The 55431-nt window shown below is 69.7% G+C and carries 55 protein-coding genes, 2 tRNA genes and 1 other RNA gene (1 of these 58 only partly in view); 25 read left to right on the forward strand and 33 right to left on the reverse strand.

The window, feature by feature from the left end; all coding sequences use genetic code 11:
* Positions 1 to 338: 338 nt before the first annotated feature.
* Together C1J01_RS03870 and ffs are read right to left on the reverse strand one after the other, a co-directional pair.
* Positions 339 to 2609 carry a DNA polymerase III subunit gamma and tau gene (locus C1J01_RS03870; protein WP_111176039.1) on the reverse strand — a complete coding sequence of 757 codons (2271 nt, stop codon included), beginning with the start codon at positions 2607 to 2609 and terminating at the stop codon, positions 339 to 341.
* Positions 2610 to 2640: 31 nt separating this feature from the next.
* An RNA gene (ffs, locus tag C1J01_RS03875) (signal recognition particle sRNA small type) lies at positions 2641 to 2736 on the reverse strand.
* Between the two features lie 95 nt (positions 2737 to 2831).
* On the opposite strand from ffs, the gene C1J01_RS03880 reads away from it, so the two are divergent.
* Both C1J01_RS03880 and C1J01_RS03885 read left to right on the forward strand, forming a co-directional pair.
* A tRNA-Ser gene (locus tag C1J01_RS03880) sits at positions 2832 to 2916 on the forward strand.
* A 613-nt stretch (positions 2917 to 3529) separates the two neighbouring features.
* A complete protein-coding gene (locus C1J01_RS03885) occupies positions 3530 to 4213 on the forward strand; it encodes a DUF6461 domain-containing protein (protein WP_181448564.1) in 684 nt (227 codons plus the stop codon).
* A 15-nt stretch (positions 4214 to 4228) separates the two neighbouring features.
* Here the strand turns inward: C1J01_RS03885 and C1J01_RS03890 are convergent, their stop codons facing one another.
* Entirely contained in the window at positions 4229 to 4495 is a 267-nt protein-coding gene (locus tag C1J01_RS03890) for a hypothetical protein (RefSeq protein ID WP_111176041.1), read from the reverse strand.
* Between the two features lie 370 nt (positions 4496 to 4865).
* Between C1J01_RS03890 and C1J01_RS03895 the strand changes: the two genes are divergently transcribed.
* Positions 4866 to 5837: a hypothetical protein gene (locus C1J01_RS03895; protein WP_146615461.1), complete on the forward strand. Its 972-nt coding sequence runs from the start codon at positions 4866 to 4868 to the stop codon at positions 5835 to 5837.
* Between the two features lie 22 nt (positions 5838 to 5859).
* Here the strand turns inward: C1J01_RS03895 and C1J01_RS03900 are convergent, their stop codons facing one another.
* On the reverse strand, positions 5860 to 6588 hold the full coding sequence (locus C1J01_RS03900) for an SDR family oxidoreductase (protein WP_111176045.1): 729 nt from the start codon (positions 6586 to 6588) through the stop codon (positions 5860 to 5862).
* Between the two features lie 103 nt (positions 6589 to 6691).
* Here C1J01_RS03900 and C1J01_RS03905 point away from each other — a divergent pair, with 103 nt between their 5' ends.
* Positions 6692 to 7024: a hypothetical protein gene (locus tag C1J01_RS03905; protein WP_146615462.1), complete on the forward strand. Its 333-nt coding sequence runs from the start codon at positions 6692 to 6694 to the stop codon at positions 7022 to 7024.
* Between the two features lie 644 nt (positions 7025 to 7668).
* Here C1J01_RS03905 and C1J01_RS03910 read toward each other — a convergent pair.
* A complete protein-coding gene (locus C1J01_RS03910) occupies positions 7669 to 8535 on the reverse strand; it encodes a hypothetical protein (protein ID WP_146615463.1) in 867 nt (288 codons plus the stop codon).
* 139 nt (positions 8536 to 8674) lie between these two features.
* Positions 8675 to 9370, reverse strand: a complete 696-nt coding sequence (locus tag C1J01_RS03915; protein WP_146615464.1) for a DUF4097 family beta strand repeat-containing protein — start codon at positions 9368 to 9370, stop codon at positions 8675 to 8677.
* Between the two features lie 308 nt (positions 9371 to 9678).
* Between C1J01_RS03915 and C1J01_RS03920 the strand changes: the two genes are divergently transcribed.
* From C1J01_RS03920 to C1J01_RS03940, 5 genes are all read left to right on the forward strand, one after another.
* The gene (locus C1J01_RS03920; RefSeq protein WP_111176053.1) at positions 9679 to 10074 is read left to right on the forward strand and encodes a GNAT family N-acetyltransferase; all 396 of its coding nucleotides are present in this window, start codon (positions 9679 to 9681) and stop codon (positions 10072 to 10074) included.
* A gap of 144 nt (positions 10075 to 10218) precedes the next feature.
* On the forward strand, positions 10219 to 10614 hold the full coding sequence (locus C1J01_RS49545; protein WP_111176055.1) for a hypothetical protein: 396 nt from the start codon (positions 10219 to 10221) through the stop codon (positions 10612 to 10614).
* 58 nt (positions 10615 to 10672) lie between these two features.
* Positions 10673 to 11632 carry a KPN_02809 family neutral zinc metallopeptidase gene (gene ypfJ, locus C1J01_RS03930; RefSeq protein WP_111176057.1) on the forward strand — a complete coding sequence of 320 codons (960 nt, stop codon included), beginning with the start codon at positions 10673 to 10675 and terminating at the stop codon, positions 11630 to 11632.
* 62 nt (positions 11633 to 11694) lie between these two features.
* Entirely contained in the window at positions 11695 to 12525 is an 831-nt protein-coding gene (gene ypfJ, locus C1J01_RS03935) for a KPN_02809 family neutral zinc metallopeptidase (protein WP_111176059.1), read from the forward strand.
* Between the two features lie 48 nt (positions 12526 to 12573).
* Entirely contained in the window at positions 12574 to 12870 is a 297-nt protein-coding gene (locus C1J01_RS03940) for a type II toxin-antitoxin system VapB family antitoxin (RefSeq protein WP_111176061.1), read from the forward strand.
* 48 nt (positions 12871 to 12918) lie between these two features.
* On the opposite strand, the gene C1J01_RS03945 is transcribed toward C1J01_RS03940, so the two are convergent.
* The 4 genes from C1J01_RS03945 to C1J01_RS03960 form a co-directional block, all read right to left on the reverse strand.
* Positions 12919 to 13008 (reverse strand) — tRNA-Ser (locus tag C1J01_RS03945).
* A gap of 10 nt (positions 13009 to 13018) precedes the next feature.
* Positions 13019 to 13474 (reverse strand): tRNA adenosine(34) deaminase TadA, encoded by a 456-nt coding sequence (gene tadA / locus C1J01_RS03950; RefSeq protein WP_220039717.1) that lies wholly within the window; start codon positions 13472 to 13474, stop codon positions 13019 to 13021.
* Complete coding sequence (locus C1J01_RS03955; RefSeq protein ID WP_111176063.1) at positions 13471 to 13947, reverse strand: tRNA adenosine deaminase-associated protein; 477 nt, start codon at positions 13945 to 13947, stop codon at positions 13471 to 13473. The genes tadA and C1J01_RS03955 overlap by 4 nt, the downstream gene beginning before the upstream one ends.
* Positions 13948 to 13965: 18 nt before the next feature.
* Positions 13966 to 14481, reverse strand: coding sequence for a tRNA adenosine deaminase-associated protein (locus C1J01_RS03960; protein WP_438943088.1), 516 nt, complete (start codon positions 14479 to 14481; stop codon positions 13966 to 13968).
* A gap of 226 nt (positions 14482 to 14707) precedes the next feature.
* Here C1J01_RS03960 and upp point away from each other — a divergent pair, with 226 nt between their 5' ends.
* The 6 genes from upp (at position 14708) to C1J01_RS03995 (ending at position 19173) form a co-directional block, all read left to right on the forward strand.
* Positions 14708 to 15346 carry a uracil phosphoribosyltransferase gene (upp, locus tag C1J01_RS03965; RefSeq protein ID WP_111176065.1) on the forward strand — a complete coding sequence of 213 codons (639 nt, stop codon included), beginning with the start codon at positions 14708 to 14710 and terminating at the stop codon, positions 15344 to 15346.
* Positions 15347 to 15470: 124 nt separating this feature from the next.
* Positions 15471 to 15695: a hypothetical protein gene (locus C1J01_RS03970; RefSeq protein ID WP_111176067.1), complete on the forward strand. Its 225-nt coding sequence runs from the start codon at positions 15471 to 15473 to the stop codon at positions 15693 to 15695.
* A 252-nt stretch (positions 15696 to 15947) separates the two neighbouring features.
* Complete coding sequence (locus tag C1J01_RS03980) at positions 15948 to 16481, forward strand: PH domain-containing protein (RefSeq protein WP_111176071.1); 534 nt, start codon at positions 15948 to 15950, stop codon at positions 16479 to 16481.
* 96 nt (positions 16482 to 16577) lie between these two features.
* Entirely contained in the window at positions 16578 to 17921 is a 1344-nt protein-coding gene (locus tag C1J01_RS03985) for a helix-turn-helix domain-containing protein (protein ID WP_111176073.1), read from the forward strand.
* Between the two features lie 100 nt (positions 17922 to 18021).
* A complete protein-coding gene (locus tag C1J01_RS03990) occupies positions 18022 to 18696 on the forward strand; it encodes a FadR/GntR family transcriptional regulator (protein WP_111176075.1) in 675 nt (224 codons plus the stop codon).
* Between the two features lie 9 nt (positions 18697 to 18705).
* A complete protein-coding gene (locus C1J01_RS03995; RefSeq protein ID WP_111176077.1) occupies positions 18706 to 19173 on the forward strand; it encodes a MarR family winged helix-turn-helix transcriptional regulator in 468 nt (155 codons plus the stop codon).
* Here C1J01_RS03995 and dnaN read toward each other — a convergent pair.
* The 8 genes from dnaN to C1J01_RS04035 form a co-directional block, all read right to left on the reverse strand.
* The gene (gene dnaN / locus C1J01_RS04000) at positions 19151 to 20248 is read right to left on the reverse strand and encodes a DNA polymerase III subunit beta (protein ID WP_111176079.1); all 1098 of its coding nucleotides are present in this window, start codon (positions 20246 to 20248) and stop codon (positions 19151 to 19153) included. The genes C1J01_RS03995 and dnaN overlap by 23 nt on opposite strands.
* Positions 20249 to 20384: 136 nt before the next feature.
* Positions 20385 to 21035, reverse strand: a complete 651-nt coding sequence (locus C1J01_RS04005; RefSeq protein ID WP_111176081.1) for a response regulator transcription factor — start codon at positions 21033 to 21035, stop codon at positions 20385 to 20387.
* On the reverse strand, positions 21035 to 22465 hold the full coding sequence (locus tag C1J01_RS04010; RefSeq protein ID WP_220039718.1) for a sensor histidine kinase: 1431 nt from the start codon (positions 22463 to 22465) through the stop codon (positions 21035 to 21037). Before C1J01_RS04010 ends, C1J01_RS04005 begins: the two co-directional genes overlap by 1 nt.
* A gap of 66 nt (positions 22466 to 22531) precedes the next feature.
* The gene (locus C1J01_RS04015; protein WP_235854242.1) at positions 22532 to 23932 is read right to left on the reverse strand and encodes a putative type IV secretion/conjugal transfer ATPase; all 1401 of its coding nucleotides are present in this window, start codon (positions 23930 to 23932) and stop codon (positions 22532 to 22534) included.
* 92 nt (positions 23933 to 24024) lie between these two features.
* Positions 24025 to 25518: an SCO6880 family protein gene (locus tag C1J01_RS04020; protein ID WP_111176085.1), complete on the reverse strand. Its 1494-nt coding sequence runs from the start codon at positions 25516 to 25518 to the stop codon at positions 24025 to 24027.
* On the reverse strand, positions 25505 to 26644 hold the full coding sequence (locus tag C1J01_RS04025; RefSeq protein WP_111176087.1) for a hypothetical protein: 1140 nt from the start codon (positions 26642 to 26644) through the stop codon (positions 25505 to 25507). The genes C1J01_RS04020 and C1J01_RS04025 overlap by 14 nt, the downstream gene beginning before the upstream one ends.
* A complete protein-coding gene (locus C1J01_RS04030; RefSeq protein ID WP_146615465.1) occupies positions 26641 to 27483 on the reverse strand; it encodes a DUF8175 domain-containg protein in 843 nt (280 codons plus the stop codon). Before C1J01_RS04030 ends, C1J01_RS04025 begins: the two co-directional genes overlap by 4 nt.
* Positions 27480 to 27761, reverse strand: coding sequence for a hypothetical protein (locus C1J01_RS04035; RefSeq protein WP_111176091.1), 282 nt, complete (start codon positions 27759 to 27761; stop codon positions 27480 to 27482). The genes C1J01_RS04030 and C1J01_RS04035 overlap by 4 nt, the downstream gene beginning before the upstream one ends.
* A 308-nt stretch (positions 27762 to 28069) precedes the next feature.
* Here C1J01_RS04035 and C1J01_RS04040 point away from each other — a divergent pair, with 308 nt between their 5' ends.
* Both C1J01_RS04040 and C1J01_RS04045 read left to right on the forward strand, forming a co-directional pair.
* The gene (locus C1J01_RS04040; protein WP_111176093.1) at positions 28070 to 29065 is read left to right on the forward strand and encodes a C40 family peptidase; all 996 of its coding nucleotides are present in this window, start codon (positions 28070 to 28072) and stop codon (positions 29063 to 29065) included.
* Positions 29062 to 29661: a hypothetical protein gene (locus C1J01_RS04045; RefSeq protein WP_111176095.1), complete on the forward strand. Its 600-nt coding sequence runs from the start codon at positions 29062 to 29064 to the stop codon at positions 29659 to 29661. The genes C1J01_RS04040 and C1J01_RS04045 overlap by 4 nt, the downstream gene beginning before the upstream one ends.
* Before the next feature lie 111 nt (positions 29662 to 29772).
* Here C1J01_RS04045 and C1J01_RS04050 read toward each other — a convergent pair whose 3' ends face one another.
* The 3 genes from C1J01_RS04050 to C1J01_RS04060 form a co-directional block, all read right to left on the reverse strand.
* Positions 29773 to 30357, reverse strand: coding sequence for a hypothetical protein (locus C1J01_RS04050; protein WP_111176097.1), 585 nt, complete (start codon positions 30355 to 30357; stop codon positions 29773 to 29775).
* Positions 30358 to 30362: 5 nt separating this feature from the next.
* Positions 30363 to 34994 (reverse strand): hypothetical protein, encoded by a 4632-nt coding sequence (locus C1J01_RS04055; protein ID WP_111176099.1) that lies wholly within the window; start codon positions 34992 to 34994, stop codon positions 30363 to 30365.
* Positions 34995 to 35225: 231 nt separating this feature from the next.
* Complete coding sequence (locus C1J01_RS04060; protein ID WP_111176101.1) at positions 35226 to 36131, reverse strand: SMP-30/gluconolactonase/LRE family protein; 906 nt, start codon at positions 36129 to 36131, stop codon at positions 35226 to 35228.
* A gap of 56 nt (positions 36132 to 36187) precedes the next feature.
* Between C1J01_RS04060 and C1J01_RS04065 the strand changes: the two genes are divergently transcribed.
* Together C1J01_RS04065 and soxR are read left to right on the forward strand one after the other, a co-directional pair.
* On the forward strand, positions 36188 to 36619 hold the full coding sequence (locus tag C1J01_RS04065; protein ID WP_220039720.1) for an Lrp/AsnC family transcriptional regulator: 432 nt from the start codon (positions 36188 to 36190) through the stop codon (positions 36617 to 36619).
* Positions 36620 to 36628: 9 nt separating this feature from the next.
* A complete protein-coding gene (gene soxR / locus C1J01_RS04070; protein ID WP_111176103.1) occupies positions 36629 to 37132 on the forward strand; it encodes a redox-sensitive transcriptional activator SoxR in 504 nt (167 codons plus the stop codon).
* Here soxR and C1J01_RS04075 read toward each other — a convergent pair.
* The 3 genes from C1J01_RS04075 to dnaE all read right to left on the reverse strand — a co-directional run bounded on the left by C1J01_RS04075 (position 37107) and on the right by dnaE (position 41569).
* Entirely contained in the window at positions 37107 to 37553 is a 447-nt protein-coding gene (locus tag C1J01_RS04075) for a universal stress protein (RefSeq protein WP_111176105.1), read from the reverse strand. The genes soxR and C1J01_RS04075 overlap by 26 nt on opposite strands.
* Positions 37554 to 37661: 108 nt before the next feature.
* On the reverse strand, positions 37662 to 38018 hold the full coding sequence (locus C1J01_RS04080; RefSeq protein WP_111176107.1) for a DUF6300 family protein: 357 nt from the start codon (positions 38016 to 38018) through the stop codon (positions 37662 to 37664).
* Positions 38015 to 41569, reverse strand: coding sequence for a DNA polymerase III subunit alpha (gene dnaE, locus C1J01_RS04085; RefSeq protein ID WP_111176109.1), 3555 nt, complete (start codon positions 41567 to 41569; stop codon positions 38015 to 38017). Before dnaE ends, C1J01_RS04080 begins: the two co-directional genes overlap by 4 nt.
* Positions 41570 to 41842: 273 nt before the next feature.
* Here dnaE and C1J01_RS04090 point away from each other — a divergent pair, with 273 nt between their 5' ends.
* Positions 41843 to 42247, forward strand: a complete 405-nt coding sequence (locus tag C1J01_RS04090; RefSeq protein ID WP_111176111.1) for a hypothetical protein — start codon at positions 41843 to 41845, stop codon at positions 42245 to 42247.
* Positions 42248 to 42340: 93 nt separating this feature from the next.
* A complete protein-coding gene (locus C1J01_RS04095) occupies positions 42341 to 43480 on the forward strand; it encodes a serine hydrolase domain-containing protein (protein WP_111176113.1) in 1140 nt (379 codons plus the stop codon).
* Positions 43481 to 43494: 14 nt separating this feature from the next.
* On the opposite strand, the gene dnaB is transcribed toward C1J01_RS04095, so the two are convergent.
* The gene (gene dnaB / locus C1J01_RS04100) at positions 43495 to 46353 is read right to left on the reverse strand and encodes a replicative DNA helicase (RefSeq protein ID WP_111176115.1); all 2859 of its coding nucleotides are present in this window, start codon (positions 46351 to 46353) and stop codon (positions 43495 to 43497) included.
* A 296-nt stretch (positions 46354 to 46649) separates the two neighbouring features.
* Here dnaB and C1J01_RS04105 point away from each other — a divergent pair, with 296 nt between their 5' ends.
* Both C1J01_RS04105 and C1J01_RS04110 read left to right on the forward strand, forming a co-directional pair.
* Positions 46650 to 47951: an MATE family efflux transporter gene (locus C1J01_RS04105; protein ID WP_111176117.1), complete on the forward strand. Its 1302-nt coding sequence runs from the start codon at positions 46650 to 46652 to the stop codon at positions 47949 to 47951.
* A gap of 405 nt (positions 47952 to 48356) precedes the next feature.
* Positions 48357 to 49835 (forward strand): APC family permease, encoded by a 1479-nt coding sequence (locus C1J01_RS04110; protein WP_235854243.1) that lies wholly within the window; start codon positions 48357 to 48359, stop codon positions 49833 to 49835.
* Here C1J01_RS04110 and C1J01_RS04115 read toward each other — a convergent pair.
* The 7 genes from C1J01_RS04115 to rpsF form a co-directional block, all read right to left on the reverse strand.
* Positions 49832 to 50575: an amino acid ABC transporter ATP-binding protein gene (locus tag C1J01_RS04115; RefSeq protein WP_111176119.1), complete on the reverse strand. Its 744-nt coding sequence runs from the start codon at positions 50573 to 50575 to the stop codon at positions 49832 to 49834. The genes C1J01_RS04110 and C1J01_RS04115 overlap by 4 nt on opposite strands.
* Positions 50572 to 51411: an amino acid ABC transporter permease gene (locus C1J01_RS04120; protein ID WP_111176121.1), complete on the reverse strand. Its 840-nt coding sequence runs from the start codon at positions 51409 to 51411 to the stop codon at positions 50572 to 50574. The genes C1J01_RS04115 and C1J01_RS04120 overlap by 4 nt, the downstream gene beginning before the upstream one ends.
* Positions 51412 to 51418: 7 nt before the next feature.
* A complete protein-coding gene (locus tag C1J01_RS04125) occupies positions 51419 to 52285 on the reverse strand; it encodes an ABC transporter substrate-binding protein (RefSeq protein ID WP_111176123.1) in 867 nt (288 codons plus the stop codon).
* 306 nt (positions 52286 to 52591) lie between these two features.
* A complete protein-coding gene (gene rplI / locus C1J01_RS04130; RefSeq protein WP_111176125.1) occupies positions 52592 to 53038 on the reverse strand; it encodes a 50S ribosomal protein L9 in 447 nt (148 codons plus the stop codon).
* A gap of 14 nt (positions 53039 to 53052) precedes the next feature.
* Positions 53053 to 53289 carry a 30S ribosomal protein S18 gene (rpsR, locus tag C1J01_RS04135; protein WP_020543048.1) on the reverse strand — a complete coding sequence of 79 codons (237 nt, stop codon included), beginning with the start codon at positions 53287 to 53289 and terminating at the stop codon, positions 53053 to 53055.
* A gap of 63 nt (positions 53290 to 53352) precedes the next feature.
* The gene (locus C1J01_RS04140; protein ID WP_111176127.1) at positions 53353 to 53904 is read right to left on the reverse strand and encodes a single-stranded DNA-binding protein; all 552 of its coding nucleotides are present in this window, start codon (positions 53902 to 53904) and stop codon (positions 53353 to 53355) included.
* 78 nt (positions 53905 to 53982) lie between these two features.
* Positions 53983 to 54273 carry a 30S ribosomal protein S6 gene (gene rpsF / locus C1J01_RS04145; protein ID WP_111176129.1) on the reverse strand — a complete coding sequence of 97 codons (291 nt, stop codon included), beginning with the start codon at positions 54271 to 54273 and terminating at the stop codon, positions 53983 to 53985.
* 193 nt (positions 54274 to 54466) lie between these two features.
* On the opposite strand from rpsF, the gene C1J01_RS04150 reads away from it, so the two are divergent.
* Positions 54467 to 54781, forward strand: coding sequence for a hypothetical protein (locus tag C1J01_RS04150; protein WP_111176131.1), 315 nt, complete (start codon positions 54467 to 54469; stop codon positions 54779 to 54781).
* A 49-nt stretch (positions 54782 to 54830) separates the two neighbouring features.
* Here the strand turns inward: C1J01_RS04150 and C1J01_RS49550 are convergent, their stop codons facing one another.
* Entirely contained in the window at positions 54831 to 55007 is a 177-nt protein-coding gene (locus tag C1J01_RS49550) for a hypothetical protein (protein ID WP_181448565.1), read from the reverse strand.
* 84 nt (positions 55008 to 55091) lie between these two features.
* Between C1J01_RS49550 and C1J01_RS04155 the strand changes: the two genes are divergently transcribed.
* Positions 55092 to 55431, forward strand: partial view of a deoxyribonuclease IV gene (locus C1J01_RS04155; RefSeq protein ID WP_181448566.1) — the 5' end (the start) only. Its footprint extends 404 nt past the window's final position; the window shows 340 of its 744 coding nt (coding positions 1–340); its start codon is at positions 55092 to 55094; its stop codon lies beyond the right edge, outside the window.

Below are 55431 nucleotides of genomic sequence, written 5' to 3' on the forward strand. Positions count from 1 at the left end.
CCACCCACACCCGCGCCCATAACGCCACGGGCCCACCAATCGCCGGCCTCCCAGCCCGAGTCCTCGGCTGACCCACCGCGCAGGCTGAGGAACGCGTGTCACAGGGCGGTGACGTCCCAGGTGCGCGCAAGAGCGGCCGGGCCGGTGGCGTGCACGGGGACGGCAGCTTGCACAGTGGATGTGGTGCCGCCGGCGCGCGTAGGGGGCGGGGCGCGGTGGCGCGACGGTGGTGGAGCCTCTGTGCGGCCACCATGGGAGGCCCCGTCGCGCGCCCTTATCCGGAAGCGCCGGCGGTGCTCGGCGCTCAGCGTGCGTCAGGTGTGGTCGGAGCGGGTGGGTCAGGTGTGATCGATCTCGCCGATGACCTGGGCGTCCAGCTCGCGTTCGAGCAGGGCCATGCCGGAGACGGCGTCAACGTCGGCGTCGGCGTCGTTGAGGGGGTCGACGTCGTCCACGTCGGCGCTCTTGTTGCGTCCCGGGATCGACTCCGGCCAGGCGGAGGCGCCCCCTCGGGCGGCCGGCACGCGCGGGCCCGCCTGGGCGGCCGCCTGCGCCGCCGAACGCGCGGCGGCCCGCCCCTGCCCCCCGCCTCCCGCCGGAGCGGCGGCGACGGTTCGGGTCGGGTCGGGGCCGGGCGGTGCGGCAGGCCCGGGATCGTCGGGGGCCTCGGGCCAGGACTCGTCCGTGGTCGGGCGTCCCGGCGGAGGGGCCGGCGGCTGCGCGGCCTCCTCACCGCCCCTGTCGTCGTGCGGCGCGCCGTGCGACGCCGTACGCCCCTGAGACCCCGGTGTGCCCTGCCCCGCGGCCGGCGGGGCCGTCTGGGCACCGGGCACCGGGCCTCCCGGCGCGCCTCCGTGCGACGGAGGGCGTACGGGGCCCCGCGACGCGGACGGCACCGGCGAGCCGCCCACGACGGCCTCCACCTTCCAGGTGCCGCCGAGCACGTCGCCCAGCACCCCGGCCACCACGGCGTCCTTGCCACCGCCGGTGAAGTTCTTCATGGCGCCGACCTGCGTGAAGCCGAGCGTCACGATGTTGCCTTCCACGCCCACCACCTGGGCGTTGGTGCTCACGTTGGCCCAGACGACGATGCTGCGCTGCTTGAGCGCGGCCAGCACGGCGGGCCACTGGGCCTGCACGGCGCCCGTACCGGACGACGTCGGAGCCCCCTGAAGGGGGCCGCTCTGAGGCGACGGGACAGGAGCAGCACTCGGTGCCGGGCTCCCCGGACGGACCGGCTCCGGCCAGTCGTCCGACGCTGCGGCAGCGGCGGGCTGCGGCGCGGCGACACCACCGCCGTCCACCTCACCGCCTCCAGTGGACGCCGTGCCGGAAGCGACCCCACCAGAGGCCGGTTGACCGGTCTGAGGCGTGCCGTTCACGACAGGGGCGCCGGGCGCGGGCGGCGGAGGGGCCTGGGACGGGGTCGCGCGGGCGGCCATCTGGGCGACGGCGCCGCCGCGTTCGAGACGCTCGATACGGGTGAGCAGCGCCGCCTCACCCTGAGCCGCCCCCGGCAGCAGGACACGCGCGCACATCAGCTCCAGCAGCAGACGCGGCGAGGTCGCGCCGCGCATCTCGGTCAGCCCGGCGTTGAACACCTCGGCCGCTCGGGTCAGCTCGGCCGGCCCCATCGAGGCGGCCTGCTGCACCAGGCGCTCCAGCTCGTCGGCGGGACGGTCTAGCAGCCCGCTGGAGGCCGCCTCGGGGACGTTCGCCAGGATCACCAGGTCACGGAAGCGTTCGAGCAGGTCGGCGGCGAAACGGCGGGGATCGTGGCCGCCCTCGATCACCCGGTTGACCGTGTGGAACACCCGCGCGCCGTCGCGCGCAGCGAACGCGTTGACGACCTCGTCGAGCAGATCGCCGTCGGTGTAGCCGAGCAGCGAGACGGCCTTGGCGTACGTGATGCCGTCGTCGTCGGCCCCGGCGAGGAGCTGGTCGAGGATGGACAACGAGTCACGGGCCGAGCCGGCCCCGGCGCGCACGACGAGGGGCAGCGCGCTCGGCTCGTACGGCACGTCCTCGGAGGTGAGGATCTCCTCCATCAGCGCCCGGAGCGTCGCCGGCGGCATCAGCCGGAACGGATAGTGGTGCGTACGCGACTTGATGGTGCCGATGACCTTTTCCGGCTCCGTCGTCGCGAAGATGAACTTCAGGTGCGGCGGGGGCTCCTCGACGAGCTTGAGCAGCGCGTTGAAACCCTCGCGGGTCACCATGTGCGCCTCGTCGATGATGTAGATCTTGTAGCGCGCGGACACGGGGGCGAAGAAGGCCCGCTCACGCAGGTCGCGCGCGTCGTCGACACCACCGTGGGAGGCGGCGTCGATCTCTATGACGTCGAGGTGGCCGGGCCCGGTCGGGGCGAGCGCGACACACGACTCGCACACACCGCACGGATCGGGCGTGGGACCCTGCTCGCAGTTGAGCGAACGCGCCAGGATGCGGGCGCTGGACGTCTTGCCGCATCCGCGGGGACCGCTGAACAGGTAGGCGTGGTTGATCCGGCCCGTACGCAGCGCCTGCCGGAGCGGGTCAGTGACGTGTTCCTGACCCTTGACCTCGGCGAAGGTCCCGGGTCGGTACTTGCGGTAAAGCGCAAGGCTCATACGACCATCCCGCCTGCGAGGGGGCTCCCAACGAAGAGACCCCCCGCACACCCGCCAGAGCCCGCTTATCCTTGCTGCCTTCCGGCCCTGGGGAGGTTCACAGGATGACGCCGCGCGAGGGGTCCAGTGACAGTCTAGCCGGACGGCGCAGTGCTCGCTCCACCCTGAAGCCGCGGGAAATCGTGGTCCGCACACCCCGGGAAGTCCGGTAAGCTCGTCGGCGGAGGATTCGCCTAGTGGCCGAGGGCGCACGCTTGGAAAGCGTGTATAGGGCAACCTATCGGGGGTTCAAATCCCCCATCCTCCGCGCCTGGTTGAGGCAGTAACACGAAGGGGCCGACCATACCCAGTCGGCCCCTTCGTCGTGTCCAGTCTCAGTTTCAGTCTCAGTTGGCCTCTTCGGCATGACCGGACGGGCAAGTTCCGGTGGAAGCGATCAACACGCCACGCACCCGCGTCATGATGCGGCAGCACCTGTGCATGGTGTGCAGCAGCTCATGCCAGCGCCTCGATGGCCGCTACTGGTGGCTGTTCGTCAACGACCCCGCGGTGTACTTCCGGACAACACCCGGCGGGAGTTCGTCACCGCGCTGTGGCAGGCCGCCTTGACACTCGATCCCGCCCCTTGTACGCCCCCGGTCAGGGCTCCGCCACACGCCCGTGCGCCCCCTGGCCGGGGGTTCAACAAGCTGGGCAGAGAAGTGTCCCTGCTGTCCCCGGCGTCCCTGAGCATGCTTCGACCGGCACCAACACGAGTGGCCCAGGAGGGACAGCCAACAGTCAGCGGTGTTCCTGCTGCCCCTGGACAGAGGGGAGGGTCTCCTTTCGTCAAGCGCCAAGCAGGCCGTCTACCTAGACTTCCGAAGCCGTTTTGTCGGCGATTGCTGCGATCATGCCGCTGACGCAATCAAGGAGCGACCATGGCAGAGGCCCACGAAGAACTCCCCTGTTTCCCCGGCTACGAGACATTAGGTGAGATCTACTGCGTGTCCTTCGTCCGCGATCTCTCTCCAGAGAAAGTCCTCCGCCGGTTCGGCGTGGACGAGGAGAGCCTGGAAGAGGTGGCATTCGACGAGCTGGACTATCGCTCGGTGGAGAGCATGAGGGACGACGCGGCCGGTTACATCGGAGCCGCACGAGTCGGCGACTGGACCGTGGTCATCGAACCAGGGGGATGGCAGATCGCCGTCGACGACAACACCTACGCCCCGGTCTCACGAGGAACCGAGGTCGTGTCGGTCTGCCGCCACAACTACGCCCAGGACACCTTCGCCTACATCGTCGACGGCACACCGGTCGTCTGGTTCGACCCGATGTATCCAGAAGAGCGATCGGGCAGTGATCCAGACCGCTTCGTCGCAAAGATGCGGGAGGTCGGGCTGGATCCCGACCACGACATCGATGGACCGGGGATCGACCACCCGATGGAGAGTTCGTTCGCCTTGGCGAGCAGCATCACCGGTCTCTCGTTTTCGACGGACCTGCGGAGCCTGCGGTTCCTCGGCGCGGAACCCCTTGGAGGGTTGAGCGGCAGCTCGATGCAGAACCAGAATGGCGCTTCGCGAACTCTTTCCGACGTGCTACGCGCGCAAGGTCTGCTGTAACACTGGACGGCTTCGTCAAGCTTCTGAGCCAGATTCCTGCTCGAACTCGGCCTTGCGTCGAGCGAGGTAGGCAGGCCAGTCGGTGCGCGCAGCGATGACGTCATCGATGGAAAGTTTGATCACTCCGCAGAAGCCGACGGAGCAGGCGCGCGGCATGGAGGCGTCGATCAGGGAAATCCCCTCGATCTGATCGTCATCGTTGAAGGTGCAGAGTACGGGGTGGAAAGAGCAGTCTTCGTAGATATCGCCGGGGCTGATACGTCCGGGCCGGTCTCTGGTCACAGAGAAAGTGTGGCGGGTCGTAGCGACAACCCTTGTCTTCAGCGGGTCATGCCAGGCCCGGTGACCACAGCCCCCAGTGTTACAGCAGATCTATCGCCAGGCAGTCTCAATCTCAGCCTCAGTTCGTCCCCGTACGGAGGCGTTCACCGAGGTCAGTGTGAAAGCCGTGACCGCAGCTGGAGACGCTGATGACCGGCGGTGGACGAAGGTCCACAGACTTGGAAAGCGTGTATGGGGCAACCTATCGGGGTTCAAATCCCCCATCCTCCGCCAGCTCGGAAGGGGTGTGCCGCAGTCGCGGCACACCCCTTCCGGCTTTCCAGGCTCAGTCGGCGCTGCTTCAGAACCCGCACTTCCGCTCGGTGAACCGGTGGCGGGCGAACGACGTCATAGCGGCGTGAAACCCATCCATTGGATCAGCGTGGTCACGGCGGCGATTCTCCTTCTCACGGCGGTCGTCCTGGTTCCGGCCACGGTCGGCGAGCCTGCGCGATCGGTACCGGCCTCGTGTCCACAACGATGGGACAGCGACGAGATCGGCCACTGGGTGCCGGCCGCCGCCGATCTCGACGGGGTCGAGGAATCACTTGTGCCCGGTACGCCGACAAGCGCGTTGATCTGCGCCTACCCCGGGCAGAACTCGGCTCCGGGCGGGGAGTCGCTCGCCGGATCACGCACCTTGACCGACCAGGCCAGGTCGATGGCCTACGACCTGGGATACCTTCCGGTCACCACCGATCGCGTCGAGAAGGCGTGCACGTTGATGGGCGGGCAGATGACGAACTACCTCATCCGGTTCGCCTACCCCGACGGCCAGGCGCTGTGGGTGGGCAGCGCCGAAGAGGTCAACTCCTGCGTGACGACCACCAACGGCACGATCGTCAGCGATTCCTACGTCGGGCCCGGCATCACCGCCGCCTACCGCACCGGAACCTGGAGACTTCCCCAGCCCGAGGACCCTTGCGACCCGGCGACCGGACGGCGAGGGCAGGACGCGGAAATAGTGCCCGATGAGCCGATCACGGTGCTGGTCTGCCGAGACGAACCAGGCGGGACCTCCACCCCCCGCCCGTCCCGCGGGCTGGAGCATGGAGAGCAGCAGGCGCGTGAGCTGGCGGCGGACCTGAACTCGCTGGACACCGAACCCGGCGGGAACACGTGCCGGGGAGTCGGTGGTGGCCGAGGGGAGATGCTCACTCTGCACTTCGGTTATGAGGAGGGACCTCCGGCCTGGGTGCGGATCATTCCCCATTGCCGCCCGTCGGTGAGCAACGGGGTGCTCGCGGGGAATCTGGACGATGCACTTCTCGGCCGGATAGGGCGGCTCGCGCCGCTCGCCTGACGCCCCCCGTTCCGGCAAAGCGTCAGACCTGTTCGAAGTGGAACGCCTTGATGAAGCAGTCGCGGGGCTGGGCCACGGCGAAGAGGATGCAGTCCACGAGTGACTGTGCGGTGAGGGCGCTCTTGGCGTCGCGTGGCGTGCTTTCCCACTTCTCGGAGAGCGGGTCAGGGTTGTCGAAGTCGGGCGGGTAGAGGGAGATCACCCGGACCCCCTGGGGCCGCAGGCGCTTGGAAAGGATCTCGGTGAACCCCGCCTGGGCGCTCTTGGCCGCGTAGAAGGCGTCGTGCGCGTCCGAGCGGTGGTGACCGGCCGTTCCGCAGGCGGAGACCATGGTCACCACGTCCGGCTTGTCCGAGTTGAGGAGGAGAGGGAGGAAGTTCTTCACGGTCAGGACGGTGCCGGTGGCGCCGGACGCGATGGTGTCGACGACGTCGGCGTCGGAGGCGGACTGCAGGGCCGGTCCTGAGAGGTAGCGGGAGCCGTTGTTGATCAGTACGTCGATGCGGTCGGTGTGCCGGGCGACGCCGGCGGCGAAGTCGCGGATCGAGGCCGGGACCGTCAGGTCGCAGGCGAAGGCGTGGACCTGCTGGTGCCCTCGGCCGCGAATCTCGTCGCGGACACGTTCAGCGGCGGCGAGAGTGCGCGCGGAGAGGAAGACCTCGGCGCCGAGGTCCGCGAGACGGATGGCCAGAGTGCGTCCGAAGTCGCGGCCGGCGGCGGTGATGACCACGCGGTGATCGTCGAATCTCATGTCGGTGCTCCCTGTTCGTAGAGTGAGCGCGACGCGAGCGTACGACCGGCGGGTGTCGTAGAGCATGCTGCCTCCAGGCACCCCCACGACACGAAGGACATCAGTGACCCGCATGCTCCGCCACCTCGACGAAGAGCTCTACGCGCAGTACGGAAGCCTCTGCCTCTACGGTGTCACCGACGACTGCCTGGAGTTCCGCGACAACGTGTCGGAGAGCTACCACGCGTACGTCACCGTCCACCTGGAGGCGTGGGACACCGAGCCGCCGGAGCTCGGGGCCGACTGGAGGCCGATCGAGCGGACGGAATTCACGGCCGTCACCGGAGTGATCCAGATGGGCGTGGTGGAAGACGGCGGCCACGACTTCCTGATCGGCCCTCCCCTCTTCGAGCAACGGCGCGGACCCGGTCGCCCGCACGTTCAACGTGCATCGTGAGGATTCGGTCTCCCGAGCGTTGAACCCCGATCACGCGCCCACCTTCCGGATCTCCTCGCAGGAGCTCGACCTCCGTGACAAGCGACCGGGCGGCACCTGCCGGATGTGGCGCTGGGAGAGGGAGACCGCCGACGGCGAGCCGGAGGACGGCAACCTTCTGACGGGCAGGATCGTGCACGTCCGCGACCTCCACGGCGGCCGAGTCCTCGCCTCGGGCATCGTGACGATACTCAGCGCGGAGGACGGGCGTCACGACGTCCGCGACGCCGAATTCCACGAGGCCGCCCGGGTGCTCTGCGCCGAGGAAACCTGGCCGCGCGTGAGTTCAGTCGTACGGTGCCGGGCGCCTTCAAACGCCGCCCATGTCCGTCGCCGTCCCTGGAGGAACCGCCGCGGGACACCTGGGTGGAGGAGTTCTTCGACTGGCTGGATCCGGTCGTCCGCGCCGGTCACGGCCTGTACCTCTGGATTTGAGCGTCCCGGCTGTCCAGTACGAAAGGGGTGCGCCGTGGTGACGGCGCACCCCTGAGCAGGTCGGCGGAGCTCCCTCCGGCCTGCGCTACCGTTGAGCCGAGTCCGGCACACTGATCCTGTGCCGGACTCAGCCCAAGAGAACGCGGGCGTTCACGGAGTTCGGCCGGTTTCTAGCTCTTGCTCCAGATCGCGGCGATGACGCCGTCCTCGGAGCTCAGGATCTGCGGCTGGTAGCCGAGCGCCTTCATCTGGGCCGACTTGGCCGCGTAGGTCACCTTGGACAGGCTCAGGTGCTCCTTCAGGCCCGTCGAGCCGCCCTTGCTCCACACGGTGGTGTACAGCTTGCCGGGCTCGACGGCCATGAGGACCGGGCGCAGGCCCTGCTTCGCCTTCGCCAGCAGTTCCTGGCCGCGCTGCTCCACGGTCTGGCCGAGCGTCACCTGGACGGTGCCCGCGACGGCGCCGGTCACCCAGACGGCGGCGTAGAGGGGCCTTTCGACCGTGCCGTACACGTCCAGCGACGCGAGACTGTAACCGGCGGCGCCGAGCTCGGCGTTGACCTTCGTGAAGGTCTCTCTGCTCATGCTCAGCTGCGACTTGACCAGCTGAGTGGTCTTCTCGAAGACCACCGCGAAGACCGCGCCCACGCCGGCACCGGTAGCGGTGATCAGCTTGGGCTGGAAGCCCGCCGCCGCCTGCTCCTGGATGCGCTTGGGCAGGTCCGTGGCCGACAGGCCCTGCAGGACGTTCACCTTGCGGGTGGTGTCCCTGGTCCACAGGGACATGTACTGCGGATTGGCCGCGTTCGTCACGTTCAGTGCCGTGGGAACGTAACCCTTGCTCCGGAGCTCCTTGATGCGCTGGATCAGCTTCGAGCCGCTGAGCGCGTCGAGGGAGAGCCAGTCCAGCGGCTTCTGCGCGGTCTGAGCGGCCGTGGCGGGCTGCGCGGCCATCGCCGGCGAGGCGAGGCCCAGCAGGGGCGCGGTGGCGGTCGCCACGGCAGCGGCCAGAACAGCCATCTTCTTTGCGTTCCTCATGTTCCTCCTAAGGAGTAAAGGCCACCCCAATTGGGGACAAGTGGGGACCATAACAGAGGATGAGGACGCGGCAACCAATAGTTACGACGATCGTGACATGGCTGTGTCAAATCTTCCGACCACCCGAAGGGGGCTCCGGTCAGGAGGCTCCAGTGATCTTGATGGCGCCGGAGTCGCTGGACAGGGTGAGCGAGCGCGGGGCCGAGGCGTCGTGCGGGGTGCCGATCTCCTTGCGGCCCGAGTCGGTCGTCGTGACGATGTTGTACGGCCCGCCCGGCACGCGCACCTCCGTGCTCCCGGAGTCGGCCGACGTCTCGACCTTGTCCGGCTGAGCGGCGAAGGCGAGCGTGATGGCGCCCGAGTCGCTCTCCATGACGACCTGGCGGGAGGCCAGTCCGCTGCCCTCGATCGAGCCCGAGTCGCTGGTGACGTCCAGGTCGCCGGACAGGTCGCGCAGCGTCACGTTCCCGGAGTCGCTGACGGCGGTGACACGCAGGCCCTTGGGGATCTCGACCTCGTAGCCGACGTCGCAGCTCCCGCCGCCCAGCCAGCCGCCGCCGGGGCAGCCGAACCCGAGCACCAGCGTGTCACCCTGCGTCTCGTGCGTGGCCTCGGGCTTGCTCCTGCGCCAGCTGAGGCGCTCGGTCACGTGGACGCCCTGCCGGTCCGACTCGACGACCTCGATGCCGCCCGCGTCGGCCTCGATCCGGATCGCGCTCACCTTGTCGGTGACGTCGTACGACACCGTGTCCTTCTCGAGCGCGCCGGCGAGGCCGCACCCCGACACCAGCGCCGCGAGCGCCACCGAACCTGCGACCACACCGAAGCTCCTCATGCGCACGAGTCTCCCGGAACCGGGCAGGCACGGCGTCCGGGACGTCCCTGAACGCCCCCTGACAGCGCCCCCGGGATCGGCCTCCTACCAGGCGACCGGAAGCGCGTGCACGCCGAAGAAGTTCGACCTGGTCCGCAGCGGCACCTCCTCGGACGAGCGCGCCCGACAATCCGGTCGGCGACGGCCTGCTCTCCTGGGTGAACGAGGAGGAGATCGCCCGCATCCGCACGCTGATGTCGTGGCCGTCCCGCACCGCTCCATCCTGAAATCCCTTGCGGACGCGGCCGGGCGGTGCCTACGGTCGCCGGATGACGGTGGAGTACACCTGGCGGGGCCGGTTCGAGAACGCGGCGCTCAACGCGCTGCACGCCGAAGGATTCGGCCATGAGCCGCTGGACGACGACTGGTGGGGTCAGGTCAACCGGCACAGCCTCGGGTGGGTGTGCGCGACCGAGTCCGGCAGGCTGGCCGGCTTCGTCAACGTGGCCTGGGACGGCGGCGTGCACGCGTTCGTCCTCGACACGCTCGTGTCGCGCGGGCTGCGGCGGGCCGGCGTCGGTACGCGGCTCGTCGCCGTCGCCGCCGCGAACGCCCGGGAGGCCGGCTGCGAGTGGCTGCACGTCGACTTCGACGACGAGCTGAAGGACTTCTACTTCGGCGCCTGCGGGTTCCGGCCGACGAACGCGGGCCTCATCGCCCTGTGACGCTTTTCCCCGGAGCCTTTTCCGGTGAAAGCTCCGGGCCCTGATGCCGGCCCGTTATGCGACCGTGCCCTGACGTCGGCACATACCCAGTGCGCATTTGCCGCCCTCGTCACTCCCGTTCACGATCCCGAGGGAGGAGGCGAGATGTCCGAGTCGTATGACGTCGAGGTGATGCCGCCGTCCGTCGCCGTGGCCCGGTTCTGCATGTGGGCGCAGGCGATCCTGGGGCTGGTCGGGGTGTCGCTGCTGGTCGCCCTGCTGGGCGGCGCGCTCCCCGTCGCGCAGGCCGGCCTGCTGGTGGCGGGGCTGGCCGTCCCGCTGGCGACGCTGCTGCTGATCGCGTTCCTGGCGTTGCGGATGCGTTCGCGGCGCGGCTGGGTCCGTACGGCGGGGCTGGTGGTGGAGCTGCTGATGACCCTGCTGGGTCTCTGGCAGCTCGTGGGCGACGTGACCGTCGGCAACCTGCTGGGCGTGCTCACGGCCGGGGCGGTGTTCGGGCTGCTGTGCCGGCAGTCGTCGGCGACGTGGTTCGACCGCTGACCAGCGCGGCGACGTTCTCGCTCTGCGTATTCGTCCCGTTACGGGGAAGAACCGCGGAATGCAGTTCGACGACGACGCGCGGCTCGACCCCTCGCAGGTCGAGGACGCCAGGGCCTCCGGTCCGTCGCCCCGTGGCGGCCCCGGCGGGATGCCCGGCGGCTGCATGCTGCCCATCGGCCGCCGGGGCGGCTGCGGCGGCTGCCTCCTGCTGATCCTCGCGGCCGTCGGGATGTTGTTGTTCGGGGTGGTGCCCTCGCCGTTCCCCGGCGAGGAGGACGGGCAGCAGGGCGGCGGCCGGATGCCGAGCCCGCCGCCGACCTCTGAGCCCTCCCCCACCGGCAACCTCGCCGAACGCTGCCGGACGGGCGCCGACGCCGACCAGTCGGAGGACTGCCGCATCGTCGGCACGGTCAACAGCATCCAGTCGTACTGGCGGCAGGCGTTCGCCGAACAGGGCCGGACGTACACGCCGGCCAGGACCGTGCTGTTCTCGCAGGCGGTCGAGACGGCCTGCGGCGTGGCCGACTCGTCCGTGGGCCCGTTCTACTGTCCGGCCGACCGCAAGGTCTACCTGGACCTGTCGTTCTTCAACATGCTCCAGCGGGACTTCGGGGCCGAGGGCGGCCCGTTCGCCCAGGCGTACGTCGTCGCCCACGAGTACGGCCACCACGTCCAGAACCTGCTCGGCACCATGAACCGGGTCGGCAACGACAACCGCCCCGGCGCCGGCAGCCCGTCGGTGCGCCTCGAGCTCCAGGCCGACTGCTACGCCGGCGTCTGGGCGCACAACGCGGTCAAGACCGGCTTCTACGAGGCGCCGTTCACGCAGGCCGACATCGACCAGGCGCTGAGCGCCGCCGCGGCGGTCGGCGACGACAGCATCCAGCGCCGCTCGCAGGGCCGCGTGACCCCCGACGCCTTCACGCACGGCACCTCCGAGCAGCGCACGAGGTGGTTCGGCGTCGGGTACGACACCGGCGACCCGACGCGCTGCGACACCTTCAGCGGCCGCATCTGACGTCATTTCGCGGCTTTTCTGGGAAGTCGTCCTTGCGACGATGACCCAGAAGGGACGTCAGCATGGACTTCAGGGACCAGGCCGACCTCGACCCCTCCCAGGTCGAGGACGCGGGCGGCAGTGGCGGCGGTTTCTCGGGCCCACCGGGCGGCATGATCATCGGCGGCGGCGGCATCGTCAGCCTGATCGTGTTCGTGCTCGTGATGGTCCTCAACAACATGGGCGGCGGCGCCGAGCCCGCCCAGCAGCGGCCTCCGTCCGACCTGTCGCAGCAGTGCCGGACCGGCAAGGACGCCGACCAGTCGGAGCGGTGCCGGGTGGTGGGCGTGGTCAACAGCATCCAGGACTACTGGAAGCAGGAAATATCCGAATATCGGGTGGCGAAGACCGTTCTGTACACCGGCCAGGTCCGCACCGCCTGCGGCTCCGCCGACTCCTCCGCCGGTCCGTTCTACTGCCCCGGCGACCGCCGCGTCTACCTCGACCTGAGCTTCTTCGACCAGCTCCACCGCCAGTTCGGCGCCCAGGGCGGCCCCTTCGCCCAGGCGTACGTGATCGCCCACGAGTACGGCCACCACGTGCAGAACCTGCTCGGCGCGCTCGACGCGGGCAGCTCCGTCCCCGTCGAGCTGCAGGCCGACTGCTATGCCGGCGTCTGGGCGCACAACGCGACCTCGACCGGCTTCTACGCCAAGCCCTTCACCCGGACGGAGATCGCCCAGGCCCTCGACGCCGCGGCGGCCGTGGGCGACGACAGGATCCAGCAGCGCACCATGGGCAGGGTCGACCCGGAATCGTTCACCCACGGCAGCTCCGCGCAACGCGTCGAAGCGTTCGAGCGCGGCTACGAGAACGGCTCCCCAGGTGAATGCGCCCTCGATGACCTGGGCTGATGGCGCCGGACAACGCAAGTCATCGGATTCTCTCCTAAAATCGGGGGGGTGATCTTCAAGCTTGTCGGCGACGGACGCCCTTATCCCGACCACGGTCTGACCCCCAAGGAGTGGGCTCAGATCCCGCCACGGCAGGTCCGGCTCGACTCGTTGATCACCACGAAGGCCATGCTGGACCTGCACTCTCTCCTGGCCGCCGACTCCACCTTCTACGGCGACCTGTTCCCCCATGTCGTGCAGTGGCAGGGCGAGCTCTACCTCGAGGACGGCCTGCACCGCGCCCTGCGCGCCGCCCTGCACCAGCGTTCGATCCTGCACGCGAGGGTCCTCGACCTGCCCGCCTGAGCAAGGAAAGCGAAAGGGCCCCCGAGATCTCGGGGGCCCTTTCGGCTGTGGCGGTGGTGGTGGGATTTGAACCCACGGATGAGTTGCCCCATCACACGCTTTCGAGGCGTGCGCCCTCGGCCACTAGGCGACACCACCGCGCACGAGCTTACCGGATCCTGCGAGTGGCAAAGAACCGCTTGAGTACGTCACCGCATTCCTCGGCCAGAACGCCCATCACGACCTCGGGCCGATGGTTGAGCCGGCGGTCGCGCACGACGTCCCAGAGCGAGCCCACGGCGCCGCCCTTGTCGTCGACGGCGCCGTACACGACGCGGTCGACCCTGGCCAGCACGGCCGCTCCCGCGCACATCGTGCAGGGCTCCAGGGTCACCACGAGCGTGCAGCCGTTCAGGCGCCACCCGCCGCGCCGCGCGGCGGCCCGGCGCAGCGCGAGGACCTCGGCGTGGGCGGTCGGGTCGGCGGCGGACTCGCGGTCGTTGCCCGCGGCGGCCAGCACCTCGCCGTCAGGGCCGAGCACGACCGCCCCCACGGGGATCTCACCCCTGTCGCCGGCCGCGGCGGCCTGCGCCAGGGCCAGGCGCATGGCCTCCTCGTGGGTCACCTGAGCCGGTCGAGCTCGTCGGCGAACGACAGCCGCTCGGCGATCACCGACAGGATGTCGGCCGGCAGCACGCCCTCCTCCATGCTGAGCTCCAGCAGCTCCTCGTTGCTCACCCCGAGGTCGCTGAGCAGCTCGAAGTCGCCCGCGGGACGCACGCCGAGCTCGTTGGCCTCCTTGTCGGGCACCACGCCGGCGAACTCGGCGAACAACTCGCCCAGACGGTCGGACGGCACCGCGTGGGCGTCCGACAGGAAGACCCGCGGCTCGTCGTCGCCCCGGTAGCGGACGATGGCGAACCATTCGTCCTCGACCTCGACGCAGAGCAAGGCCAGCTCGTCGCCTGTGAGCCCCAGCGTCTCCATGACCGCGTCACCGAAATCGTCGACGATCTCGGCGTCCGCCAGATCGACTTCGGCGCCGCTCCAGCCGTCGGTGGTCCTGACGAACGCCGCAGAGAAGGTGTTGGACGCCATGTCCGTGCTCCAGGGGGGTCAGCCGAAGACCGATTCGATGGCCCGCTCGAACGGCTCGGAGAAGCCGAGCCGCGCGGCGATGCTGGACAACACGTCTTCGGGCAGCAGATCAATGTCGCCGGAGAGGATGCCCAGCTCCATCTCGTCCAACCCGAGATCGGCGAAGATCGACAGATCTCCCGCCGGGAGCACGGTCTCCTCGTCCTGGAGGATCTCGTCGAGCTCCTCCTCGTCCGGCACGGGGACGTCGAGGTATTCGAGCACCTCCCGCGCCAGCGGGAAGTCCCACGAGGCGGCGATGTCGGACAGGAACACGTCGACCCGCTCGCCCAGCACCCGCAGCGCCACGAAGAACTCGTCACCCACCGCGACCAGACCGATCGTGCCGCTTTCGCTCGGCTGCTGCTTCAGGGCGTGGATCAGCCCCTTCAGGTCGGACGTGAGCGCGACAGGAAGCATCTCCGCATCCCAGCGGTCGTCCTCGCGATAAACCACGATGGCGAAGTCGAGAGCGTCTTCGTCTGTCATCGCCATCCCCACCCGACCTCTGACACGACAGATATCACCAGCACCCAATCGTTCCAGAACCCGCCACCCGGCGTGTGCCTCTCCGACCAAATTGTGATCAAAACCCATGGCGTGAGCCGCACGGCCCCTTCCCAGGCCTCACCCCGCCCAACGTACGGCACGTCACATTTCGCATTTCGCGCAGGTAGGCGGGGGTGCGACCAAAGGGCGGCACAAGATACCGTTGACCTCCATGGAAACCCTCGTCGTCGACCATCCGCTCGTGGCCCACAAGCTCACCACGCTGCGCGATGTCCGCACCGACTCGCCGACGTTCCGCAGGCTCGCCGACGAGCTGGTGACGCTGCTCGCGTACGAGGCCACGCGCGACGTCCGGGTCGCCGAGGTCACCGTCGACACGCCCGTCGCCACCGCCCGCGGGGTGCGGATGGCGAAGCCGTACCCGCTGGTGGTGCCCATCCTGCGCGCCGGGCTCGGCATGCTCGACGGCATGACCCGGCTGCTGCCCACGGCCGAGGTCGGGTTCCTCGGCATGATCCGCAACGAGTCCACCCTCCAGGCCGAGACGTACGCCACCCGCCTGCCCGACGACCTGTCCGGCCGGCAGTGCTACGTCGTCGACCCGATGCTCGCCACCGGCGGCACGCTCGCGGCGGCCGTGCAGTTTCTCTTCGACCGGGGAGCGGTCGACGTCACGGCCATCTGCCTGCTCGCCGCGCCCGAGGGCCTGGCGTACATGGACAAGGTGTTCGCCAACTCCGGCAAGCCCATCCGCGTGGTCACCGCCGCCCTCGACGAACGCCTCAACGAGAACGGCTACATCGTGCCCGGCCTGGGCGACGCGGGTGACCGCCTCTACGGCGTCGTCTGACCCGGCCGATTGACAGGAAAAGCCCCTTTCCCGTCACATGGGGTCACCGCTTCGTTACATACTGTGGTTGAGTGGGTACGAACAGACCCGGAAGGCAACTTCCGCACGCGCGCAGGGGGCGACGATGAGCGATCACACACAGCCGGATCCGACTCCGTACGCGGAGATCGAGGCGGTGCTGTGCGATGAGTTCGCCGGCATTCACTCGGCGACCACCGTGACGCGCTGCGTGGAAGCAGCGCACTACGGAGCGCTGGAGGTCACCGGCTACGCGCATCCCAGCCTGGTGGAGCGCATCGCGCGCAAGCACCTTCACGTCCTGGCTCTGGTGGCCAGCGAACGTGGCTAAGCAAGATCAGAACTAACCTGCCAAGTTACCTTTACCCGGGCTTGCAGCTGGGTAATGTAGTTGGCGGGTGGAGTGGGCAAGTGGCACGGAGGCGACGGTGCAGGTCAAAAAAGTCCTCACATACGGTGGTATCGCATTTGTGGCGTACTACCTGTTCGCGCGACCAGCTGATGCCGCGGACGCGGTGAGAGGGGCGTTCGACACGGTGGTCAACGCAGCCGACTCGCTGGCTCAATTCGTGAACAACCTCTCATGAGACTGGTGACCCACGGGGACTCCGCTCCATCGTCGGTCAACCGCTACCTCCTCCCCCACGAACAATCGGTCATCATGGTGCGCCGGCACCCGGCCATCCTGCTCCGTCCCGTCGCCGAGGTGCTCGGCGGCCTGATCATCGCCGGGCTGCTCAGCAGGTTCTTCGGCAGCAACGAAGGCGGCGGCACGGCTCTCGTGGTCGTGTGGTGGCTCTGGCTGCTGCTGTTGATCCGCTTTGTATGGAAAGTCGCCGAGTGGTCGGTCGATTACTTTGTGGTGACTTCCAAGCGCATGTTGCTGACCACCGGGCTGATCACGCGCAAGGTCGCGATGATGCCCCTGGCGAAGGTCACCGACATGAGCTTCCAAAGATCGCTACTTGGGCGCATGCTCGGTTACGGTGAGTTCATCCTCGAGTCAGCCGGTCAAGACCAGGCTCTGTCAACGGTCGAATACATTCCGTATCCGGAGACCTTGTATCTCGAGGTCTGCCAGATGCTTTTCCCTGGCAAGGACGACGGCGACGATTAATCTCCCCGTGGCAAATTCTTCATGTGGGGATACCAGATTCGGCTACTTCATGCAATCATTGCCTGTTGTTGACCCTTCCCCGCCTTGAGAGATGAGATGCCGAGTCAGGGAACCATCGGTGACCGCGTCCGCGGACTGCGGCTGAACAGGCGGATGTCCCAGGCCCAGCTGGCCGGACCCGACCTGTCGGACAGTTATGTCTCGCTGATCGAGTCCGGCAAGCGCACGCCCACTCCGGTAGTCGCACGGCTCCTGGCCGAGCGGCTCGGATGCACCACCGAGTTCCTCCTTCACGGGATCGAGCCTCGGCAGCGCATCGACACCGAGCTCGGGTTGCGTCACGCCGAGCTTGAGCTGCACCACGGCGATCCCGCCGTCGCCGCCGACCGCTTCAGCGAGATCGTGAAGGTGGCCGACGAGGAGAACGCCATGCTGACCGCGCAGGCGCGGTTCGGCCGGGCGCGCGCGCTGGAGGCCCAGGGCCGGCTCGGGCAGGCGGTGGAGGCGTTCGAACGACTGCGCCGCGAGGCCGCGGCCCACCCCGAGCGGCTGGCCGACCTGCCGCTCACGATCGCGCTGAGCCGCTGCTACCAGCAGGCCGGCGACCGGCTGCGCGCCCGCGACCTGGCCGCCGCCGCGCTGGTGCAGGCCGAGCGGCTGTCGATCACGCACGGCGAGATCGCCGTCGACCTGGCCGCGGCGCTCGTCGAGGCGCGCAGCGAGCGCGAGGGCGACTCCCCCGCCAGTGCCTACGTCCGGCAGGTGCTCGGCGTCACCGGTGTGCCCGTGGTTATGGACCGTTCCGCGGAGATCACCGCGCTGTGGCAGGCGAGTTCCGCCGCCGCCGCGGGCGACGACTCCGCGCTGGCCGTGCGGCTGGCCGACGACGCGATCATGGCGGGGCGGGAGTCCCGGATCGCGTTGCGGCTCGCCCGTACGGCGATGCACTGGGCCAGAGGAGCCACGGTCGAGATCGACGAGGCCGAGCGGCTCGTCGGCGCGGCGGCGCGGGTGTTCGCGGCGTTCCCCGCGACCACGCGCGAGCACGGCGAGAGCCTGGTCGTCCACGCGCGGGTCAGGCTGCGGGCCGGTGACCCGGTGGGCGCCGGCGAGCTGGCCGTTGCGGCGCTGGGGCTCACCCCCGACCACTCGGGCACGACCGCGGCCGAGGCCCACCTCGTGCTGGCCACCGTGGCGCTCGACCAGGACGGCGAAGCCCTCGACCACCTGCGCAGCGCGCAGCAGCTGCTCGACTCGCTCGACCGCCCGGTCTTCGGCTCCGACCGTCCGGCCGCGCGCTGCTGGCGCGAGCTCGGCGACCTGTACGGCAGGACCGCGTACCGAGCAGAGCAGACGGCGGCATATCGTAAGGCGCTCGAAGCTGCCGGAGTGCGCTCGGCCATGGCCGGGGTGACGACCGACGCCGTAGTTTCTCGCTAACCTCCGGGAGCTCCAGGTTTGCGCCTATTGAGTCTGGAATAATGGGAGTCCCCCAGTCATTGACTCATAGGATGATTGGCTTTCCCGGAGGAGGCGGACTGTGAGTCTGCGTACGGCGCAGCGGGCTTCGCTCGTCGACCAGGTGATCGATCAGCTCAAGGAGCAGATCACATCAGGATCCTGGCACATGAACGGCAAGATCCCCACGGAGACGGTGCTCGCGGAGCAGCTGGGAGTGGGGCGTAACACCGTTCGCGAGGCCGTGCGCGCGCTCACACACGCCGGGCTGCTGGAGTGCCGTCAGGGCGACGGCACGTACGTCCGGGCGACGAGTGAGCTGTCCGGCGCGATGTTGCGCCGGCTGCGTCAGGCCGAGCAGCTCGAGATCCTCGAAGTGCGCCGTGCGCTCGAGGTCGAGGCCGCGCGGCTGGCGGCCACGCGACGCACCGACGAGGACATCCGCCGCATCGAGGAGGCGCTGGCCGAGCGGGAGCGGGCTTGGGACCTCGACGACCCCGACTGCTTCGTCGAGGCCGACCTGGCCTTCCACATGGCGGTCGCGCACGCCACGCACAACCTCGTGCTGATCGACCTGTACGAAGACTTCTCGGCGGCGCTGCGGGCCAGCATCACCGCGGCCGGCACGTCGCTGAACAAGAGCTACATCCCGCACGACGCGATCGCCCGGGCCATCGCGGCCGGCGACGCGGCGGCGGCCGAGCGGGCCGGCCACGCCTGCATGGAGCACATCCTCATCGCCCTCACCGAGTCCTGACCCCCGCCCGTGGGCAGGAGCCGGCGTAAGCGACAGGACCCCGATCTCGGCATCCTGTCCAGCCGGACGCTGTTCAGCCTGCAGCGGGAGTTGTTCACCAAGATCTCCGAGCTGGGCTTTCCCGGGCTGCGGCCACGGCACGGCGCGGTGCTCGCCTATCTGGACGACGCCGGCAGCCGGGCCACCTACCTGGCCGCGCAGTCGGGGCAGCACAAGCAGGTGATCGGCACCCTCGTCGACGAGCTGGCCGCCCTGGGGTACGTCGAACGCAGGCCCGACCCCGACGACCGGCGGGCCAAGCTGGTCGTGCCCACCGCGAGAGGGCGCGAACTGACGGCCGCGACGGACGCCGTCCTCGCCGCCATCGAGGCGGAGCACGCCCGGGCCGTGGGCGAGGAGGCGTACGCGGAGTTCAAGAGGGTCTTCCGGCTGGTCGCCGAGCGCCAGACGGGGCTCAGCTCTGACGCAGAGACATGACGAGATAGCGGAAGGCCGGCTGGGCGTCGCCCGGGACGTCCTGGATGAGGGCGGGCCTGGTGGGAGACTCGAGGTTGATGCGGGCCAGCTCGGTCTCGATGCCGGTCAGTCCGTCGAGCAGGAACTGCGACTGGAAGGCGATCTGGATGTCGTCGCCGCGCAGCTCGCACGGCACCGTCTCGGCGCCGCGGCCGACGTCGCCGCCGCCCGCCTGGATGAGCACCTGGCCCTGGCTGAACGACAGGCGGATCGCGGTGTTGCGCTCGGCCACCAGCGCGACGCGCTTGATCGCGCCCACGAACGGCGCCACCGCCACATCGGCCCGGATCGACCAGTCGGACGTCAGCCGCGAGCGGTAGTCGATGAACTGCTCGTCGAGCAGGCGCACGGTCGTGCTGCGCCCGACGCTCTCGAAGCCCGCCACGCCGTCGCCCATCGCGACCGCCACCTCGCCGCCGCGCAGTGACTTGGCCACCTCGACCAGCACCTTCGCCGGGACCATGGCCGAGACGGCGACGTCGGGAGCCGCCGGGCGCCAGGTGAAGTCGCGGGCGGCGATGCGGTAGCGGTCGGTCGCCGCCATCGCCACCGACTCGCCCTCGATGTCGATGCGGATGCCGGTGAGCATCGGCAGCGTGTCGTCGCGGCTGGCCGCGGGGGCGACCTGGCCCACCGCGGAGGCGAACACCCCGCCGCCGACGGCGCCGACGACCGGCGGCATCGCGGGCAGCGTCGGGAAGTCCTCGACCGGCATCGTGATCAGGCCGAACTCCGCGCTCCCGCAGGTCAGCACCGCCTCCTGGCCATCGGTGACGATCTCGACGTCGTCGTCGGGCAGGCTGCGGCTGATCTCGGCCAGCAGCCGGCCGGGGATCAGCACCCTGCCCTCCTCGGCCACGTCGGCGTCGACCGCAGCCCGCGCGGAGACGTCGTAGTCGAAAGCGGACAGGGTCAGCTCGTCGCCCGCCTCCAGCAGCAACCCGGAGAGAACGGGGACGACGGGGCGGCTCGGCAGGACGCGGGCGGCCCATGCCACCGCATCAGCCAGAACATCGCGGTTAACCCGGATTTTCACCTGATACCACCTCTTCGTCGCGCGCCGTGCTCTATGAAAATAGCCGGTGCCACCGACAACTCCCGGCCGTCCGCAGGAGATGGGTGGGCGTCTGCCGGGGGTTCGAGGGGGTGCTTGGCGAGGCGGCTGCCGGCGGTCAGCGGTTGTTGAGGTAGGCGAGGACGGCGAGGACGCGGCGGTTGTCGTCTTCCGAAGGGGCCAGGCCCAGCTTGGCGAAGATGGAGGCCGTGTGCTTGGCGACGGCGCTCTCGCTCAGGTAGAGCCGCTGGGAGATGGCGGCGTTGGAGCGGCCCTCGGCCATCGTCTCCAGGACCTCGCGCTCGCGGGGCGTGAGCGCGGCCAGCGGTTCGTTGCGGGCGTTGCTGGCCAGGAGTTTGGCGATCACCTCCGGGTCCATGGCGGTGCCGCCCGCGGCCACGCGGCGTACGGCGTCGACGAACTGCTCGGCGTTGAAGACGCGGTCCTTGAGCAGATAGCCGATCCCGCCCGAGCCGTCGGCCAGCAGCTCGCGGGCGTAGAGCTGCTCGACGTGCTGGGACAGCACGAGCACGGGCAGGCCGGGCACCTGCTTCCTGGCCGCGAGCGCGGCCTGCAGGCCCTCGTCGGTGAACGTGGGCGGCAGGCGCACGTCGACGATGGAGACGTCGGGGCGCAGCTCCAGCAGACCCTTCAGCAGCTCGGGGCCGCTCTCCACGGCGCCCACGACCGTGAAGCCGTGGGCCTGGAGCAGGTGCACCAGGCCGTCGCGGAGCAGGTAGAGGTCTTCGGCGACGAGTACGCGGCTCATCAGCAGATGGGCCGCGGGAGCAGCTGCCCGAGCCAGGGGTCGCGGTTGTGTCTGGCGGGGATGCGGACGGCCATGGCATGCATGATGACACCGACCGCGGTCATTCCGAGAATCGCCGGCCACTGCAGCGGCTCGGGCAGGTGCAGGGCGAGGAACCAGCTCGGGTTGTCGCCGTCGTACCCGAGGAGTTTGTGGCCGCCGGCCACGAGGCCCTGCGGGAAGGTCGGGCACCAGGCCGTCGCCCACAACCCGATGACCAGGGCCGACTTCCAGCGCGGCATCTCGGGCAGCTCGCCGAACCAATACTCGGGCAGCACCCGCGGCAGTTCCATGGTCACCGTGGTGGGGCCCCCGGGAGGGCTGTGCAGGGCGAGCACGCCGTCGAAGGCGGCCAGCCGGCGCTCGATGCCGGCCAGTCCGCTGCCCTTCGACGGGTCGGCGCCTCCCATGCCGTCGTCGGTGACGGTGACGCGCAGCGCGCCGCCGTGGGCGCTGATGTCGACGGTCGCGGTACGGGCGTCCCCGTGGCGGGCGGCGTTGGACAGCAGCTCGCTGACGGCGAAGTAGACCGCGGCCTCCACGGGCGCGTCGGGCCGGTGCGGCAGGTCGACGTTCACCGTGACCTGCAGCGGGCTGTCGATGGCGAGGGCGCGTACGGCGTCGGGCAGGCCGCGCTCGGCCAGCACCGGGGGGTGGATGCCGCGGATGACCCGGCGCAGCTCGGTGAGGGTCTCGGAGGAGGCGTCGCGGGCCTTGGCCAGCAGCGCCTTGGCGGCGTCCGGGTCGGTGTCGACCAGCTGCTCGACGGCGCCGAGGGTCATGCCGATCGCCACGAGCCTGGCCTGGGTGCCGTCGTGGAGGTCGCGTTCGATGCGGCGCATCTCGGCGGCCTGGGAGTCGGCGGCGAGGTTGCGCGTCCGCCTCAGGTGGCTGACCTGGCCGGCCAGGCGGCTGGCCGCGGTCGCGCCGAGCAGCAGGTCGGCCCAGAGCGCGTAGACGCGCATGCCGCGTCCGGGCATCACCAGGAACAGCGGCACCAGCGCGACCTTCACCAGCGGGTCGAACAGCAGCCAGACCTCGTCGCGCCAGGTCGCCGGGTCGGTGAGCAGCCATTTGAACCGGTCGTTCCAGGCCGGCACGCGCGGCGTCTTGTAGAGCGTACGGTCGGAGCGGTACATCCCGTCGGCCTGCGGCACGGGAGGCGGCGGCGCGGGCAGGTAGGGAGGCTCGATGGCCAGGCCCGTCCAGCGGGCCACGAGCCGCCGGTGCAGCTGGGCGACCCGCCTGACCATCCGCACCTGCGGCGGGAACAGGAAGACCATGCCCAGCGCGAACGACAGCAGCAACATGACGGCGGCCAGGGCCACCGCCGGCACCTGGACGCCGGCGAGCGCGAGCAGGACCGCGAGCCGGCCGAACCTTCGAAGCATGCTCTCCAGTCTGCGGTAACCGGACATTCCCGGTCACTGTACCTAGCACCACATCTTCTGCGACGTTCACACCTGGCGGGTGGTGGAGAGTGCCCAGCGTTTGTTGGTGTCGTTGACCGCCAGCTCGGCCGGGGTGAGGTCGATGTGGACCGGGATGCCGGGCCTGCCGCCGACCTTGACGAGGAACTTCCCCCGGCCCGGGGGCTCGCCGTCGCGATCGCGGGCGCTGTCCCAGCTGGGCGGGGTGGACCAGTCGACGATCATGCGTTGCTCGTGCGCGGACATCCGCACGACCTGGGTGAGCGAGGCCATCTCGGCCTCGGGCAGCCCGCCACAGATGATCAGGCCGGCGCGTTCGGCGAAGCCCCGGGCCTTGAGCCGGTCGGCCTCCTCCGTGAGGGCCAGCAGGTCGCTCATGGTGTGCGTGATCATCGCCTGGCCGACGCCTCGTTGCCGGTTCAGGCGGGTGAGCGCGTCGACCCGGTCGACCAGGCCGCGCCCGGCCCGCAGCACGCGCCACAACTCGTCCAGCACCACCCAGAAGCGACGCTGCGGCGCCAGCTGGGCATCGGCCAGGGCGTTCGCTGCCTCGATCGCGCCGAACCCCTCCGACCAGCAGGCCAGCAGCACCGCGGCCTGCAGCTCCTGATCGGCTTCGTCGATCCCGGAGATGTCGATGCAGATCCCGGCCGGGGTGTCCAGCCGGATGGGGGTGGTGGTGGCCCGGGCGAAGGCGTCGCCGAGCGGCCCGTCCAGCAGTCCGAGCAGGGAGGCGTGCAGGGGGTCGACGACGTGCCGATAGCGCTCGTCGCTGCCGCGGGCCAGGGTGACCGCGCGTACCGGGTCGGGGCCGACGTCGATGACGTGGATCAGGTCGGGCAGGATCGGCACGCCGTGGTGGCGCTCGTCCAGCACCCGCAGCGCCGCCGAGAGAATGGTGCGTTCGGTGTCGGCCACGGGCCGGCCGCGCACGATGGTGATCAGGGCGGCCACGGCGTTGAGACGCCGGCCGTGCGCGTCGGCCAGCAGCCGTTCGCGGTCCAGGCCGGACAGCCGCGCGGCGGCGGCGCCGATCTCGCCGGGATCGAGCACGTTGAGCGCGCCGAGTCCGCGGCCGAGCTTGATGATCTGCCCGCCCATGGCGGCGATGAGATCGGTGTAGTCGGGCTTGAGATCGCCCAGCACCAGGGGGATCACGCCGTAGCCGGCCAGGCCGACGACCTGGCGGCGGACCAGGGTCGACTTGCCCAGGCCCGGCTTGCCGAGGACGAGCTCGGAGGGGTTGTGGATCAGCCCGGCGCGGGCGAACCACGAGATCGGGTCACAGCACAGGGTCGCGCCGCCGGTCAGCTCACGCCCGAGCGGCACGCCGATCGCCGGTGTGCTGGACCCGACCCCGAACGGCCACAGCCCGCACACCTGGACGGTGGTGCCGCGCCATTCCGGTGGCGCCTCCACGTACGGCACGCGGCCACCGCCGCGCCCGCCGTACCCGCGCGCGCCGGGCCGTCGGCCGAAAGGCGGGGAGGTGCGATTCCTACCTGGCATCTCAGAGGAGGTCACATCGCCTCCCGGACGAAGGTGGGGACCCGCAGGTGGTCGGGCAGGACCAGGCCGAGGGGCAGCGCGGCGGCGAAACAGGCGGCTTGGGCGCCGTACATGCGGCGCAGCCTTACCCGCGCCGACGGGGCGAGTGTGTCGATCGCGGCGGCGGCCGCGGGCAGGTCCTCCGGCCGCGGGACGGTGGCGGTGACGAGCATGGCGAAGCGCACCACGCCCGCCCCCTTGGCCTCCTCGCGGGCGCTCTGGTCGGCGGCGGCCACCGCCACCGTGTCGCGGGCGGCGGCGTTGGCGCCGCCGAGGCGGAAGCGGGCGTCCTTGCGGTCGCGCTCGACCAGGCGGGCGGCGCTGCCCGGGTCGTAAGGCCGGTACAGCAGGGAGACCCGCTTGCGGGTGATGTCGCGGTGCGGGGCGAGCAGATCGGTGAGCACCGGCGAGAGCACCTCGCCCCGGGGGGCTTCGCTCATCCCCCAGGTGACGGAGACCCCGGAGTCGTGCCGATAGTGGTCCCAGGCCTCCTGGGCGGCGGCCGGGCCGATCTGGTCCCAGGGCTGCGCGAGCGGCTCGCCGCCGGAGCGGGCCGCGTCCAGCAGCGGGTGGCTCGCGGGGTCGTAGGCGATCCGGATCGCCTCGGCGATCTCGGCGCTGGTCATGGGCCGGGCGGCGCCCGCGCCTGCCATGCTGAGCCCGGCGGTCAGGCCGGGCAGGCGGGTGGCGATCTCGCGGGTCATGGCCTCGGTGGTGCGGAGTCGGCCGCCGCGCGGGTTCGCGGCGTAGGTGACGGCTATCCGGGTGGAGACCTGCGCGGATCCGGCGGGGTAGGTCCGTACGACGTCGTTCAGGACGGCCGCCGCCAGTGCCGGGGCGTCGGGTGAGAGGTTGTCGGCGACCTCGCGCCGGAGCCGGGTGCCGAGGTCGGGCGCGGTCTCGATGGTGACGGTGGCCGCCACGAGGGACGGCTCGTAGGCGAGGCCCGCCAGCCACTGGCCCCAGTGCGCCACCCAGGTGTCGACCTGGTCGCCGTCGACCAGCGCGGCCCCGTCCACGGATGCCTCGAACACCGCCGTGTAATGACCGGTCGTCGGCACGACGATCAGGCCGAAGTCGCGGCCGCGGGAGTCGGTGGCGTCCACGACGTGCGAGCAGGCGGCCAGGCCGGGCAGCTGGAAGGCGCCGGCGTGGGTGAAGCCGAGCGGTCCCGATCGGTACAGGTGCCGGCCGCGCCCGCGACCGCGCAGCCAGGACAGGCGGGCGACCGCGATCTGCAGGCCGGTACGGCCATGCCGATCGCGCACCAGCAACATCGGCGCCAGGACGAAGGCGATGGCCGCCGCGAGGACCAGCGCGGCCCGCAGCGAGACCATCATGGTGATCAGGCAGGCGACCAGGCCGCCGAGGAGCAGCAGGGTGCCCATCAGTCCCAGCTCGCCGATCCCCGGGCTGGCGGGGCGACGCCAGTTGCCGTAGGTGCGCTCGGAGTCAGTGGTCGCCATCCGGTCCTCCTTCTCGTGGGGCTGGCTGGGTGCTCTTCGTGGCCACGGCGGCGCTCGGGGCGTTGCCCAGGGGGTCCGTCGCGGGTCCGGTCGCGCGTGCGCCGCACGGCCCGGCGGGGCGGGCGGCCCTGTCCGCGTCCACGCCGGAGCCGGCGGAGTGGTTCCTGCCGAGCGCGGGCAGGACCCGGGCTCCGGTGGCGACGCCCCAGACGGTCATGGCGGCGCCGGAACCGCCGACTCCGGAGCCGACCGCGCTGATCGCCGGGGACAGCAGCCGCATCAGCGCCGGCAGCGTCACGACCGCCAGGATGATCACCAACATCCCGGACAGCTGCGCCAGCTCGGAGGCCGGAGTCCCCATGGCCAGGAAGGCATAGCCGTAGACCGTCGCGGCGGCGGGCTTGTACAGGGCGAAGGCGAGCGCCCAGACCGCGATGCGGGTCAGCCAGACGCGCCCCGCCTGGGTGCCGCTCAGGGCGGCCGCCGTCGGCAACATCCCGGCCAGCAGCCCGAGCACGACGACGCGCGCCAGCATCAGCATGATCTGCAGGACGCAGGAGATGATCGAGACGAAGGCCAGGATGATCATCAGACCTGGGGGCAGTGTCAGGCTCTGGAAACTCGCCAGCCGAGTGATCGCGGCGGAGAAATCGGCGCCGGACAGCGCCTGGCCGATGATCCAACCGGAGTAGGCGTCCCCGGCCTCGACCAGCAGCGACATCACCGCCGTCCCGCAGCCGGTGACCACCGTCAGGGTCAGCAGGCCCGCCATGGCCCGCACCGCGGGCTCGGCCCGCCGCCACAGGGCGAGCCGGCCCGCGGCGATGATCAGACCCAGCACCGCCAGCAGGGCGACGTACCAGTGCGTACGCTCCTGCAGCCAGGCCACCGGACCGACGCTGTCGGACAGGGGCGGCCCCGGGGCGGTGCTCGCGGAGAAGTCGGCCATCATGCTCAGGACCTTGACCTGGGCCTCCTGCAGCGCAGCGGCGAGCTCCTCGATCGCGCCGCCGCCGGCGCCGCCCTCGCCGGCGCCGCCGATCCCCGCGCAGACCGCATCGGCCCCGGGCAGGTCGCACAGGCCAGGGTCCGGGGCGAGCGACGGCACGGACCTCATCGCGATCACACCCCTCCCCAGGGCACGAACCCCGCCAGCGAGGTCACCGCCTGCAGGCTCGGGCTGATCGACCCGTCGGGCTGCAGCCGCAACCGCCAGTCGTCGCCGCTCCACACCACGGTGACGGTGTTGACCTGCAGATGCCCCGTGGCCGCGAAGCGGGAGACCAGTTGGACGGTGGCCACCTCAGGGGTGTAAGAGGCGATCGCGAAGGCGGCCAGCTGCCCGTAGCCGCCGGCGGCCCGGCCGGTGTCGGTACGCACCCGGCTTCGCTGAGCGACGTAGGCGTCCCGGCCGGAGCCCGGCATCACCTGCAGCCTGACGACGCGCCGCCAGTCGTCGGCCAGGACGAACCTCGTGGCGATCTGCCAGGCGGCGATCAGCGCGCCGGTCGGCGTACGGGTGTAGCAGCGGCTCACGTCGCCCTCCCTGCGGTGCGGGCCGTGCTCGCGTGAGGCGGGTTCGGCGACCCCGTGGAACACCGTCCACACGACGTCGTCGGGCGGCCGCGTCGGCAACGTCCGGGAGACGGGGGTGGCCGGGCACCGGCCCGGCCCCGTGGCGGACGGCGTGGACGGCATGGACGGCGTGGACGGCATGGACGACGTGGAGGGCATGGGCGGCGGGGCGGCCGCCGACGCCGGTCCGGTCGAGCCGGACGGAGCGGGCGGCGGCTGCCGGTCGGCGGTGGAGTCGCGGTCGGGCAGCGCGAGCACGATCACGGTCGGCACCGCCAGCAGGGCCACGAAAACGGTTGCCGCCCAGAACGCCGCACCGCGCGGGACGCGCGGAGACGCCGGGGTGGAGAGATCGGGCGGCTCGGAGGATCGTCGGCTGGTCGTGGTCATGACAGCAGGGCGCCCACCAGGCCGGAGGCCGAGCCGAGGAGCACGCAGGCGGCCATCACCCACGCCAGCCCCGCCGCGTGCCGGCCGCCCTCGCCGCGGTGGTGGACCAGGGCCATCCGGGCGGCCACGCCCATCACGCCGGCCACGCACACCCCGGTCACGATCCACGCCGCCCAGCCCAGCGCCGTCAGGAGTTTCTCCGATCCGGGTGGCGGCGTCCCCACGCCCGGGTCCGGAACGCCGGTGAGCAGGAGCAGATCGGACAGCACATGCGTCATGAAGGTCCTCCGGTGTGATCGGATGCGATGATCTGGTGCAATTCGCCGGCCCCATGACCGTGTCCCAGAGTGCATGCTCGTAGAGAAGTGACCAAGCCCCGCCCTATTTCTCCCAAAACTGGGGCGCCCGCAGCGGCCGACCATCCGAATAACCGGCCACACGGGCCGTTGACCAGGTAAAACCTTACTGCGCGGGATCACGGTCGGCCATGAGCGACACCTTTCTCGATGCGACATCCACAATGGCCGGTAGCCCGCGTTGACGAAATTGAAATGGCGGCGAGAAGAGGCATCGGGGCGCGTTCGTCATGAATAAGGGTGGAAAACTGGCCATCGTGGCGACGGCCGCGTTCCTGGCTCTCCTGATCGGCTTGGTGATCCTTCTGAGCGGTCGTCCGCAGGGGCCGGGCCCGGCGGCCTCGCTGCGTCCCGGCACCGTCCCCGCCGCCTACCAGGCGTGGATCAGCCGGGCCGGCCGGTTGTGCCCGCAGGTCAGCCCACCGCTCATCGCCGCCCAGGTGGAGGCCGAGAGCGGCTGGCGGCCCACGGCCCGGTCCAGCGTGGGCGCGCAGGGCATGGCGCAGTTCATGCCCGCCACCTGGACCGGCTACGGCCGGGACGCCGACGGCGACGGCGTCACCAGCCCCGACGACCCCGAGGACGCGATCATGGCCATGGCGCGGTACGACTGCGCCCTCGCCCGCACCCTCGCGCGGCTGCCCGGGGACGTGACCTCCAACATGCTCGCCGCCTACAACGCCGGCCCCGCCGCGGTGCTGCGCCACCAGGGCATCCCGCACTATCCGGAGACCCAGGAGTACGTCCGCCGCGTCCTCGCCCGCGTCGCGCACTACACCGACACGTCGACCACGGCGATCGGCGCCACCCGCTTCGGCGCCGCCGTGGTGGCCACCGCCGAGCGCTGGCTGGGCACCCCCTACGCCTGGGGCGGCGGCGGCCCAGGCGGTCCGACCCCCGGCATCGGCGGTGGCAGCGGCATCGTCGGCTTCGACTGCAGCGGCCTCGTCCTCCATGCCGTCTGGGCCGCCTCCGGCGGTCGCGTCCAGCTCCCCCACCTGGCCGCCGCCCAGGCGACCGAGTACGGCACCCCGGTCCCCCGCGACCAGTTGTTGCCCGGCGACGTCATCGGCATCGACCACCGCGACGGCGGCGGCATCAGCCACATCGTCATCTACATGGGCCGTGGCCAGGTGATCCATGCGCCCCGCCCCGGCGACGTCGTCCGCATCGCCCCCTTGAGCGCCTTCGCCTCAGCCGCCTGGACCATCCGGAGGTACGCATGAGCCCGCGGCCCCGAAACGCCGTACCGCCCACCGTCACGGCCGTCGTCGCCGCCACGACCCTCACGCTCGCCGGATGCGTCGCCACCGGGCCCGCCCTCGTACGGGTGACACCGACTCGGCAGCCCTCGGCGGCGCCCGGCCACGCGGCCACCACCGCCGCCCCGGACCCGGCCGCCCCGGATCCCGGCACGATCGACCAGCGCGACGCCGACGCCGTCAGCACCGCCGTCCTGACCACCATGTGGAGCATCGACACCACCGCCGACCGCGACCAGCGCGATGCCGTCCTGCGCGCCGCCGGCTGGCTGAGCCCGGACTACCTGGCGGACCTGCGGACCGCCCCGCGGGTCGGCACGGATGCCGCCTGGACCACGTGGGCCGCCCACCGCGCGCGCACGCGGCCGACCCTGACGGCAGGTCGTGACACGCGGCCACCCGACACCGCGACCCACGCCTACCGCCAGTGGCAGCTCGCCGTCACCCCGATCGGCGCCGACGGCTGGCGTGGCCGGCCGCTCACCATGACGGCGTTCGTCGCCCTGCACCGCGACCGGCGCTGCGCCCCCTGGCGCGTCGCCGCCGTCACGTTGCGCTGACCTCGCCGCGCCCGGACCGGCCCGGCGTCCGCCGAGAACAGGCCAGAACAGAAAGGCGCGGTGGCCGGCTCCGCGTGGAACCGGCCACGGCGCGTTCGGCAAGTGCGGGCCTCAGCCCTTGCTGACCTCCTGCACGTCCAGCCGCTTGTCGGCCTTGGACGCCATCGGCTGGCGCGTCTCAACGGTGATGTTGTACTCCCCGACCATCGCCACCTTCGTGAGCGCCTGGTAGGTGCCGGGTCGCCCGGGCACCTCGGTCATGACGATGGGCCCCTCCTTGTGGGCCATCGGCATGGCGACCATGTCCGTCCAGGCGACGACCTGCGCCCTGGTGATCGGGTCGTAGGTGCGCGGCGCACTCACCTGGGCCTCGATCCGTACCTGGAGGTCACCGAGGTGGGTGGCGGTCACGTCGATCGCGGCCGCCGACCGGGCCGCGGCCGCTCCCAGAGCCGCCGGTGGCACACCGGCCGCCGGGCCGGCGACCGGCGCCGACGGCGCCGTCGGCCGGGTGACGAGGAAGCCGACCACCCCGATGGCCAGGGCGAACGTCATCCCGACACAGCCACCGAGCAGCAGGCCGTGGCGGAACGGCGTCAGCCCCGCGGATGTGCGCGGCCTGCGTCGTCCGGCCGAGGCCGGCCGGCGGGCCGGAGCACCGGGCTGCTGGTCGTGCTCGGGCCTGAGCCTGCTCATCAGTCTCATCGCGACCGCCGCCCGTTGCTCTGACCCGCCGCGCCGAACCACGCGTACGGCAGCTCCGACTCGGCGGGCTCGTGGCCCTCATCGCGCTCGTACGGCGGCCGCTGCTCGACCCGCTCCCGGTCCCCTTCCCGCGTCCGGCGGTCGGGCAGCGGGATCAGGTCCGGCCGGAGCGTGGCGTGCACCCGGAACAGCCCCCACTGTCCACCGTTGAGGTGACGCGGCAGCGTGCTGGAGCGGTAGAGGTAGTCGCCCGGCACGTGGCGGTACCCACCGGCCCCACCGGTGCTCGCCGGGTCGGCGACGATGTCGTAGACCACGCCGGGAACGATGTTGTAGACACTGCCCGGGTTGAACTGCCCCTGGGTGGCCGCGATCTGGGACTGCGGGTCGGCGGGCGACCGGCGCCAGGTGTGCGCGTGCAGGGCGAAGCTCGTGGAGCGCGGGTCGCCCACGGCCTGTCCGACCCGGAAGACCGTCCTGTCGCCGGCGTACGCCTCGAACACCGGCGTGGCCGGGTCACCGTGCACGAGGGAGCTGAAGATGTTGGTGATGTTCTGGTCCACCGCGAACCGGTGCGACCAGGGCTCGTTCGTGTAGTTGATGGAGAACTCCCCCTGGTCCTCCGGGTCGTCGGCCTCCCGGCTCGGTTCGAGCACCAGGTCGAAGTTGTCCGGCACCGGCTTGTCGTCCATCGGGTTGTTGTTCGTGTCCTTGCGGAACAGCGCCAGGTCGCTGTTCATCAGGACGATGTTCTCCCGGAAGTCCGGCCTCGTCGGGTGGGTGACCACCGCGCTGGTGCCGCTGCTCAGCGGCCGGCCGGTCTTCGGGTCCAGATACGCGGAGCCGGGCGCCTCGATGATCAGCGCCCCGTACAGGCCGTGGTGCAGATGGTTCTGCACGTCGGCGTGGTCCCGCAGCAGCGCCATCCCGACCGTGTCCCTGGGCAGCGTCCAGTGGTACCGGATGCTGCGCCCGGGTGCCACCGCCTTGGGCGGCAGCGCCTGGACGAGTTGCGGGCTGATCGACGCCTTCGCGCTCACCGGGAAGGGCTTGAAGCCGGGCACGTTCTCCTCGCCCCGGGGCGGTCGCTGGAGGCACTGCGGGAAGCGCACCTCGTTCCTCTTGAAGCCGAGCTGCCCCGGTTCCAGCGCCTCGTGGCAGTGCGGTCGCATCTTCCGCGGATCGAGCTTGTTGGTGAAGTTGACCGTCACGCAGTCGCCCGCGTTCGCTCTGATCACCAGTGGCTCGGGTTTCTTCGTGCCGTCACGCAATGCCTGCTCGTCGGACGCCAGCGCGTACATCAGGCCGTTCGGGTCGTGATCGCCGGACTTGTTGTAGGTGATGTCCTTGTTCATGGCGATGATGTCGAAGGTCCGGTTCTGGCCGGTCCGGCAATGTGTCGGCCGGGCTTGGTGCCGAGCCGACACCAACTCGGTCAGCCGGTCGTCGGGCTCGCCGTCCTCACCCGTGCAGGTGTCCCGCGGGAAGTCCGGCAGCTCGCGGATCGGCGCCCTCCCGGAGCTCGGATTGGAGCACGAGAAGATGCGGAACAGTCCCCAGTCCCCGAGGAACCAGTCGTCCGCGCCCGCGTAGTTGTACTGGTAGTCGAGCACCCGCATCTCCCCTGTCGGGGGCGGCGGTGGATCGTCCGCCGGCGGAACCACGTCGAAGTATTCGAGCATGCCGATGTGTTGTGCCCCGACGACGTTCGACTCGGGATCCTCAGGCTCGAACCTCCATCGGAACTGGTCGAGGTTGAATCCGTGCGACTCCTCTTGGGAGAGCTGGAAGAGCCGGAACTTCACCGGGTCGCCCTGGAACGCCCGCAGCAACGGGGTGAACGGATCTCCGTGGACCCTCGAGTCGAACAGGTTCGCCGGGTCCCTGTCCCTGCGGGCCTCGAACGGCTCCAACCGGTAGTTGACCCCCATGCCGCCCTGGTCGTCGTTGCTCGACGGGAACTTGGCCGGGAAGATCGGCACCCCGAACCGGGTCTCGAATCTGTCGTCGTCACGTGTCCTCGGGTCGTTCGGCTGGAACAACGGCACGTGGTCCTCGATGAAGAGGGAGAAGTTGCGGTAGTCGACACCGTCCGTGGGCTGGTTGTTGACGTCGATCGTCGGCTCGCAGTGCACGTCGAAGACGGTTCCGATGACCGGCCTCGTTCTGGAGTGCGGCAGTGCCGGCACGCACCCGGCCGGGTGGATGGTCGAGCCGCCGAAGAGACCGTTCTTCTGATGGACGTTCGGGAAGAAGTGGTCGTGGAACGAGTTCGTCTTCACGTTGTCGTGCACGTAAGCGCGGAAGATGATCGTGTCACCTGTGTCGGCGCCCTGGTCGTAGTTCCAGCCGTTGGCGGCTCCGTCGGACGACAGCACGTCGAAATGCACCATGTGCTGGTGAATGCTGACTTCGTTGGTGATCTGCAGGCGGTCGAAGACCGTACCGCCGAATCTTCGGGGCAACTCGTTGGTCATCTTGTAGACCACGCAGTCGCCGACGTTGAGGATGGGCGCGAAGGGCTCCGGTTTCTTGCCGTTCAGCACCGCCCGTTTGTCGGATTGCAGGACGTAGACCCGTGCCTGCGGGTTGGTCCATTCCAACTCCGGGTTGTACTGCTGCTCGATCTGGATGACCGCGACCTTGAACACCTTGACAGGACGGCCCGGAGGACACGGATCCTGGAAGAAGGCCCCCGGCATCTGCGCGCCCGGGTCGGCCGCCGCCCTCTCCAGAGGGGTGGGCGGGAAGTCTCCGTCCGGCGCCCGCTGTTCGACCCCGAGCGGCGGCTTGGGCGCCTTGAAGCCGAACACCCCCGGGACGAAGAACGGGAAGCCCGGCATCTGCGGCGTGGGTGCCGGCGGCGGCTGACGGCCGGGGATCTCCGGCTGATAGTCGAAGTCCGGCAGCGGCGACAGCGGCGGCACGGGTGTGCCGTCAGGGTTCTTCCGCGTTCCGTCCGACAGCTTGTCCAGCGTGCGGTTGAGACCCCACATGCCGGTGGCGAAGTGCGGATAGAGGTGGCAGTGGAAGATGACGTCGCCGAAGGTCGCCGGCTTGCCCTCACGCTCCGCCCCCGCGCCGCCCTGGGCCACCAGGCCGTAGTGGCTTCCCGGGGAGACCGCCTGCACGTCGAGGATGTTGGTCCTCCTCGTGAGGTGGTCGGGCCGGCTGATCTCGTCGATGCCGCCCTCGTCCTCCGGGTCGAACATCCAGCGGTTGACGTGCCAGTGGAAGGTGTGGGTCTCGAACTCGGCGGGATTCAGCAGCCGGATCTGGGTCGGCTCGGCGCGGTAGTTCTCGAACACCAGGTCACCGCCGCCCGGGTCGCCGAACGGCCACGAGGAAAGTGACGTCTCCTCACCGATGCAGCGCTCGGCGTCGAACCCCTGAGCGTTGCGCCTGGCCTCCGGGCACCCCACCTCCTCGCGGTTGTACCCGGGCTCGGCGCGGTAGTTGAAGGCGAACCACTCGAGCTTGACCGGGATCTCGCCCTGCACCAGGGCGTCGGCGTCGCCACCGCCGAGACCGGGCAGCGTGCCTCTGGTCAGCAGCCTGAGCTGCTCTCTCGTGGGTCGCACACACTCCGAACTGGACGATGGCACATCGTCCCTGGCGCGGCAGAACCGGGTGAGGATGCCGGGCTCGGCCTCCACCTCGTCGTGCATGAACAGCACGTGCTCACGGAAGTCCACGCCGTTCGGCCGCTTGATGACGGCCCGCGTCCCGGACTCCAGCGGCTCGCCGGTGTGGGAGTCCACCCAGGTCGCCCCGGGCTCCTCGATGACGAACACGCCGAAGGCGCCGAACGCGTGCGAGCCGATGAAGCGCACGTCGCCGTTGCGGTCGATCGGCCGGGTCTGCTGGGAGGTGAAGTCCGCCCCGTCCTTGAACTGGAACTCCCCCTGCGTGTTGGCGTGCAGACTGTAGGTGATGGTCTCGCCGGGCCGGGCGGTGGAGTCCGGGTTGTTGCCGACCGCGGTGCCGTCCGAGCGCTTGACGTCGTAGTCGAGGCCGTCGAAGTGCATGGAGGCGTTCGGGGCCTTCGCCGGGTCGAAGTCGATCTCCGGAACGCTCAGGGCGGGCGCGAACTCCCGCGGTCGGGGGGTCACCGTGCCGGGGCGCCGCAGGACCTCGCCCGGCAGCGTGAAGATCGCGTTGTCGCGGATCTCCCTGTTCAGCGGCGGCGCCGGTTCGTTGAGCCGGTTGGTGAAGCGCACCTTGATGCAGTCGCCCTGGTTGGCGCGCAGGGTGAGCGGCTCGATCAGGTCGTTCAGCGATCCCAGTCGCGGGTCGGCGGCCCGCGCATAGGTGGCGCGCACCTCCGCGATGTTCTTGTCGAGGACGTACATGCGTCCTTCGGGCACCACGTCACCGAAGCGGTTGACGAACAGCGGCACGTTGATCAGGGAGACATCGAATCTCCTGGGCTCCTGCCCGGCGCAGGGGTGTCGTGTCGGTACCTGAGCGCTGGGCAGCCTCTCGGCGATCGCGTGGCTCATCAGCCACATCGACCCTCCGGCCAGGGCCATCCACAGCGCCGCACCGGTGACCAGCAGCACCTTGAGCGGCCAGGACCGGTTGCGGGACCGGCGAGCGAGGAAGGCCGCAGCGACGACGGCCAGCACGAGTAGCGGTATGAAATCTGCGTACGGCGCGGACAACTGTCCTCCTACCGAATATCCACCGAATGAAAGAAATTCGGTCAGAGGGGATGACCGCCTGCACCGCGTGGGAGCCTTCGAGACTTTCGACTACACGGCTGCCTTGGCGTGCATGATCAGATTAGGGGCGGGAACGCCGGAATCGCCGACGACCCGCCGAAAGTTTTCGCAGGTCAGCCGCCGCGTGTTTGCTTCTCAGCGACGTGCCCAGATCGGGCGGGCGCCGGTGACGTTGGTCATCAGGGAGTAGAGCGAGGTGCACGCCGTGACGAACATCCGGTTGCGCTTGAGGCCGCCGAACACCAGGTTGGACGTGGACTCCGGGAGCCGGAGCCGGCCGATCAGGGTGCCGTCGGGGTCGAAGCAGAGCACGAACGTCCCCGCCGAGGCCCAGATCCGGCCGGTGTTGTCGAGCCGCAGTCCGTCGAAGCCGTCGTCGGCCTCGGCGAAGACCTTGCCGCCCGTCAGCGTGCCGTCGTCGGTCACGTCGAAGACCCGCACATGCTTGCCGGGGGTGTCGGCGACGTAGAGGCGCCGTTCGTCGAGCGAGAAGGCCAGGCCGTTGGGCCGGGCGAAGTCGCCGGCCACCATGCGCACCTCGCCCGTCACCGGGTCGGCCCGGTAGACGTGGCAGCCGTCGATCTCCTGCTCGGCGGCGTGGCCCTCGTAGTCGCTGAGGATGCCGTACGGCGGGTCGGTGAACCAGATGGAACCGTCGGAGCGGACCACCACGTCGTTGGGGCTGTTGAACCGCCTGCCCTGCCAGCGGTCGGCGATCACGGTGATCGAGCCGTCGTGCTCGGTGCGGGTGACGCGGCGGCCGCCGTGCTCGCATGAGACGAGGCGGCCCTCGCGGTCGAGCGTGTTGCCGTTGGTGTAGCCGCACGGGCTGCGGAACGGGCCGACCGCGCCGGTCATCTCGTCCCAGCGCAACATCCGGTCGTTGGGGATGTCGCTCCAGACCAGGAACCGGCCGGCGGGGAAGTAGACCGGCCCCTCCGCCCAGCGGGTGCCCCGATGGAGCACCTCGATCCGGTCGTCTCCGCCGACCCCGGCGAACCGCTCGTCCAGCACCTCGAACTCGGTGGCGATCGTTTCCATACGACAAACCATACGCCGTTCGGTGTCTTGGCAGAACAGCCAGATAGCATTCGGCTGTGGACGACATCGACAGGATGCTGATCGGCCTGCTGCAGGAAGACGCGACCCGGTCGTACGCGGCGCTGGGCGAGGCCGTGGGGCTGTCCGGCGGGGCGGCGCACGAGCGCGTACGGAAACTGCGCGAACGCGGGGTGATCCGGCGCACCACGGTCGAGGTGGACCAGGCGGCGCTCGGACGCACGGTGACGGCGTACGTGCTGGTGCACGGCGGCGCGTGGATGGGCAGCAGCAGTCCCGCGCTGGCCGCGATCCCGGAGGTCGAGGAGGCCCACGTCATCGCGGGCCCGGCGTCCCTGCTGCTGAAGGTCCGCACGTCCGGCACCGGCGAGCTGCAGGACGTCCTGCGCCGGGTCTTCGAGGTGGACGGCGTGACGGGGACGCAGACGATCGTCGTCCTGGAGACGCTCGTCGAACGGACCCTCAAGTAAAGTTCAGGTATGTCGAAGGTCGCGTGGAACACCAAGGAACTCACGGTCGGCCAGCTCGCCGAACGCAGCGGCGTGGCCGTCTCCGCCCTGCACTTCTACGAGTCCAAGGGTCTGATCAGCAGCCGGCGCACGGCCGGCAACCAGCGCCGCTACAGCCGTGACACCCTGCGCCGGGTCGCCTTCATCAGGCTCGCCCAGCGCATCGGCATCCCGCTGAAGGTCATCAAGGACGCCCTGGCCGAGCTGCCCGACGGGCGCACCCCCACCCGCGCCGACTGGGCCCGGCTGTCGGCGGCCTGGCGCACCGAGCTCGACGACCGCATCGAGCAGCTCCAGCGGCTGCGCGACGACCTCACCGACTGCATCGGCTGCGGCTGCCTGTCGCTCGACCTGTGCCCGGTCGCCAACCCGCACGACCGGCTGGGCGAGGAGGGGCCGGGCGCGCGACGCATCGACACCCGGCTGTGCCCGCCTCAGGGCTGCGCCGTCACGCCTTCGCCGGCGGCACGATGAGCATCGGCCGGTGCGCGTGGTGCAGCACGTGGTTGGAGACGCTGCCGAGCAGCACCGACCTGACCCCGGCCAGGCCGCGCGAACCGGTCACGATCAACGAGGCGTCGATCTCGTCGGCGACGTCGACGATCGTCTTCCAGATCGACTCGTTGTCGGCCACCGCGCGATAGGTGACGTCCTTGAGCCCCGCGGCGAGCGCCAGGTCGGCCCCCTCCTTGGCGTGCCGCTCGGCCTCGGCGTGGGCCTCGTCCTCGGTGGCGGGGTCGATCGAGCCGGCCGCCAGCGGATACTTCTTGAGCTGCACGAGCAGCGGCTCCCACACCGTGATGACGACGGCGGACTCGGCCGCGAGATGCTTGGCCGCGAACTCGATGGCGGCCCGCGAGTCGGCCGAGCCGTCGTAGGCGACGAGGATGGTCATGGCGTTCTTCCCTTTCGCTTCAGTCCCTCGCTAGAGCGCCGAAACGATCAGCCCTCATCCCGTGTCGGTTGTCTGTTTTGTCACATGTAGGAGCCGGGACGCCCGTTCTCAGGTGCGGGCGGCGCGCCCGCGCCGCCACTGCTCGATCTCGGTCTCCAGCCGCTGCCGGTCGAGCGGCGGGACCGAGATCTGCTCGGCCCACTCCGCCAGCAGGCGGAGGAACTCCTCGCTGTGGCCGGCCTCGACGGTGCCGTGCACGTGGAACCACGTGATGAGCTGGGCCGCGTACGGGGTGTCCGTGTCGCACGCGGCGCACAACACGACCCCGTTCCGGCCCTCCACCGCGACGCCGCCCTCGTTCGTCCAGCCGTACGGCACCCGCGCCAGCAGCAGCCCCTCCTGACGGCAGCGGGGGCACGTGGGCGGCTCCTGGCCGGAGACGATGTCGATCCGCCGCTCCGTCAAAGGGAGATCGCCTCCGGCCCGAACAACTGCTTGATGTCGGCGGCGAACGACGGCTCCGGGTTGACCCGGAAGCCCGGCAGCGACAGCACCACCGTCTTCCCCGCCGAACGGCGCAGGTTGACCAGCACCGGCACCTGGCCCTCGTGCTGCTTGAGCACGTTGCGCAGCTCCTCCACCAGCTGCTGGTTGATGCGCTCCTCACGCAGCTGCAGTGTCACCGGATGCCCGGTGTCGCTGCTGACTCCCGAGACGTCGATCGGCGTCAGCTCGGTCGCGAAGATCGAGATGGCTCCGTCGCGGTTGTTGATCTGCCCGGCGACCGACACCACGGCGTCCTCGCGGAGCTCCAGCGAGTACAGCTCGTACGACCTGGGGAAGAACAGGCACTCCACGGCGCCGTCCATGTCCTCCACCGTGGCGATGGCCCACAGGTTGCCGGCCTTGTTGACGCGCTTGTCCACCTTCGTGATCAGACCGCACACGCGGACGTCGCCGCGGTCTTCGCGACCGCTGTCGAGCAGGTCGGCGATGGTGGTGTCGCGGTTGCGGGCGAGCAGTCGTTCGGTGCCGGCCAGCGGGTGGTCGGACACGTACAGGCCGAGCATCTCCCGCTCGAAGTCGAGCTTGGTCTTCTTGTCCCACTCCATGTCCGGGATCTGGACGGAGAACGCCTCGCCGGCCCCGTCGTCGTCCAGGCCGCCGAACAACGAGTCCTGGCCGTGGGCCTCGTTCTTCTTGATGTCGATGACCGAGTCGACCGCCTGCTCGTGGATCATCAGCAGCGCCTTGCGCTGGTGGCCGAGCGAGTCGAACGCCCCGGCCTTGATCAGCGACTCGATCACGCGCTTGTTGCAGACGACGAGCGGCACCTTGTCGAGGTAATCGTTGAAGTCGCGGTAGCCGCCCTTCTCCGTGCGGGCCTTGACGATGCCGTCGACGACGTTCTCGCCGACGTTGCGGACCGCGCCCATGCCGAACCTGACCTTGTCGTCGCCGACCGCGACGAAGTCGAGCCGGCTGTCGTTGACGTCGGGCGGCAGCACCTGGATGCCCATCTTGCGGCACTCCGCCAGATAGACGGCCGCCTTGTCCTTGTCGTCGCCCACGCTGGTGAGCAGGGCGGCCATGTACTCGGCGGGGTAGTTGGCCTTGAGGTAGGCGGTCCAGTAGGCGACGAGACCGTACCCGGCGGTGTGCGACTTGTTGAACGCGTATCCGGAGAACGGCAGCATGACGTCCCACAGCGCCTGGATGGACTCGTCGCTGTAGCCGTTGCCGCGCATGCCGGCCTGGAAGTTGGCGAACTCCTTGGCCAGGATCTCGGGCTTCTTCTTGCCCATGGCGCGGCGCAGCAGGTCGGCGCCGCCGAGCGAGTAGCCGGCCAGCTCCCGGGCGACGGCCATGATCTGCTCCTGGTAGACGAGCAGATGGAACGTGGGGCCGAGGATCGGCTCCAGCGCGTCCTTCAGTTCGGGGTGGATGGGCTCGATGTCCTGGCGGCCGTTCTTGCGGTGGGCGTAGTTGGTGTGCGCGTTGGCCGCCATCGGGCCCGGCCGGTAGAGGGCGAGCACGGCGGCGATGTCCTCGAACCGGGTCGGCTCCATGAGCTTCAGCAGCTGGCGCATGGGGCCGCCGTCGAGCTGGAAGACGCCGAGGGTGTCGCCGCGGGCGAGCAGCTGGTACGTCTTCTCGTCGTCGAGCGGCAGCTCCAGGGTGTCGAGGGTGACGCCCCGGTTCTGCTCGATGATCTTGATGGCGTGGTCGATGATGCCGAGGTTGCGCAGGCCCAGGAAGTCCATCTTCACCAGGCCCATCGCTTCGCACGACGGGTAGTCGAACCCGGTGATGATCACCTTGTCCTTGTCCCGCATGTGCATCGGGATGAGGTCGAGCAGCGGGTCCGACGACAGGATGACCGCGGCCGCGTGCACGCCGGTGCCGCGGATGAGCCCTTCGATGCCGCGGCCGGTGTCGATCACCTTGCGCACGTCGACGTCGGACTCGTACAGGGCGCGGATCTCGGTGCCCTCGTTGTAGCGGGGGTGGTCCTCGTTGAACAGGTCGGCGAGCGGGACGCCCTTGCCCATGACGTCCGGCGGCATCGCCTTGGTGATCTTGTCGCCCACGGCGAACGGGTAGCCGAGGATCCGGCTGGCGTCCTTGACGGCGGCCTTGGCCTTGATCGTGCCGAACGTGTTGACCTGGGCGGTCATGGCGTTGCCGTACTTCTCGGTGACGTAGGCCACCATGCGGTCGCGCTGGCGGTCGTCGAAGTCGAGGTCGACGTCCGGCGGGTTGATCCGCTCCGGGTTGAGGAACCGCTCGAACAGCAGACCGTGCTCCAGCGGGTCGAGTTCGGTGATGCGGGTGGCGTAGGCGACGATCGAGCCGGTGGCCGACCCTCGGCCGGGACCGACCGCGATGCCGTTGTCGCGGGCGTGCCGGCAGATGTCGGCGACCACGAGGAAGTAGGAGGAGAACCCCATCGGGCCGATGACCTTCATCTCAGTCTCGTACCGCTCCATCACCTCGGCGGGGACGGGGTCGCCGTAGCGCATGACCAGGCCGCGCTCGACCTCCTTGCGCAGCCACGACTCCTGCGTCTCGCCCTCGGGCACGTCGGGGTAGTCCGGCATCCGGTTCACCTCGGCGAACACCTCGCCGTAGTCGCCGACCATCTCGGCGACCAGCAGGGTGTTGTCGCACGCCTCCGGCATGTCGGGGAACAGCGCCCGCATCTCCTGCGCGGTCTTGAGGTAGTAGCCGGACCCGTTGAACTTGAAGCGGTTCGGGTCGTCCTTGTTCTTGCCGACGCCGACGCACAGGAGGCTGTCGTGCGCGTCGGCCTGGTCCTCGGTCACGTAGTGGGAGTCGTTGGTGACCAGGAGCGGGATGTTGAGCTGCTTGGCCAGCTTGAGCAGGTCGGCGCGCACCTCCCGCTCGATGTCGATGCCGTGGTCCATCAGCTCCAGGAAGTAGTTCTCCTTGCCGAAGATCTCCTGGTATTCGCCGGCCGCCTTGACCGCCTCGTCGTACTGGCCGAGCCGCAACCGGGTCTGCACGACCCCGGAGGGGCAGCCGGTGGTGGCGATGATGCCCTCCGCGTACTGGGAGACCAGCTCCTGGTCCATGCGGGGCTTGCCGTAGTAGCCCTCGAAGCTGGCCAGTGAGGACAGCCGGAACAGGTTGCGCAGCCCGGTCGCGTCCTTGGCCCACATCGTCATGTGGGTGTACCGGCCGCCGCCGGAGACGTCCTTGCCGCCTTCGACGTCGGCCACGCCGGTCTCCGCGCGTGAGCCCCAGAAGACGGGCTTCTTGAAGAACCGGGAGCCGGGCGCCACGTACGCCTCGATCCCGATGATCGGCTTGACGGAGCTGTTCGTGGCGACCGACTGGAACTCGTACGCGCCGAACATGTTGCCGTGATCGGACATCGCGATCGCCGGCATACCGAGCCGCTCTGCCTCCTTGAACAGCGGCTTCATCTTCGCCGCCCCGTCGAGCATGCTGTACTCGGTGTGAACGTGCAGGTGTACGAACGAGTCGCTCACATGCCCCCCTGACTCCTGTGGCCGCCGGACTTCCGCCCGAGCCTATTCCTCTCCTGCGACCGTTGGGAGCCAGGCGACCGATGAGCCGCCTGCGAGACCCTGAGCCGTGTCAGCGGCCGCGTCAGCACGGTGACAGCCCGGGATCAGCGCGGTCGGCGATGGTTGACGTCATGAACGGTTCGGCGATCGCGATCCCCACGGGCCACCCGGCCTGAGCGATCTCGACACCGCCTTCCCTTGACTTCCGCGAAAGCTGATCAGGAGCACACCATCATGGCCATCACCCTCACCGACCAGGACAAGCTCACCCTGCGGACCGCCGCGTGGGGCGCCGTCTCCCTGATGTCCGCCGCCGGCGCCGCCGGCTCGGCCCACAAGGTCGCCACCGAAGGCTCCATCGCCCTGACCTCCGCGACCGGTGCGGTCGGGCACGTGCTCACCAAGGCGCCCAAGGGCGTGAAGTACGGCAAGACCGTGGCCGCACTCGCCGACCTGGTGCTGCCGGCCCTGACGGCGTCCATGAGCCTGCTCAAGCGGCAGGACCCGGCCGAGGCCGCCAACTTCCGCAGCACCGTCATCGTCGCCGTCGAGGCGGCCGCCCGCACCCACCAGGGCAAGCCCAGCCCCACCCTGGCGGAGATGGCCCGCAAGGTCACCGGGGCCCTCGACGCCGCTTGACGGCATGCCGACGGGCCGGCTGCTCACCACCGCATGTCAGCAGCCGGCCGGGCACCCAACCATCCGATCGGGATTCGAAGGAGCACATCCACCATGTCCAACCTCACCGAGCAGAACGAGTTCGCCCCGCGGACCGGGCAGGACCGCCCGGAGCTGCAGCAGGCCATCCAGGAGATCGTCGATTCCGGTTTCGTCGGAGTGCAGCTGCGCGTGCACGACGAGCGGGGCGAGTGGGCCGGCAGCGCCGGGGTGAGCGAGCTGGGCGAGACCGCGAAGCCGCCGACGGACGGACGGTTCCGGATCGGCAGCAACACCAAGACCTTCACCGCGACCCTGGTCCTGCAGCTGGTGGCCGAGGGCAGGATCGGGCTGGACACTCCGGTGCACGACCACCTGCCCGAGTTCGGGCTGGACCCGCGGATCACGGTGCGGATGTTGCTGCAGCACACCAGCGGGGTGTTCAACTTCACCGGCGAGTACTACGACGACGGCACTGTGGCGCCGGGGATCCCCTGGGCCGGCCAGGAGTGGGTGGACAACCGGTTCCGCACCTACCGGCCGGAGGAGCTCGTACGGCTGGCGTTGTCCAAGCCGGCGCGGTTCGAGCCGGGCACGGACTGGAGCTATTCCAACACCAACTACGTGCTGGCCAGGCTGCTGATCGAGAAGGTCACCGGCCGCTCGGTCACCGAGGAGATGCAGCGACTGATCCTGGGGCCGCTCGGGCTGTCGGGCACCGTGTCACCGGACACCCGGCCGGACATCCCCGGGCCGCACGCCCACGCCTACTACCGGTACGAGGAGGCCGGCGAGGAGAAGACGGTCGACGTCACCCGCCAGAACCCCTCCTGGATCTCCAGCGGCGGCGACATGATCTCGACCACCCAGGACCTGCACACGTTCATCTCCGCGCTGCTGGGCGGCCGGCTCCTGCCGGCCCCGCTGCTGGCCGAGATGTGCACGCCGCACCCCAAGGCCGGCTACGGCCTCGGAGTGTTCGTGCAGGACACGGGCCCGGACGGCGGCACCGTCATCACCCACAACGGCGGCATCTCGGGCTACGCGGCGCTGATGTACAGCACGCCCGACGGCGGCAAGACCCTGACCGCCTCGCTCACCTATGTGGACGACGCCGCGATGTCCCTGGCCGCGACGTTCCAGGAGACGCTGCGGAAGCTCGTCAACGAGGTGTTCTGCGGCCGGACTGCCGACCCCGCCCAGCCGGCGAGCTGAGCACCTCGGCCGGGTCAGTGCTGGGCCATGTCGACGAAGCGGCTGTAGTGGCCCTGGAAGGCGACCGTCACCGTGGCGGTGGGGCCGTTACGGTGCTTGGCCACGATCAGGTCGGCCTCGCCCGCCCGGGGTGACTCGCGCTCGTAGGCGTCTTCGCGGTGCAGCAGGATGACCATGTCGGCGTCCTGCTCGATGCTTCCAGATTCGCGAAGATCGCTCACTTGGGGGCGTTTGTCGGTGCGCTGTTCGGGGCCACGGTTGAGCTGGGAGATCGCGATGACGGGCACCTCGAGCTCCTTCGCCAGCAGCTTGATGGCACGCGAGATCTCCGAGACCTCGTTCTGGCGGCTCTCGGTCTTCTTCGGCGAGCTCATCAGCTGGAGGTAGTCGATGACCACGAACCTCAGGTCGTTGCGCTGCTTGAGCCGCCGGCACTTGGCCCTGATCTCCATCATCGACATGTTGGGCGAGTCGTCGATGAACAGCGGCGCCTCCGCCACCTCGCTCATCCGCCGCGCCAGGCGCGTCCAGTCGTCGTCGCTCATGGTGCCCGAACGCATGGCGTGGAGCGCGACCCGCGCCTCGGCGGACAGCAGACGCATGGTGATCTCGTTACGGGACATCTCCAGCGAGAAGATGACCGTGGTCATCCCATGCTTAATAGCCGCAGACCGCGCGAAGTCAAGGCCGAGTGTGCTGTTATGCGTGGGTATGCATGATCTGCTGGCGAGATACATGTGGTCGGCGTTGTCGACCTCAACGCATCTGACCGGGCGCGACGGAACAGGGCGCACGTCCACGATGTAGCGGACCAGCGTGGTGGGATGCGCCGTGCCGACCTGCCTGGACGCCTTGCGGGACAGCCGGAAGATCTTGTCCGGGGTGGTGAAATTGATCATGTAGTAGGTCGAGGGGTCCGCCGTCCTGCCCTTGACCGGCTTCGTCCGCATGGTGGCCTTGTAGCCGAGGCTCAAGATGAGCTCGAGGGCGTCATGGGCGAGCCTCCGGTTCGTCAGCGCGAGCTGGATCTGCCCGCTCGCACTGACATATCCGTCGGTGTCGAGCAGCCCGGCCAGCAGGTCACGCCTCTGCTGCTCCGACCCGCGCAGGTACACCGGCGGAATGTGCTTGTCACCAAGGACCCCCAGCGTGCGCAGGATGCCCTGAACGGTGCCACGATTCCTGTGACACTCCTGACAACGTCGCAGACCGCTCGTGGGCCGACCACAATCAGGACACGTCGGTGCGGCCACGGGCGCTGATACGCATCGCGCCCTGCCCCCACACGTACGGCCGCACGTGCGCACCTCGGAAGTCCGCGGCACGAACGCAGTGCCGCACACCACGCAGGCACGAACGCCAACGGGCTCCGGCTCGGGAAGACTCATCCGATAGGTGATGGTGGAGCCCGCTCGCGTGATGCGCAGCCCTTCGGTCTCCAGGTTGGCGATGATCTCCGGATCGGTCGTGGTGAAGCGAGCTGCCGCGCTCTCCCCATCACCGAGCCAGACCCCTAGCGCGTACGGCGGCAGCGGCACATCCTGTGGCTCGAGGTCGAAGGCCGCCGCGACCGCCACAGCGTGGTTCGGCCGGTTGTCGGACGCGCAGCGCAGCGAAGCCGCTATTTCCTCGGTGGTGACCACGCTTCTGTGCTGGACCGTCAGGGCTGCGTTCTTGGCTGTCGTGACGCGTGCGTGGAGGGCTCCGAAGAGCTCCGCCGCTGGGTAAGCCGGCAGGCGTCGAACGTAGTCGGAACGGACCGGCCCGCCCACGAGGGCAGGGACCTTAGCAATGGTCCGGATGCCTTTCTGGGCCGTGTGGAGGACGTGGCGGAACTCCTCCCCCACGACTGCGAGTGCTTCTCGGTGAGTGATCGGCTTGTCGGGCTCGGCACAGGCCGACCGGTAGACCTCTTCCACCCGCCGTACCGCTTCGTCGGGCCGGTGGAAAGCGCGGCCGGAGTGTGCGGCCCGTCTGGACGCGCGGGTGGTGGTGCGCCACTGGTGCTGGGCATCCGCGACGATCACGGTGCCGTCGCTGAACTCCACCTCGTAGCAGGGCCGGTCGTTCATGACATCGGTCGCGGCGACGACCCGCGTGGGGCGTCCGTCGGCTCCGATCAGCTGATCACCGACCTTGACCTCACCCATCGTCGTCCAGCCTGTGGGCGTGGGCAGGGGTGTGTCGAGCGCGAGCGCCTTGCCGATGGCGGGGCGGGCGGCCACGACGATCATCTGGCCGGGGTGGAGGCCGTTGGTGAGGGAGTCGAGGTCCTGGAAGCCCGTGGGGACGCCGACCATCTGGCCGCCGCGGCTGCCGATGGCCTCGAGCTCGTCGAGGGCGCCCGGCATGATGTCGGCCAGCGGCGCGTAGTCTTCGGACGTGCGCCGCTCGGTGACCTTGTAGATCTCGGCCTGGGCGCGGTCGACCAGGTCGTCGACCTCTTCGTTCTGGCCGCCGTAGCCGTAGGAGACGATGCGGGTGCCGGCCTCGATGAGCCGGCGCAGGACCGCCTGCTCGCGGACGATCTTGGCGTAGTAGCCGGCGTTGGCGGCGGTGGGGACGACGGCCGTCAGGGTGTGGAGATAGGCGGCGCCGCCCACCCGGGCCATCTCGCCGCGCTTCTGCAGCTCGTCGAAGACGGTGACGGCGTCGGCGGGCTCGCCCCGGCCGTAGAGGTCGGTGATGACGTCGTAGACCATCTGGTGGGCCGGACGGTAGAAGTCGTCGGAACGGATGATCTCGATGACGTCGGCGATGGCGTCTTTGGACAGCAGCATGCCGCCCAGCACGGACTGCTCCGCCTCGATGTTGTGGGGCGGCGTGCGCTCGAATCCTGGGCCTGCACCGGCCTCTTCTTCGTCAATGGTCACGGCGCCCCCTAGAACACACTTGCAGGCGGTCGCACCACCCCCACTTGTAGCCGACCGGTCTGACAGTTTCGCGGAGTCTCGGTCCGTCGGCAACGTGGCCTGTGGACAACCCTGTGGTCAAGCTGTGGACGAGCTGTGGACGACGGCCGCCAGGGTGTGAAATGCCTGTGGACACAGGCTGGGGATAACTCTGGCAGATATCCACTGAAGGCGCTCTGACCTGGGCTGATAGTGTCCACCGGCTGTGGAGGAAAGAAAGTTGCCGCGACACGCCGCGTAATAGGCATAATGGACCGATGCCTATTACCCCCCGAGACCGGGAGATCCTCCGCCTGGCCGTCCCCGCGTTCGGGGCGCTCGTGGCCGAACCGCTCTTCCTGCTGGCCGACTACGCCATCGTGGGACACGGCCTCGGCACCACGGCGGTGGGCGCCCTCGGGGTCGCGGGGGCGGTTCTGACCGCACTGGTGAACCTGTGCGTGTTCCTCGCGTACGGCACCACGGCGTCCGTGGCGCGGCAGAGCGGGGCCGGCAACCACGACCGCGCCATGCGCAGCGGTGTGGACGGCGTGTGGCTCGCGCTCGGCATCGGTGTCGTGCTCATCGCCGTGTTCTGGCCGCTGGCTCCGCCCCTCGTGGAGCTGTTCGGCGCGAACCCGGGGCAGAGCGAGCAGGCGGTGACGTACCTGCGGATCAGCCTGCTCGGCACGCCCGGGATGCTGGTCGTGCTGGCCGGGACCGGGGTGCTGCGGGGGCTGCAGGACACGGTGACGCCGCTGGTGGTGGCCGTGGGGTCGTTCGCGCTGAACGCCGCGCTGAACGCGTGGTTCGTGCTCGGGCTCGACTGGGGGATCGCCGGGTCCGCGTGGGGCACCGTGCTGGCGCAGACGCTCGGCGCCGCCGTCTACGTCGTCGTGGTGGTGCGCGGCGCGCGGCGGCTCGGCACGCCGCTCACCCCTGACCTGGGCGGCATCCGGCAGGCGGGCACGGCCGGGTTCGCGCTGTTCATCCGTACGGTGTGCCTGCGGGTCGTGCTGGTGGCGGCCACCGTCATCGCCACCCGGATGGGTGAGGCCGAACTGGCCGCGTACGCCATCGCGACCCAGGTGTGGACGCTGCTCGCCTTCGCCCTGGACGCCATCGCCATCGCCGGGCAGGCCATCACCGGGCGATCACTCGGAGCCGGGGACGTCGCCGCCACCCGGGCCGCGACGAGACGCATGGTGCAGTGGGGCGTCTGGTCGGGGGCGGTGCTCGGGCTGCTGGTGCTCGCGGCGCGACCCCTGCTGCCGCCGCTCTTCGACGCCGATCCGCACGTCGCCGAGCTGCTGCTGGCGGTGTTGTGGCCGGTGGCGTTGTTCCAGCCGGTGTGCGGGGTGGTGTTCGTGCTGGACGGGGTGCTGATCGGTGCCGGTGATCAGCGGTACCTGGCGTGGGCGGGGGTGTGGACGACACTGGCGTACCTGCCGGCGGCGCTCGCGGCGTCGGGGTTCGGGGTGGTGGCCCTCTGGTGTGCGCTCGGCGTGTGGATGGTGGCCCGCCTGATCACCCTGGTACGCCGCGCCGCCGGCACCGCATGGCTGGTGACGGGCGCCTAGACCACGACCCCCGCCGCTGAACGCGGGTGACCCTATATATAGGTGCACGAGACATACAGGTCCACGAGTCGGCGCGCACGGGCGCTCCCGGCTCGCTGGAGCGAACGCCCTGATCCCCCACAACGCTTCGCGACACTCCACCCAGAAGTACGAGGTGCGGCGTAGGGCCCGCCGGCATCCGCTGGCCCCCGCAAGCGCGACAGCGCCCCCACCCGCAGGCCACTGGACGTATGCGACGAGAAGAACACCCCTGCAGTCGGCCGTCTCACGGAGGTGGGCCACTGGAGGCGCGGCGTTGCCGTGGCCTGCGGTGGCGTGCTGAACGCACGTCAATGTAATCGTCTTGTGCTTGCTGTTGTAACAGTGGTGGGGGATTGTGAACGAGTTCCCTGAGCGGGGTGTTCCGTGTCCACAATTCTGCGACGACTGCCGCCTTCCGAGGCGACCGGGCTGCGTACCGGCGCCCGGCACAGCCTGGCCGAGGTCTACCGCCCGGCCGACCTGATCGTGCTCGGGCTCGGCGTGATGATCGGCGCGGGCATCTTCAGCATCGCCGGTCAGCAGGCGGCTACCACGGCCGGGCCCGGCGTCATCCTGTCCTTCATGATCGCGGGCATCGCGTGCCTGCTGGCCTGCCTCTGCTACGCCGAGCTGTCGTCCACCATGCCGACCTCCGGCAGCGCCTACACCTTCACGTACGTCATCTTCGGCGAGGTGTGGGCGTGGATCATCGGCTGGGCGCTGATCCTGGAGCTGCAGTTCGCCGCCGCCGTCGTGGCCAGGGCCTGGGGCGGCATCGCGGTCGGCGCGATCGAGAACTTCGGTGTCCAGGTGCCGCAGAAGGAACTCGTCCAGGACGCGCTCGTCTTCCTGATCCTGGTGGTGCTCACGGGCACCGTCGCGCTCGGCGCGCGGATCGGCCTGCGCGCGCTGTGGATCATGGTGTCGGCCAAGCTGCTGGCCATCGGCGCGGTCATCGTGGTCGGCCTGCCGCACATCGACGTGGCGAACTTCGGCGAGTTCTACGTGCCGCCGAAGACACTGGACACCGCGCCGGCGACGGTGCTGGAGATCCTCGTCGGTCAGGGCCAGGCGTTCGGCTGGTTCGGCATCTTCGCGGCGGCCTCGGCCATCGCGTTCGCGTACATCGGGTTCGACATCGTGGCCACCGCCGCAGAGGAGACCACGAACGCGCCCAGGGCCGTGCCGAAGGGCATGATCCGCAGCCTGGTCGTCGCCACGGTCATCTACATCGCGGTGGCGCTGGTCATGGTCGGCATGGTCTCGTACACGCAGATCTCCGAGGACGCGCCGCTGGCCAGCGCGTTCCGTGCGGTCGGCGTCGGGTGGATGGTGCACGTCATCGACGCGGGAGCGGTGCTGGGGCTGTCCACGGTGATCCTGGTGCTGATCGTCGGGCAGACGCGGGTGCTGTTCTCGATGGCGCGCGACGGGCTCATCCCGCGCGGCCTGGCGTCGGTGAGCCGCCGCTACCACACGCCCACGCGGGTGACGCTGGTGATCGGGCTGGTGGCGATCCTGCTGGCGGAGTTCGTGCCGGTGCTCACCATGCAGGAGCTGGTGGTCATCGGGACGCTGTTCGCGTTCGCGTTCGTGGCCGCCGGGGTGATCGTGATGCGACGGCGCATGCCGCACCTGGAGCGCGGGTTCCGGGTGCCGTTCTCGCCGCTGCTGCCCGCGTTGTCGCTGGTCGCCACACTCTGGCTGATGGTCAACCTGCGCGTGCTGACCTGGGCGTGGTTCATCCTGTGGATGGCCTTCGGCCTCGGCGTCTACCTCGTGTACGGCCGCCGCAACAGCATCCTCGCCCGCCCACGCGCCCCCGAGTGGCAGCCCGCCGCCGGCGGCCGGCACCGGCGCTAGAACCGCCCCGACTCCAGCACGCTGCGCAGGAACTCGCGGGTCCTGGCGTGCTCGGGCTCGGTGAAGATCTGCTCGGGAGGACCCTTCTCCAGCAGCACACCGCCGTCGAGGAAGCACACCGTGTCGGAGATGTCGCGGCAGAACCCCATCTCGTGGGTGGTGAGGATCATCGTCATGCCCGACTCCTTGAGCTCCCTGATGATCCCCAGGACCTCCAGCACCAGCTCGGGGTCGAGCGCCGAGGTGACCTCGTCGAGCAGCATGAGCCGGGGCTGCGTGGCCAGCGCCCTGATGATGGCCACGCGCTGCTGCTGACCGCCGGAGAGCTGGTCGGGGTAGGCGTTCGCCTTCTGCGCCAGCCCGAACCTGGCCAGCAGCCCGTACGCCTCCTCCTCGGCCCGCGCCTTCGGCACCCCGTGCACCTGACGCGGCGCCAGCGTGATGTTGTCCAGCACCGTCATGTGCGGGAACAGGTTGAACGCCTGGAACACGATGCCGAGCCGCTTGCGCACCCCGTCGACGTCCACCCGCGGGTCGGTGATCTCCTCGCCGTCGAGGTAGATGGCCCCGTCGTCCACGGTCTCCAGCAGGTTGACGCAGCGCAGCAGCGTGGACTTGCCCGAGCCGGACGCTCCGATGAGGCTCACCACCTCGTGCGGCCGGACCTCCAGGTCGATGCCGCGCAGCACGCTGTGGCCGTGGAAGTTCTTCCACACGCCTTCCAAGGTCAGCACGCTCATGCGCCACGCCTCCTGCGCGTACGGGCGGCCAGATGGTCGGTGAACCGGGCCATGGGGATGGTGAGCAGAATGAACAGCAGCGCCGCGACGAGGTACGGCGTGTAGTTGAACGTGCTGGCGGCGTGGATCTGCGCCTGCCGCAACGCCTCCAGCGGCCCGATGGTGGCGACCAGCGCGGTGTCCTTCTGCAGCGAGACGAAGTCGTTGAGCAGCGGCGGCACGACCCTGCGGGTGGCCTGCGGCAGCACCACGAAGCGCATGGTCCTGGCGTGGCTGAGCCCGAGTGAGCGCGCCGCGGCGACCTGGCTCGGGTGGATCGACTCGATGCCGGAACGGAACACCTCCGCCACGTACGCGCCGTAGGAGAGCGTCAGGGCGATGATGCCCAGGGTCGCCAGATCGGTCGGGATGCCCTGCAGCCGCAGCGCGGGCAGCCCGAACCCGATCAGGTAGATCACCAGGATCGTCGGCACCCCGCGGAAGACGTCGGTGTAGAGCGTGGCGAGCGCCCGGATCGGGAAGAACGCCGGCGTCTTGATGCCCCTGGCCAGCGCCACCAGCAGGCCGACGACGAGGATCAGCGGCTCGGCGATCAGGAAGATCTTGATGTTGAGCAGGAACCCGCTCAGCACGTCGGGCAGCGCCTTGACGAACTGCTCACCGTCGAAGAACGTCTCCCGCACCCGCGGCCAGCCCGGCGACTGCGTGACCACCCACACGACCAGGACGATGAAGACCACCGTCGAGACCGTCGCGATCGAGGCCGAGCGCCGGGCGTGCGCCCTGCGGAAACGCTCGCGCTCGGCCTGCCGCTCCGACTTGACCCATTCACTCATGCTCGGGTCACTGCAGCTCGGGCGCGCCCGCCGCCGAGCCGAGCCATTCCTGCTCGATCTTGGCCAGCTCGCCCTTCGACTTCAGCGCGTCCACGGCCTTGTCGACGCACGGCTTGAGCGGGCTGCCCTTCTCCATGACCAGCCCGAACTCCTCCGGCGTGCCGCCCGTCGAGCTGAACTGACCGACGATCTTGGAGTTCTCGACCTGGGCGGCGGTGACGTAGAACGCCGTCGGCAGGTCGACGACCAGCGCGTCCACCTGCTCGTTCTTCAGCGCGTTGACCGCGTCGATCTGCTCGTTGTAGACGTTGGGCTCGTTGGCGGGCTGGATGACGTTCTTGACCGCGTCGAGCGAGGTCGTGCCGACCTGAACGCCGATCTTGGCGTCCTTCAGCGCGGCCAGCGACGTCGCCCCGGCGAACTCGCTCCCCTCGACCGCGACGATCGCCTGCTTGACGGTGTAATAGCCCTTGCTGAAGTCGACCGCCTTCGCGCGGTCGGGGGTGATCGACACCTGGTTGATGTCGAAGTCGAACTGCTTCTCCCCCGGTGCGAACGCGGAGTCGAACTTCACCGTGTTCCACTGCACCTCGGTGCGGTCGAAGCCGAGCTCGCCCGCCACCGCGAACGCGACCGCGCTCTCGAACCCCTGGCCGTTGCTCGGGTCGTCCTCCTTGAACCACGGTTCGTAGGCGGGCTTGTCGGTGCCGATGGTCAGCTTGCCCGCGTTGACCAGCTGGAGCTGGTCTTTCGTGCACGCGGTGGACGACGTGGGGGCCGCCGCGGCGGTGGTGGCCGGGTCGTCGACCGGTGCGCAGCCCACGACCGCCACGGCCAGGGCTCCGGTCGCGAGCAGCATCGAGGGACGGGCCATGGCCTTGCCTCCAGGGGGAACGCGCGAAAGAACGAAGCGCATTCTACGCCGCCCTCATTGCGGTTCCATGTCCGCGGTACCCGCGCTGTCCTGGGCATCTGAGACGGACGCTCGGGACATCGGTGGTGCCCGACGTGCCACGGAGGCCGGCCCACGTGGGCTCGCGTGACGGCGGTCAGCCGGTGAAGGGTCAGCGGCCGTTTCCCTGGAAGGTCATCAGCCGAAGTACGGGGGGTGGCCGACGGGGCAAGGCGTAAGGAAGGAAAAAGGCCCCGCTCCGAACGGAGGGGGCCTGATTCACGGAGATCAGCCGGCGACGACCTCGACGTCCACGGAGGCGGAAACCTCGGGGTGGAGCTTCACGGTGACCCGGTGGGAGCCGACGCTCTTGATCGGGTTGACGATCTCGATGCGGCGGCGGTCGAGCTGCGGACCGCCGGCGGCCTTGACGGCCTCGGCGATGTCGCCCGTGGTGATCGAGCCGAACAGACGGCCGGACTCACCCGCGCGGGTGGTCAGGCGGACGCGCAGCGCGCCGAGCTGGCCGGCGACCTCCTTGGCGGTGCCGAGGTCGCGGATCTCGCGGGCGTCGCGCGCCTTGCGGATGGTCTCGATCTGCTTCTCGGCGCCCCGCGTCCAGCGCATGGCGTAGCCGCGCGGGATGAGGTAGTTACGGCCGTAGCCGTCCTTGACCTCGACGATGTCGCCAGGGGTGCCGAGGCCGGAGACCTCGTTGGTGAGGATGAGCTTCATGTCGCAAGGCCTCCTTAGCGCGCGGTGCTCGTGTAGGGCAGCAGGGCCACCTCACGGGCGTTCTTGATCGCGGTCGCCACGTCGCGCTGGTGCTGGGTGCAGTTGCCCGTCACCCGGCGCGCACGGATCTTGCCGCGGTCGGAGATGAACTTCCGCAGCAGGGCCGTGTCCTTGTAGTCGACGTAGGAGATCTTGTCGTGGCAGAACAGGCAAACCTTCTTCTTGGGCTTGCGCAGTGCCGGCTTTGCCATCGTGGTGCTCCTTTCAGAGCCCCGCCGTCAGAGCGGGAATGGACTCGGGCTTGTGGACTGGATTTAGAAAGGCGGTTCGTCGCTGAAGTCGCCACCGCCGCCGCCGAAGCCGCCGCCCTGCTGGCCGCCGCCGCCGTAGCCGCCGCCACCGCCACCCTGGAAGCCGCCGCCCTGGGGCGGGGCCGGGGACGCGGACGCCCACGGGTCGTCGGCCGGGCCGCCGAAGCCGCCACCGCCGCCACCCTGACGGGAGGTGCGGTTGACCTTGGCGGTCGCGTTGCGCAGGGACGGGCCGACCTCGTCGACCTCGACCTCGTAGACCGTGCGCTTCTCGCCTTCCTTGGTCTCGTAAGACCGCTGCTTGAGCCGCCCCTGCACGATGACCCTCATGCCGCGCTGGAGGCTCTCGGCGGTGTTCTCCGCCGCCTGCCGCCAGACGTTGCAGGTCAGGAAGAGGCTCTCGCCGTCTTTCCACTCGTTGGTCTGGCGATCCATGAATCGCGGAGTGGATGCGATGCGGAACCGAGCCACCGCTTGCCCCGTCGGGGTGAAGCGCAGCTCAGGGTCGTCGACCAGGTTGCCGACGATGGTGATTACGGTGTCGCCTGCTGCCATGGCTTGCGCTCGCCTTCCTGCACGCCTTCGCTTGGGTTACGGCTCAGAGTACGGGGCTCCTCCGACAAAAGCCGGAGGTTAGTGCACGTCCGGACGGAGGACCTTGGTGCGCAGAATGCCCTCGTTGAGGTTGAGCTGCCGGTCGAGCTCCTTGACCGTGGCCGGCTGGGCGGACAGGTCGATGACGGCGTAGATGCCCTCGGACTTCTTGTCGATGTCGTAGGCGAGACGGCGACGGCCCCAGACGTCGACCTTCTCCACGGTGCCGCCGTCGTTGCGGACGACGGTGAGGAACTGGTCGAGGGACGGCGCGACAGTGCGCTCATCGAGCGAAGGGTCCAGAATGACCATTACTTCGTAACGACGCATGCGGGACTCCAACCTCCTCTGGACTCTTGCGGTCACGACACTCTGCCGTGACAGGAGGACGCTGACGTCTGAGCCCGGGCGGCCCCTTTCGGCATCCCGGGATGACGGATCACCCATCACAACGCAGCGCTGCCCAGGTTACCAGCCGCCAGTACCTGGGCAGGCCCATTAGAAGACCAAGGGGGTGGTGGTAGTGCCACATGTTGTCCAGCCCTCCGAAAGGGGGCGGTTCAGGCTCACGCTCAATCCCGACGGGCGTGCGCACCCCATCGAGAACGGCTTCGCCGTGGCGACGATCGTCTGCGGCATCGTGGCCTTCGTGTCGACGTTCTGGCCCGCGGCTCACGTGATCTCGTCGTGGTTCGGCGCGCTCGGCTTCGGGATGGGGCTCTACTCCCAGTACATCTCGGCGACCACACCGCAGCGCGCGCTCAACGTGGTCGGGCTGGTGGGGTCGTTCGTGGGAGCCGCGCTCGGCATCGTCCACGGCGGTTTCCTCCCGCACTGACCCCCCGCGGCTAACGGCCCCGCCCACCGGGGCCGTTGCGATGTGCGGCTCACCCGATGTTCAGGTCGATGCCGAGCAGGACCAGGAACCACAGGAAGACGGCGAGCAGCGCCTCGGCGAGATCCCGCAGCAGGGCCGGGGTGATGTAGTCGTACACCCAGGCCACGTAGATCCCGATCACCACGTACACCAATAAGATCAACGCGCGTAAGCGCCAGCGTGACATGTCGTTTCTCCTCGGATCTCCTCGCACAGGGGGCGGTTGGCGACTGCCCCGAGCGGTGCCCGCGAAACGGATAAGCTCGATGACATGCTGCGCATCGGAGCCCATGTCGACCAGGACGACCCCGCCGCCCACGCCGCGGCCGTCGGCGCCGAGGTGGCGCAGTTCTTCCTCGGCGACCCGCAGGGATACGACAAGCCCGTGCTGCCCGCCAAGCCGGTCGAGGGCGTCGACGTCTACATCCACGCCCCCTACCTGATCAACGTGGCGACCACCAACAACCGCATCCGCATCCCCAGCCGCAAGCTGCTGGAGCAGCACCTGAAGGCGGCGGCCGGGCTGGGTGCGAAGGGCCTGGTCGTGCACGGCGGCCACGTCAACAAGAACGACGACCCGCAGGTCGGGTTCGACAACTGGCGCAAGGTGT

Origin of the sequence: Nonomuraea aridisoli (assembly GCF_003236395.1) — a bacterium.
Taxonomy (GTDB): Bacteria; Actinomycetota; Actinomycetes; order Streptosporangiales; family Streptosporangiaceae; genus Nonomuraea; species Nonomuraea aridisoli.

Coding starts and splice junctions, on each gene's coding strand:
- C1J01_RS03870 (WP_111176039.1), bottom strand. CDS start 2,609: ATGAGCCTTGCGCTTTACCGCAAGTACCGACCCGGGACCTTCGCCGAG.
- C1J01_RS03885 (WP_181448564.1), top strand. CDS start 3,530: ATGGCAGAGGCCCACGAAGAACTCCCCTGTTTCCCCGGCTACGAGACA.
- C1J01_RS03900 (WP_111176045.1), bottom strand. CDS start 6,588: ATGAGATTCGACGATCACCGCGTGGTCATCACCGCCGCCGGCCGCGAC.
- C1J01_RS03910 (WP_146615463.1), bottom strand. CDS start 8,535: ATGAGGAACGCAAAGAAGATGGCTGTTCTGGCCGCTGCCGTGGCGACC.
- C1J01_RS03915 (WP_146615464.1), bottom strand. CDS start 9,370: ATGAGGAGCTTCGGTGTGGTCGCAGGTTCGGTGGCGCTCGCGGCGCTG.
- C1J01_RS03920 (WP_111176053.1), top strand. CDS start 9,679: ATGACGGTGGAGTACACCTGGCGGGGCCGGTTCGAGAACGCGGCGCTC.
- C1J01_RS49545 (WP_111176055.1), top strand. CDS start 10,219: ATGTCCGAGTCGTATGACGTCGAGGTGATGCCGCCGTCCGTCGCCGTG.
- ypfJ (WP_111176057.1), top strand. CDS start 10,673: ATGCAGTTCGACGACGACGCGCGGCTCGACCCCTCGCAGGTCGAGGAC.
- ypfJ (WP_111176059.1), top strand. CDS start 11,695: ATGGACTTCAGGGACCAGGCCGACCTCGACCCCTCCCAGGTCGAGGAC.
- C1J01_RS03955 (WP_111176063.1), bottom strand. CDS start 13,947: ATGGCGTCCAACACCTTCTCTGCGGCGTTCGTCAGGACCACCGACGGC.
- C1J01_RS03960 (WP_438943088.1), bottom strand. CDS start 14,481: ATGGCGATGACAGACGAAGACGCTCTCGACTTCGCCATCGTGGTTTAT.
- upp (WP_111176065.1), top strand. CDS start 14,708: ATGGAAACCCTCGTCGTCGACCATCCGCTCGTGGCCCACAAGCTCACC.
- C1J01_RS03970 (WP_111176067.1), top strand. CDS start 15,471: ATGAGCGATCACACACAGCCGGATCCGACTCCGTACGCGGAGATCGAG.
- C1J01_RS03980 (WP_111176071.1), top strand. CDS start 15,948: ATGAGACTGGTGACCCACGGGGACTCCGCTCCATCGTCGGTCAACCGC.
- C1J01_RS03985 (WP_111176073.1), top strand. CDS start 16,578: ATGCCGAGTCAGGGAACCATCGGTGACCGCGTCCGCGGACTGCGGCTG.
- C1J01_RS04005 (WP_111176081.1), bottom strand. CDS start 21,035: ATGAGCCGCGTACTCGTCGCCGAAGACCTCTACCTGCTCCGCGACGGC.
- C1J01_RS04010 (WP_220039718.1), bottom strand. CDS start 22,465: ATGCTTCGAAGGTTCGGCCGGCTCGCGGTCCTGCTCGCGCTCGCCGGC.
- C1J01_RS04020 (WP_111176085.1), bottom strand. CDS start 25,518: ATGGCGACCACTGACTCCGAGCGCACCTACGGCAACTGGCGTCGCCCC.
- C1J01_RS04030 (WP_146615465.1), bottom strand. CDS start 27,483: ATGACCACGACCAGCCGACGATCCTCCGAGCCGCCCGATCTCTCCACC.
- C1J01_RS04035 (WP_111176091.1), bottom strand. CDS start 27,761: ATGACGCATGTGCTGTCCGATCTGCTCCTGCTCACCGGCGTTCCGGAC.
- C1J01_RS04040 (WP_111176093.1), top strand. CDS start 28,070: ATGAATAAGGGTGGAAAACTGGCCATCGTGGCGACGGCCGCGTTCCTG.
- C1J01_RS04045 (WP_111176095.1), top strand. CDS start 29,062: ATGAGCCCGCGGCCCCGAAACGCCGTACCGCCCACCGTCACGGCCGTC.
- C1J01_RS04050 (WP_111176097.1), bottom strand. CDS start 30,357: ATGAGCAGGCTCAGGCCCGAGCACGACCAGCAGCCCGGTGCTCCGGCC.
- C1J01_RS04060 (WP_111176101.1), bottom strand. CDS start 36,131: ATGGAAACGATCGCCACCGAGTTCGAGGTGCTGGACGAGCGGTTCGCC.
- soxR (WP_111176103.1), top strand. CDS start 36,629: ATGTCGAAGGTCGCGTGGAACACCAAGGAACTCACGGTCGGCCAGCTC.
- C1J01_RS04075 (WP_111176105.1), bottom strand. CDS start 37,553: ATGACCATCCTCGTCGCCTACGACGGCTCGGCCGACTCGCGGGCCGCC.
- C1J01_RS04090 (WP_111176111.1), top strand. CDS start 41,843: ATGGCCATCACCCTCACCGACCAGGACAAGCTCACCCTGCGGACCGCC.
- C1J01_RS04095 (WP_111176113.1), top strand. CDS start 42,341: ATGTCCAACCTCACCGAGCAGAACGAGTTCGCCCCGCGGACCGGGCAG.
- C1J01_RS04105 (WP_111176117.1), top strand. CDS start 46,650: ATGCCTATTACCCCCCGAGACCGGGAGATCCTCCGCCTGGCCGTCCCC.
- C1J01_RS04115 (WP_111176119.1), bottom strand. CDS start 50,575: ATGAGCGTGCTGACCTTGGAAGGCGTGTGGAAGAACTTCCACGGCCAC.
- C1J01_RS04120 (WP_111176121.1), bottom strand. CDS start 51,411: ATGAGTGAATGGGTCAAGTCGGAGCGGCAGGCCGAGCGCGAGCGTTTC.
- C1J01_RS04125 (WP_111176123.1), bottom strand. CDS start 52,285: ATGGCCCGTCCCTCGATGCTGCTCGCGACCGGAGCCCTGGCCGTGGCG.
- rplI (WP_111176125.1), bottom strand. CDS start 53,038: ATGAAGCTCATCCTCACCAACGAGGTCTCCGGCCTCGGCACCCCTGGC.
- rpsR (WP_020543048.1), bottom strand. CDS start 53,289: ATGGCAAAGCCGGCACTGCGCAAGCCCAAGAAGAAGGTTTGCCTGTTC.
- C1J01_RS04140 (WP_111176127.1), bottom strand. CDS start 53,904: ATGGCAGCAGGCGACACCGTAATCACCATCGTCGGCAACCTGGTCGAC.
- rpsF (WP_111176129.1), bottom strand. CDS start 54,273: ATGCGTCGTTACGAAGTAATGGTCATTCTGGACCCTTCGCTCGATGAG.
- C1J01_RS49550 (WP_181448565.1), bottom strand. CDS start 55,007: ATGTCACGCTGGCGCTTACGCGCGTTGATCTTATTGGTGTACGTGGTG.